This window comes from Desulfothermus okinawensis JCM 13304 (assembly GCF_054654515.1).
The window spans coordinates 1-57,443 of sequence record NZ_BAAIEW010000011.1 but is presented as its reverse complement, the minus strand read 5'-3'; the positions used below and the strand labels follow the sequence as shown (position 1 = coordinate 57,443).

Genomic DNA, 57,443 nt, shown 5'->3' with positions numbered 1-57,443 from the left:
TAGTTGTGTTTATGTAATGGAGGGAAAGGAGCCAAAGTGTATACCTAATCCAGAAGGTGGAAGGACTACCCCATCAATAGTTGCCTTTACTGACAAAGAAAGGCTGGTTGGTGAGCTGGCAAAGAGGCAGGCAGTTACCAATCCAAAAAGGACAGTGTTTGCCATAAAGAGGCTTATGGGGCGTAGTTATGATTCAGAAGAAGTGAAAAAATGGAGGGAGAGATGTCCTTATAATATAGTGCCTGGACCAAATAACGATGCTTATGTGGAAATTGAGGGAAAGAAGTATAGCCCTCCTGAGATTTCTGCAATGATTTTGAGAAAATTAAAAGAAGATGCAGAAAGTTATTTAGGAGAGCCAGTAAAAGAAGCAGTTATAACTGTTCCTGCATACTTTAACGATGCCCAGAGGCAGGCTACCAAGGATGCAGGCAGGATAGCTGGACTGGAAGTAAAGAGGATAATTAATGAGCCTACAGCTGCATCTCTGGCTTATGGCTTTGATAAAAATGTAAATCAAAAGATAGCTGTATATGACTTAGGTGGCGGTACCTTTGATATTTCAATCCTGGAAGTTGGTGACAATGTTGTTGAAGTTAAGGCCACCAACGGCGATACCTTCCTTGGTGGTGAAGATTTTGACCAGGCCCTTTTAAATCACATAATAGAAGAATTCAAAAAAGAGACTGGGATTGATCTTAGCAATGACACAATGGCCTTGCAGAGGCTCAAAGAGGCGGCGGAAAAGGCCAAAAAAGAGCTCTCCACAGCCCTGGAAACAGATATAAACCTTCCATTTATTACGGCGGATCAAACTGGTCCAAAACATTTGAATATGAAAATCAGCAGGGCAAAGCTAGAGGCACTCACAGAACATCTGGTAGACAGGACCTTGGAGCCATGTAAACAGGCACTCAAAGATGCTGGACTTACAGTAAGTGACATAGACGAGGTGATTCTGGTTGGTGGTATGACCAGGATGCCGCTTGTGCAGAAAAAAGTAAAAGAATTCTTTGGAAGGGAACCCCATAAGGGTGTAAATCCTGACGAAGTGGTTGCAATGGGTGCTGCTATTCAAGGTGGTATCCTATCAGGTGATGTGAAAGACGTGCTTCTCTTAGACGTAACTCCACTTTCCCTTGGTATCGAGACCCTGGGAGGTGTATTCACAAAACTCATTGAAAAGAATACTACTATCCCCACAAGAAAGAGTCAGATATTTACAACTGCAGCTGATAATCAGACTTCTGTTTCAATTCATGTTTTGCAGGGTGAGAGGCCACTTGCCAAGGATAATATGAGCCTTGGCAGATTTGATCTAGTTGGCATTCCACCAGCTCCAAGGGGAGTTCCTCAGATAGAAGTTACCTTTGACATTGATGCCAATGGTATTGTGAATGTTTCCGCCAAGGACCTTGGAACTGGAAAAGAACAGTCAATTAGAATACAGCCATCAAGTGGTCTATCAGAAGAAGAGATTCAAAAGATCATCAAGGAAGCAGAATCGCATAAAGCAGAAGACGAGAAGAGAAAAAGGCTGATTGACCTGAGAAACCAGGCAGATACACTTATCTACTCAACAGAAAAGTCCATGAGGGACCTTGGTGATAAGGTAGATAGTGGTCTAAAAGCTGAATTAGAACAAAAAATAGAAGAGTTGAAAAAGGTAATGGATGGTGAAGATGAACAGGCAATTAAGAATGCAATGGATGCACTCACCCAGACATCCCACAGGCTGGCAGAACTGCTTTATCAACAGCAACAGGCAGGTGGTCAGGCTGGGGCAGGAGCCCAGTCAAGTGATGCCAGTGCTGGCGCAAATAATCCAGATCAAGACGATGATGTAGTAGATGCTGAATATACAGAACAAAAATAAGTGTGCTTGACAGAACAAATCCCCCTCCTCTAATCTTGAGCCTGGGCTTAAAATTTAAGTCCAGGCTTTTTTTCTTATAAAGGGTTTAAGCTATGAAAAGATATCTATATGGTCTGTTTTTTGTATTTGTAACAGTTGCTTTTTTTAGTTGTGCTCCAAAAAAGGAGATTCAAATATCTCAGAAATCCCCACTTGAGGTTGGTGACTATCTTTGGGATAAGGGGGACTATCAATCTGCGTGTAAAAACTATGAAGAGACCCTGTATAATTACCTGGTTTCAGGGCAGAGAGAGGTCCTTTTGCTACAAAGAATGGTTAAGTGTGCCCTGGATAATAAAGAATTAGATAAGGCCAGGTCGTATCTATATAAGTGGAAGTCTCTTGATCCAGATTACAATAAAAAGTGGAAATTTCATAAGTATTACCTGACTTATTTGCAATTTAAAAATAAAAAAGATAAATATTATAAATATTTATCAGATCTGCTTATTAAAGATTTCCCTGTTGCGGTGAAAAAAAAGGGTTTTATTTTGTTGGAGATATCCCATCTAAAAGAAAAGGATATAAATGGTGGTCGATCTGTATTTGAAAATTACTATCACATGTTTGGTGCAGAGGATCAATATGATATATTAAACCATTTATATAAGGTTATAAAAGAGAATAAGATTGCAACAGAATATGAGATTTCAGCCCTAGATCCAGAAAAACTTCCAGATGGTTTGATTTTGTGGTCAAAGGTCTTGTCCCTGTTTGGTTCAGGGGAAATTACCTGGTCAAGATCTTACGGATTGTTCCAAAATATATTAAATAAAAATCCCCGGTTAAAGGGATTATTTTTAGAGAAGTTTAGGTCTTTAGTTGCAAAATATGGGCTTCCTCGTATAGAGCTTGCATTGGTTTTGCCCTTTGATCCTTCGTATAGGGAAGTTTCCTTTGGGATTTTGAGGGGTGTTGAGGCAGGTATATATGAGATGGAGTCCATGGGTATTGAGACCCATGTAACTGTCTTTAACTCAGCAACCAAGGACTTTGTCAGGGAACTGAATGATATCGTGAGAAGGGATCTAATTATTGGGGGGTTATTAAAGGTAGAGACGTGGAATGAAATTTTAAAAACAGATATACCCCAAAAGGCCCATTTATTTGCATTTAGATCTTCTATTCCAGATGAAGGTGTGGATGGGTTTAGATTTTTTCCCTCCCATAGGGATCAAGTGGATTCTTTAATTAAATTTTTTATGGGCAATTTTCAGATAGATTCTTTTGGTATTTTTTACCCAAAAGGGGAGTATGGCAGGGTATTGGGGGAAGAGTTTTTTAATGAGGCAAAGTCCTTAGGGGCCAAAATTCAGGCTATTTCCTGGTATGATCCAAAAGATACCAAGGGTTGGCAAGTAAGAGTGGGGAAATTTTTGGGTGTTCCAGATGATGTGTTTGAAGACAAGGATAAGGAAAAGATTAAAGAATTTAAGCCTGAAATAGATTTTTCTGCTGTTTTTATTCCAGATTCCCTTGAAAATGCCAGAATAATTATTCCCAATTTCTTTTATTTTAATGCATCTGATATCTATTTTATGGGGCCTGCACTTTGGGGAACATCGAAGCCAGAATTTTCAGGATTGGAGACTTCAATGTTCAGACGTGCATATTATCCAGCACCATGGAAGGATGATAGTAGTAATTATGTGTTAACTAATTTAAAGAAGTTGGTGTTTGATCTAAGCAAAATGGATGTAAATTTTTGGACCTGTCTGGGCTATGACTTTTTCAGGTATGCAGTATATCTCCAGGACAGATTAAAAGATGGGTCTAATATATACTCGATTTTAAATAACCCAAAATTTATGTGGACAATGGCACCCCTTGAGTGGAATGAAAAGGGGATAGCGTCTCAACATATGTTTGTTTTTAGAGTTTATTAAAATGGTTGAGAGCTATGAGTTATATGGATCAAGTGATTAGTGAGTGGTAAATAGTGAAAGGTAGAAGGATGTATGTGAAAGTGTGAGTGTGGGTGTATGTATGTGTATGAGAAAGTTACAGACCACATACACAGATCACATACACATACACAACAAAGCTTGAGACTTCGGAGTTAGTGGAATAAGCAGATTATATTAAAACGACCAGCAAGACTCAATTAAATTCAACACCAGGAGAAGGACATGAAGATATCAAAGGATCAGGTTAAAAACATAGCCTATTTAGCAAGACTTGATTTAGATACCCATAGGCTAGAGCTTTTTTCAAAACAGCTCAGTCAGATACTGGATTACATGGAACAATTATCAGAAGTAGATACATCAGGTGTTGATCCCCTATATTCACCAATAGAACATGTGACACCATATAGGGAGGACAAAGTATATAGTGAATATAATAGGGAAGATGTATTGAAAAATGCCCCAGAGGAGGATGGGGAACACTTTATTGTGCCAAAGGTAGTTAGCTAAAGAAATAGGGAGTTATATATGGATGTTAGAAAATATTCAGGTATAGAGATACGTAATATGGTCTTAAATGGTGAGGTCAAAGTGGAAGAGGTTGTTAGGGCCTATTTAAATAGAATTGATGAGACCGAGGGAAAAATTGATGCCCTGCTCCATGTGGACAGGGATGGGGCCATTAAAACTGCAAGGGAAATGGACAAAAAAGGACCTGATCCTCAAAAAAAGCTATGGGGAATACCAATAGTTGTAAAAGACGTTTTGACAACAAAAGGTATTCCAACCACGTGCGCATCAAAGATCCTGGAGAATTTTATACCCTTCTATGATTCAGAGGTCGTGAGGAGGATAAAGGCTGAGGGTGGAATTGTAATTGCTAAGTCTAATATGGACGAATTTGCAATGGGGTCATCCACTGAAAATTCTGCCTTTAAAAAGACCAAAAATCCGTGGGACCTCAAAAGGGTCCCTGGCGGGTCCAGTGGGGGATCAGCAGCAGCCACATCTGCCTGTCAATGCCCAATCTCAATTGGGACTGATACTGGTGGCTCCATTAGACAACCTGCAGCATTTTGTGGTGTTGTGGGTTTAAAACCCACTTATGGTAGGGTGTCCAGGTTTGGTCTAATTGCCTACGGCTCTTCATTGGATCAGGCAGGACCAATTACCAGGAATGTAAAAGACGCTGCACTAATGCTTTCAGTTATTGCTGGTAAAGATGAAAAAGATTCCACGTCCTCACCCAATCCCACCCTGGACTATCTAAAGGAAATGGAAAAAATTAAGAATTTAAAGGGAATAAAAATCGGACTTCCTAAGGAATATTGGCAAGAAGGACTGGACATAGACATTCAGAAGAAATCAGAGGAATTTTTTAATCTTCTAAAGGAACTGGGAGCTCAGCTAAAAGATATATCCCTGCCACACACCAAATATGCAGTGGCTACTTATTATATAATAGTAATGGCAGAGGCCAGTTCAAACCTGGCGAGATACGATGGGGTGCGATATGGTTACAGGGCAAAGGACGCAGAAGAGCTAATTGACATGTATGTGAAGACCCGAAGTGAGGGATTTGGGTTTGAAGTGCAAAGAAGAATTATTTTAGGGACATATGTGTTGTCTGCTGGATATTATGATGCCTATTACAAAAAGGCTGCCCAGGTAAGAAGATTGATCAGAAAAGACTTTTTAGATGCTTTTTCAGATTGTGACTTGATCCTTACCCCAGTATCGCCAACACTTCCCTTTAAATTGAGAGAAAAAATTGATGACCCCTTGAAGATGTATTTAGCAGATATATTTACAACCCCACTTAATTTAAGTGGACTTCCTGGAATCTCCATGCCTGTTGGGCTTGGAGATGATCAAAAACTTCCTGTGGGTTTGCAATTTATTGGTCCACCATTTAGGGAAGATCTGCTATTTGGGGTATCAAATGTGGTTGAAGGACAACTGGAACCCCTGCCAGAACCTTTTGGACTTAAGTGATAATTAAGTAAGTTGGCGTCATTAAAATGAAGGTGGCTGTAGCTGTTAGTGGAGGTGTGGATAGCCTTTTTTCAGCATTATTGCTCAAAGAAAAGGGCTACGAGGTAGTAGGGGTTTTTGGAGTTTTCACAGAGGAGTTAAATAGTATCAAGGAAGTGGTGAGGGATAAATTTTTGTCCCTTGGCATTGATTGTATATTTTTTGATTTAATTTCTGAGTTTAAGACCCATGTGATCGATAGTTTTGTCAAAACCTATGTGCGTGGACTTACACCAAATCCATGTTCCATATGTAATAGACACATAAAGTTTGGAGTGTTGAGAAAAAAGGTATTTAATATGGGTTTTGATGCCTTTGCAACTGGTCATTATGCCCAGGTTAGATTTGAAAATAATGAAGTTAATTTACTTAGGGGCACAGATAGAGCAAAGGATCAGAGCTATTTTTTGTCTCTTGTAGAAAGTGAAGATTTTCAAAGGGTTAAGATGCCCCTTGGGGCTTATAAAAAGGATGATGTATGGGAAGAATTAAAGAAAAGGGGAATTGAGCCAGCTCTCACATATGAGAGTCAAGAGATTTGTTTTATAAAGGATAATTACAGGGATTTTTTGAAAAAAATGGGGAAAAAACTCCCAGACCCAGGCAAAATTATTGGGGTCTTTGGAGAGGAGCTTGGTACCCACAAGGGTCTATTTTCCTATACAATAGGTCAACGTCGTGGACTTGGAATACCTTACAAAGAGCCCCTGTATGTTGTGGATAAGGATATAAAAAATAATTTATTGATTGTGGGTACTAAAGATGATCTTTTAAGGGATTGGTGTTGGGTCCATGATGTAAATTCCTTGATTAGCATGGATAATTGGCCCAGGGATGTAGAAGTTCAGGTAAATTATAATATGAAGCCAAAGAAGGCCAGGTGGAAGATTAATTGTTCAAAAATCAAGGTGATATTTGAAGAAAAGATTCCAAGACCTACTCCTGGCCAGATATGCTGTTTTTATTCTGGAGATTTAGTCCTAGGGGGTGGAATAATAGGGGATGGAGAATAAGAGTTTTTATATATTGACCCTTGGGTGTAAGATTAATCAATATGAATCTGAAGCCATTAGGGAGAATTGGATTAAAAAGGGTTTTTCGGAGGTAGATCATCCCAAAAAGGCGGATGTGGTTGTCATAAATAGCTGTGCTGTTACCCAAATGGCTGTGTCAGATACAAAGAAATATGCCAGGAGATTTGCCAGGGGAAATAGCCATTGTAAGATAATTGTAACAGGTTGTGCAATCCCTAGGTGGGAGAAGGAAATACGTTCAATAGATGGTGTGGTTGTAACCATTCCCCAAAGGGAAAAGGCAAAATTGCTCTTATATCCAGATGGAATGTTAGATGGAGATATTTCAGTAAGGGATGATTTTTCCCTTGAAATAGAGAGTTATTATAGGGCCAGACCCTTAATAAAAATCCAGGATGGGTGTTCCCACTATTGTAAATACTGTATAGTGCCCCTTACCCGGGGCCCTTCCAGGAGCCGGGATATAGATTCTATTTTTGATGAGGCAAAGAGGATATTGGATGCTGGTTTCAAAGAGATAATAATAAGTGGAATAAATTTAAGGGAATTTAAAGGGGATTACCAGGGAAAAGAGATAGATGTATGGGATTTGATTTACCTGATGTCAAATAAAATAATCAACAAATATGACAGGGCAAGGATTAGAATAAGTTCTTTAGATCCTTCCCTGCTAAATGATAGGGCCCTTGATGTGTTAAGAGAGTGTAAAGAAATTGTACCACATTTACATTTGTCAATACAATCAGCAAGTGAACGCATCTTGAATAGAATGGGAAGGTCCCACTATTCTCCAGATAATATTTTGGATTTTATTGATAAATTAAGGGCTATTTGGCCTGTCTTTGGATTGGGTTGTGATGTGTTAGTTGGATTTCCTGGTGAAGATGATGAAGACTTTATGGCCACATATAATTTTTGTAAAAAAATGGCCTTTACCTATGGCCATGTATTTAAGTACTCAAAAAGACCAGGCACTCCTGCAGCCAAATACAAAGATCAAGTCTTAAGGGATATTAAACAAAAGAGAAGTTTGTTATTAAGGGAGCTATTTGCTCGAAAAAAACAGGAGTTTTTAAACAAACTCTGTGGAATGGAGTCTGTAAATATGGTAGTTGAAGATGCAGACAAACTGGTTGGAATGAGTGAGTATTATGTTATTTGTAGGGTAGAAAATAAAAATTGTATGCCAAGGAAGGGAGATTTAATTGAAGTACATCCAGTTTCTGCTGATTTAGACAAATATCAACTTATAGTTAGAACAAAATAAGTACCGTTAATTTACTTTCTTAGGTTGGTTTATGAGTGTACCCAAAAAACCAAAAGACACACTTTTGGTATTGTCCATTTTAGGGAGCAAGTGGGACCTATTTTGGCCAAAAATAAAAGAGGACCTGCAAGACGTTTTAGGGGAGATAGATTATATATCGCCCAAGATTTTGTTTGAAGAAACCTCATACTATGACAGGGAGTTGGGTACTCCAATATACAGGAGGATCTTGTCTTTCAAAGATTTGGTAGCACCAGATAGGCTGGCAGATATAAAATTATCTACAAATAAGATAGAAATAAAATATGCCAGGGATAATGGCTCCAGGATCTTTAATTTAGATCCAGGAATCTTGACTTTTGAGAGGTTTGTCCTGGCAACAGGTAAAGAATATACCCACAGGATTTATCTAAAACATGGTATTTGGGCTGATCTTACCTTGATTTTTCAAAAGGGCGGGTGGCAAAAGCTTCCCTGGACATATCCTGACTATGTGAGGGAAGATATACAGGACATTTTGCTTTTCTTAAGGGAGAATTACAAAAAAAAGTTAAAGGGAAATAGATGATTAAATCAATGACAGGATATGGTTCCTATGATGAGTTAACTGAGATTTGTATGCAGTGTTGGGAGATAAAGAGTGTTAACTCCAAAAATTTAAATGTTAGATTTAAGATACCTTCTTTTTTAAGGTCTGCTGAGGGCATATTTTTAAAACAGGTAAAAAAATACGTAAGTAGAGGAAACATAGATATCTATCTTGGGATTAAAATATTAAAACAAGATTTTTTGCCGTTTCAGATAAATGAGACACTTTTGGATGTTTTGTTTGATTTTTTAAATTCCTATGCAAAAAAAAGGGGAGAGGTTTTTGTCCCTGACTATAACAGGGTGTTTTCCATACCTGGTTTGTGGACAGAAGTCCCTGTGGATACAGAGTCGGAGTTAGTGGAAATGCTAAAAAACGGTCTGAACAGGGCCCTTGTTTCATGGAACTCATTTAGAGAAAGGGAAGGGCAAGACTTGGTCCATGATTTGAAACAACGGATTGACAAACTTATTGATATAAAGGAAAAAATTAGTGAAATCAGTAAAAGACTGGTGGAAGAAAAATTTGAGCTATTAAAACAAAGGGTTGGTGAGATCTTAAAAAAGGTAGATGTGGATGTTGAAGAAGACAGGCTAACCCAGGAACTTGCTATTATGGCAGATAGACTGGATACATCTGAAGAATTGGTGAGACTTAACACTCATTTAAAGGCAATGTTAGAGTTTTTATCATCAGATGGTCCTGTTGGAAGGCAACTTGATTTCTTGTGCCAGGAATGTTTTAGGGAGATAAATACCTGTGGCAACAAGGCCCAGAGTGGAGAGGTAAGTGCTCTGGTGGTTGACTTTAAGACAGAGTTAGAGAGAATCAGGGAACAGATACAGAATCTAGAGTAGGGATATGGGTGAAAGATTAATAAATATAGGTTTTGGAAGTTATGTGGTTGCATCAAGGATTGTGGGAATTTTTAGTCCCAACTCTTCACCAATGAGAAGGCTAAGGGAAGAGGCAAGGGACGACCACAGGCTTGTAGATGCAACCCACGGAAGAAAGACCAGGTCTATAATAATAACAGACTCAAACCATGTATTTTTATCTTCCCTTCATCCAGAAACCATATCCCAGAGGTATTTGGCAGAAAAAGGAGATGGCGATGAAAAATAGGGGAATTGCCTTGATCATAAGTGGTCCTTCTGGGGCAGGAAAAGGCACACTTACCAAGATGCTAATGGAAGAATTTCCAGATATACAATTTTCAATTTCCTATACAACCAGAAAGCCCAGACCAGGGGAGATAGATGGAAAAGACTATGTATTTGTGTCAAAAGAAGAGTTTGAGAAACTCATAAAAGAGGATATGTTCGCTGAATGGGCCAATGTGCATGGAAATTATTATGGCACTCCCAAAAGGGAGATTGAGGAAAAATTGAATAGGGGATTTGATGTGGTGTTTGATATTGATGTTCAGGGAGCAAGGAACCTTAGACAAAATTTAACTGAGGGGGTGTTTGTGTTTATCCTTCCTCCTTCAATAGAAGAATTAAAGCAAAGGTTGAAAAAAAGGGGTGGGGACGACCCTGATACAATTGATACAAGGATAAGAAATGCCAAAAAGGAAATGGAAACATCACAAGAATTTGATTATGCAGTTTTAAACGATGATTTAAGTAGGGCATATGAGATGATAAGGTGTATTTATTTATCTTCAAAATGTAAGGTAAGGAAATAATTATGGTTAATGGAGAAAGAGATACAAAAAAAGAAAGGATCAAAGGTGTATTTTCAACTCAGAGCTTGATAAAAATAGGTACAGGTACAACCCAGAGAAAGACTGTTCAAAAGAGTTATTGGTTTGCAACAGAATTAGATGATGGAAGGATAGAGATACAACCTCTAAATAAAAATTATGTTCCATCTGGGCCTAAACGGATTATAACCAAAGAAGAGCTCCTTGAAAAGTATGTTCCTGAGCCAGAATTCTACACATATGAAGTTTATCCTAAAATACGGGAGTTAAATAAGACCATAGCCAGGGCAGACAGACACAGGATTAATGGGGAGACATACAGTGCAGAGTTTGAATACAAGAATGCACTTAAGGTAGATGAAGAAAATATCAGGGCAAATTTTGGACTGGGTCTAACTTATCTGGATAGGGGTGAAACAGATAAGGCCCAAAATATATTCGAGAGACTGGTTAAGTTAGACGCAGCATTTGAACAACAGCATAAACACCTATTTAATGAATTTGGAATAAAGCTTAGAAAAAACAAGATGTACAAACAATGCCTGGAGTATTACTTTAGGGCCCTTGAACTCTCTCCTTCAGATGACCATCTGTATTACAATATTGCAAGGTGTTATTTTGAAATGAAGGATTTTGAAAAGTGTAAGGAGTATCTACAAAAGGCATTGGAGATAAATCCTGAATTAGAAGAAGGGAAGAAATTTATGGAATTTCTCAAGAAAAAAGGTCTGGTATAAAGGTTCAAGGGGTTTGATTTGTTGTATAAATGGAAAATATCTTCGCCAGTTGAATCAGGGTCAAGGAACTTAATAGCCCAGATTGCAAATAAGTTAAACGTATCTCAAGTTATTGTACAGTTCTTGTGGAAAAGGGATATTCGGGACATAAAAGAAATCTCCATGTTTTTGAATCCAAGTCTAAAATATTTACCTCCCCTTTCTTCCATTGGTCACCTTACCTCAGCAGCAGAATTTATAGTAGAAAAATTAAAGTCAGGGTCAAAAATAGCTATTTGGGGTGACTATGATGTAGATGGAATAACATCTACTTCTATTTTAGTGGATTTGCTTAAGAGAAAAGGTTTTTTACCTACCTATTATATTCCAAATAGGCTCACAGAGGGATATGGTTTAAATTTAAAGGGCCTTAAAAAATTGGTTTCAGAGGATGTTGATTTGGTTGTTACTGTTGATTGTGGAATAAGCAACATAGAGGAAGTCAGGTGGTTAAGAGAGCAAGGTGTGGATGTTGTGGTTACAGATCATCATATGCCCTTGGATATCCTGCCTGATGCAAATTTTATTATTAATCCAAAAGTAGATAGCAGTAGATATAAAAATGTAGCAGGGGTTGGAGTGGCGTTTTTGCTTGCAGCAGCAATAAACAATGGGCTAGGAGAAAAGATAGATATAAGGGGTTATTTAGACCTGGTGGCCCTGGGCACAATAGCTGATGTGGTACCCTTGGATATTGATAACAGGATACTTGTAAAAAATGGTCTTTTGCTGCTTTCTGAAAACACCCGTCCTGGTATAATTGCTTTAAAAGAGGTAAGTGGACTGAAACTGGGGTCAAGGTTAAGGACCGAGGAGGTTGGATATATGTTGGCCCCTAGGATAAATGCAGCAGGCAGGATGGGTAAAGGATATTTGGGAGTCGAACTCCTTTTGACTGAAGACATAGGGGAAGCAAGGAAGTTTGCAAAACTTCTGGAAGGATATAATAAGGAAAGAAAAAGAGAAGAAGACAGGATATTAAAAGATGCTATTTCTCAGGCCCAGGAAAAGATTCATAATCCAGGATTGGTACTATATGGAGAAGATTGGCACGAAGGTGTGGTGGGTATTGTTGCATCCAGGATATGCGATAGGTTTTATAAACCCACCTTTGTATTAACTGGTAAGAATGGGAAAATAAAGGGATCTGGAAGGTCAATACCTGAAGTTAACCTCTACTTGGCAATTAGTGAGTGCAAGGACGCACTTTTAAAATATGGGGGACATCCCCAGGCAGGGGGAATTACTTTAGCCACTGAAAAACTTGATTATTTTGAAAAACTGTTTATTAAATCAATTGAGAAATTAACCAAGGGTATGGAATTTATTCCAATTTTGCAGGTGGATAGTTATCTTCCCCTGTCTTATGTTGATTATAGATTTATTAAGGAATTGGAATTATTGGAACCATTTGGGCCAAATAACCCAGAACCTGTTTTCTGGACAAATGGTGTGAAAGTCACAAAGCAAAAGATTGTGGCAAAGGATCATGTTTTTCTTGAAATAAGAGATGAAAAGGCAAAGAAGACCATTTGGGCCAAGGCCTGGAATATGGCTGAGCTTATTTCAGAAGACCTTACCAATAGACATGTAAAAATAGCCTTTTATCCAAGGATTAATACCTACAATGGACTAATTGGTGTGGACTTACAGATAAAAGACCTGGATGTTTTGTAATATGAAAAAAGGAGGATTAGGTTATGGAGATCAATAGAATTATTAGAGGAGTTGCTGGTTTTATAGTGATTTTGAGCCTTATTTTGGCAGTTAGTTTTTCCCATTGGTGGCTGCTTTTGACCCTTGTTGTGGGAATTAATCTGTTTCAATCTGCCTTTACCAACACATGTCCCCTTATGTGGTTGCTGAGAAAGTTGGGGGTTGATGAAGGTTGAAAGATAAGTTCAAACTAAGTGGGTAGGGGACAGTGTGTCCCCTTTTTTATTATATGGAGAATCTCCAGGCACAGAACCAGTCATCTGGATGCTCATCAGGTGGACATCCAATACACTGGGTCTTTATATTTAAGTCTATTGACTCAGCAAATCTTCTGTATTCCACTAGTCCAGCTGATTTACATGGATAATCAGGAAGTCCTTTTCTCTTTCTAGCGTATTGGACCCTGCATCTTTTCATGTAGAATTCCAGAGTGTTGTCGTCTACCCATTTTATCTCCTGGATATTTAAAAAGGCGTACATCCTGAACTTAAGGGCCTTTTCCAATCCCTTTAATCCTGGATGATCATCCATTTTTAAAAATCTTTTAATGTGCCATGCCTCAATGGGAGAAAACCAGCACCAGCAAGAGTCATTGCACCTTTTGGCATCGTTCATATCCCTTTTGTGCTCCACGCTGAGAAACCACAACCCGTCGTTTGCAATCCACATCTTAGATACAGTTTCCATGATTTTGTAGAGATTCTCGTCATCCATATTTAATAAAAATTCAGGTAAACAGTCACTGAATGGTATATTTAATTCCTTTTGAATCCTCTTTGAGTGTACCTTTTCTCCCTGGGTGAGGACATCATTCAAAATATTTAATGCCTCTTCAAACCCAAATTGGTGTTCCACTTCCTTGAACCAGAAGACATGGTGGAATATTAATCTGTGTACCATGTTAAGAGTAAACCTGGCCTTTTCTTCCTTTGTGAGATTCAATTCCTGAAAATTGATCATAGACATAACTCACCCCTCCAATTGGTTTACAAGTTGAATCAAATATTTTAAGTAACTTTTTCAAGACATGTTGTGTAATTCAATTTTTTTTTATTTGCAATAAAATTAAATTATTGGAGATATCCTATGAGGGGTTTTATTAAAAAAGAGTTTGCCCTGGAGGAACCTGATCTGAAAGCTGTGTATAAAATTGGAGGAGCAAAAAGGGGATGGAAATTTGATCCAAAGAGCCACAACATTTTTTTTATTGGACCAAGGGCCAGTGGTAAAACTACTCTTGGCAAGGTGGTGGCAAAAGAACTTAATATGGATTTTTGGGATACAGATGAGGAAATAGTAAAGCAAATTGGAATGGATATTGGGAGTTTTGTAAAAAAATATAGTTGGGAAAAATTTAGAGAAATAGAGAGCCAGGTGTTAAAAAATTTAACTTACAGGAAGGCCTTTGTGTGTGCAACTGGAGGAGGGATAGTACTCAAAGAAGAAAATAGAAATTTTATAAAGGAAAAAGGGTTTGTGTTTTATCTAATGGGAGATGTCCTGACCTTTGAAAAAAGAATTTTGTCCAATAAAGATAATAAAAATAGGCCTCCCTTAACAGATTTGTCCCTTAGGGAAGAGCTGGTGGCTACCCTAAGGGAGAGAGAGCCCCTGTATTTATCCATTGCCCACTTTATATTGAGGGCTGATAAGGATATAGAAGACCTAAAAAAAGATGTACTTACCTTTCTAGGTGTTTGAGGGGAGATGAGTATATGAGAGATTTTCATACCTGGCCTTTTGGTGTTGGTGTTAGCGATGGATTTTTGTTTATAATTTTGAAATTTTTGTTTATTGGACTTATTCTTGGAGCTATTATATTAATTTTAAAGTTGATTTTAGGTGATTCTTTTAAAAGGGATACTCCACCAGATCCCCTTGAGGTTTTGAAAATAAGGCTTGCCAAAGGCGAGGTTTCAGAGGAAGAGTATAGTAGATTACGTTCTATAATAATTGACAAAAAATAGAATCAGTAGTCAGGGGGCTTTTCCCTTGACATGTTGGTAAATAGGAAGTAAAAAATGTCGTTTCTGCATCCAATTTTTTTGAAACCCACAAAATTTTTTTGTTTAACCCTATTTTAGGCCTTTATTTATCTGCACAGAGGCCTATTTTTGTTTAACGGAGTTTTTTATGGAATGTCTAAAAAAAATATTTAGGCGGGGGGTGTCTTGCATGGGTTTAACCTTTAACTTTTACTAGGTATAGGTGGTGGCCATGGTAGTAGGAAGACATATTATTGCAGAGCTATATGGGGTCAATAAGGATCTCATCTCCTATGAAGACAAGGTAAGGGAGATCTTAGAAGAGGTTACAGATGAGGCAAAATTCAACAAAGTTGGATCCATGTACAAACAATTTCAGCCTTATGGAGTGACTGGTGTGGTTCTTGTAGAAGAATCACACGTATCCATACATACCTGGCCAGAATATGAATTGGTAAACTTAGATGTTTTTACCTGTGGTGATGTGTCAAAGGTGGACAGGGCATTTGAATTGTTTCTGGAAAGATTTAAGCCTACTTCTTATAAGCATCAGGTGATTGATAGGGGTTAAAATGGACAGATTTAAAAATCAAATACTACAATTTTGCAGCCAGGGTGATATTTCCATATATGAACTTATTGAAAAACAGGATTTATCCCTCAAGGAATTTTTTGTTAAGATTAGGGAGATGGAGAAGGAAGGGGTAATAGAAATTGACGGTGGTATGGTTAGACTGAGTTCCAAATACCGAGAAAAATACAGTTCCCTTAAAGGCATTGATGATATAACCTGCAGTTATTGTGAAAAAACTGGTGTTGAAATAAAGGGATATTTTAAAGATCTTTTAGATAAATGGAAAAAGGTAACAAAATCTCGTCCAGAGGCAGTAGAGGTATTTGACCAGGGCTTTATATCACCAGAAGGTGTGATCAGAAGGGTTGCATACATCTATGAAAGGGGAGATCTACTGGATTCTGAAATTTTTATAATGGGCGACGACGACCTTCTTTCCATTGCACTGGCACTAACTAAACTCCCAAAAAGGGTGCAGGTGGTAGAGATTGATGAGAGATTGGTAAGTTTCATTAATGAAGTTGCTGAGAAAGAAAATTTACCGTTAAAAGCAAATATTTTTGATGCCCAATACGCACTTCCTGATGAATTTAAGGGGAAATTTGATGTATTTATTACAGACCCAGTGGAGACACTACCAGGCTTCACCCTTTTTGTATCCAGGGCAACTTCTTCATTAAAGGGAATTGGATCTGCAGGATATTTAGGGCTTACTACCATTGAGGCATCAAGGGAGAAATGGTTTGAGATTGAGAAAAGATTTCTGGAAATGGGATTTGTGATAACAGATATTAAAAGGAGATTTAGTGTATACCCATTAGATGATATAAGTTTTTCAAGGTATCAAGAAAAGTGTCAGGTCTATCAGAAGATAGGTGTCAGGGCGGACAAAGACTGGTATACATCTTCTTTTTTCAGATTAGAGGCTGTAAAAGAGCCCAAATCCATTGTAGAGGGGACCCGGATCATAGATGAAAAGGTGTATAAAGACGACGAGAGTCTTGCAACACCTTATTAAATTTAAATAATCCAGTTGGTAAGAATATAAAAGCAAAAAGGCAACCTGTGGTGTGGGTTGCCTTTTTGCTTTTGTTTGGCAACAGTTACAGATAGCCTATAATATATTAAAACACACATATGCCTTTTTCAGTTGCCAATTTTGAGAATAGTTATGGATAGTCTAAGCTCTTTTTTAAATACCCCTTTAAAAATAGGCCATAAAATAATAAAAAACAGGCTTATTCTCTCTCCCATGGCAGGGCTTACAACAATAGCCCTGAGAAAGGTTATATGTAAGTTTTCTGTACCAGGATTATTGTATACAGAGATGTGTCTTGCCAGTGTCCTTCCAACTGAAAATAAGAAAAAATCCAATGTATTTCGGTGGAGAAAAGAAGAAGAAAATATTCTTGTAGGTCAAATCGTTGGTTGTGATATAGAATCCATGGTCAGGGCTGCAAAAAGGATTGAGTCTGAGAAACTTTTTGGGGTGGACATAAATATGGGATGTTCCATCTCCCGGTTGTGTAAAAAGGGTTATGGCGCCTCTTTATTAAAAGAGCCAGATAAGGCCATTCAAATAGTTTCATCCATTAGACGGGCAGTCAAATGTCCATTAATAGTCAAGTTCAGGACAGGGTGGGAGGAAGGTCCCGAATTTCCCATGGAATTTGCAAAGAGATTAGAAGATGCAGGGGTAGATGCACTAATTTTTCATCCAAGGGTGGCTCCAGATAGGCGAAGTAGGGCTCCTAGGTGGGAATATATCTCTATGGTTAAAGAATCTGTTTCAATTCCTGTATTTGGTAATGGGAACGTGTTTACCAGAGAGCATATGGAGAAAATGGTCCAACTAACAGGATGTGACGGTATAGCCTTGGGCAGGATTTCTGCTGCCAGACCATGGATCTTTGCACAAGCCTTAAGCGACTTTGTGCCAGACAAAGATACCTATTATCTTGTGGCAGACTGGATGTTAGATGAAGTTTTTAACTACTTTACCCCCAATCGGGCCATAAAACTATATAAAAGATGGTTTGTTTATTTTTGCTCCAATTTTTTTTACGGACATTATATACTAAAAAATATTTTAAAACAAAATGAATATGGACAACTTAAACACACCTTGAAGAACTTGTTAACTCCCCTTCCAAGATTAAATACCATGCCTAATCTAAATTTTCTTCATTGAGTTATAAAAACATAAATTGACTATTGCTAATGTTTATAAAATGGTCTATTCTGATACATAATTAGAATATCTTTCTAGCTACATTCTCTTATATTACCAATGAGCTATTTCTCCATCTCCTACAATTAAGAAGACCTTTTATATTAAGGAGGTGGTAGATGAATAAAAGGAAGGGAAAGATTTTGGTGATAGAAGATGAAAGGGGTGTTTCAGAGACCCTGAGTCTTTTGTTGGAGGATTATGACATTGAGTGTAAAATAGCTGCCAGTGGTGAAGATGGACTTGAACTGTTGAAAAGAGAGAAATTTAGACTGGCACTTGTGGACATAAGGCTCCCAGGAATGAATGGGGTACAATTTATTGAGCAGGCTAAGCAACTTGATCCCCACATGCACTTTCTAATCCTAACTGGCTCCATGGATTTCCACATAACAGATATCTCTCACATAGGTAAAGTAAGGAAAAGGATATTTCACAAACCAGTTTTAGATTTCTCAGAACTAGTAGAAGAAATTTTGAGTTTACTAGGGTGAAACAATGAGAAAACTTATATGGTTTACTTTACTCTTTGTATTCTTTTGTGTGACCCTAACTTTTGGACAAAAATTAAAACTGTTATTTTTTCACAGACCTCCATATTACGTTTATGCCAACAAAAGAGCCAGTGGAATAATTTTAGAGAGGGCTATTTTAGTTTTAAAAAAATCAGGTGTACCATTTGAGGTCAAACTCTCTACCCCAAACAGAATTATAGTGTCTTTTAAAAAGGGGGATAAGGGTTTATGCTCTCCTGGGTGGTTTAAAACAAAAAACAGGTTAAAATGGGCAAAGTTTTCTCTTCCAATATTTGAAAATAGGCCCCTTGTGGTTCTAACTGGAAAGTGGAATCAAAGGCTAATAAAAAAACATAAACTTACCGATATATTCAGAGATAGGTCATGTACATGGGGAAAGATTAATAATTTTTCTTATGGAGAGGAAGTGGAAGGGTATCAAAGGATTTTTAGACCAAAAATCGTCAATGTGGATGGGACTCAACTGGATTTGATACGTATGTTAAGGTTTAAAAGATTTTCTTATATGCTGATATCTCCAGAAGAAGTAGATTTTTTAATTTCTTCAGCTGGATATAAAAAAAAGATTTTGTTGTTTTACAGATGTCTGATGTTAAAAAGGGAAATAAAAGATATATAATGTTTTCTAAGGATGTTTCAGATGTTTTAATTGAAAAAGTAAATAGAATGATAATTAAGTTATATAAGTAGGCTCTTACTATGAAAAATAAAAGTATAATAAATATGTTACGATTTAATCTAATCTTTATAGTCCTATCTGTATCATTGGTGGTTGTTTATTCCAACTACTATATACTTCAATCAAATATTAAAAATGAATTTTTATCGCAGAAGAATAAGGTAATTGAACATATAAAAAAAGCATACATATATCCAATGTGGGAATTAAATGTTGAAGAAATTAATACCATATCTAAAAGTTATCTGCAAAATGACTTAATAGATGGAATAGAAGTAGTATCCATGCCAGATAAATCTATGTTATTTAAATGCAACTTGGGAAAGCATATAAATATAGAAACTGTTAAGGTACCAATTGTATATAAAGGTGGTATAATAGGATACGTATCAATAAAGTTTAATAAGGATGTGGCTTCTATATATGCTAAAAATTTTTTATTAACTAACATATCTTTAGTATTATTCATAATAATTCTTATTTATTTTTCTACAGACATGATATTAAGAAATAAACTCCAAGAACCAATGTCCGCTTTAGTTAAATCAATCTCAAGAGTTAAAGAAGGAGATTATGATTATCCTGGCACATATGGAGGTTTTGTAGAATTTAAACCTATATTTGATTCAGTGAAAGATCTAGGCTTGAAGATAAAGAAGAGGGAAGAAGAGCTTAAGAAAAGTGAGGAAAAATTTAGAAATCTTGCGGAAAATGCACCTCTTTGCATTTTGATTTATCAAGGAGAAAAGATCATGTATTGCAATAGGGTTTGTGAGTATCTCTTGGGGTATACAAAAGAAGAGATGCTCTCTAAAAAATTTTGGGAGTTTGCACCCTGTGAAATATACGAAATGATCAGAGAGCATGGAATTAAGAGACAGAAGGGAAAGGAGGATTTGATAGATAGATATGAATTTCAGATAATTACAAAGGATGGAGAGAAGAGGTTACTGGACTTCACAGTTTCTGTAATTGATTATGAAGGTAGTCCAGCAGTACTCGTAATAGTGCAAGACATAACAGAGCAAAGAAGGAATCAAATTGAAGTGGAAAAATTGAGAAATATGCTACAAAACATAATAAATTCAATGCCATCTATGCTAATTACTGTTGATGAGGATTTTAAAATTGTTTATTGGAATAGGTTTGTAGAAAGATTTTTAGGATCCATAGGCTTAAAAGATTTAAGGGATAAAAATCTTTTTGAAGTTTTCCATATGGGCAGTGAGTTAAAGGATAGGTTAAATAAGGCCATAAATTCAAAAGATGTCCAGTCTTTTTTTAGGAAATCAGAGACAGATAATGGAGCTGAAAGATTTGAAAACATAACCATATTTCCTTTAAAGTCTAATGGAATTGATGGTGCAGTTATAAAGATTGATGATATTACAGAACAGATAAGGTTTGAGGAGATGTTGATACATTCAGAGAAAATGATAACCATAGGGAATATGGCTTCAGGGATAGCCCATGAAATAAATAATCCACTTGCAATTATTATGCAGGCTTGTGATGTTTGTTGTAATAGACTTAAAGATTCCCCTAAAAATAGAGAAATTGCAACAGAGATGGGTATTGATTTTGATGCCCTCAAAAATTATATAACCCAAAGAAAAATAGATAATATGCTGTTTAAGATAAAGGAAGCAACAAAGAGGGCTTCTGACATCATTAGAGGACTTTTGACATTTACACAAGGATCCTCTGCTAGAATGGATGGCATAGACATAAGAGAGGTTATGGATAAGACCCTTATCATGGCGTATAGTGACTACAGTTTAAAGAAAAAATATGATATGAAGAAAATTAAAATAATAAAAGAATATAAAGATGTACCAAAGATTTGTTGTGATCCAACGAAGATGCAGCAGGTTTTTCTAAATATTATTAAAAATTCTGCCCAGGCAATGGCTAATGTGGATCACCCTGAAATCACAATAAAGATTACTTATCACGAGGACATGGTTAAGATAAATATAAAAGACAATGGACCCGGTATTCCTAAAGATGTCATAGGCAATATATTTGATCCTTTTTACACCACAAAACAGGTGGGTGAAGGAGTGGGGTTGGGATTATATATTTCCTATTTTATTGTAACCAAACAGCACAATGGAAAGATTTTTGTAGACTCTGCCCCAGATAAAGGGACATCTGTATCTATTTATTTACCCATTTCTCCTCCAAAAATTTCCGCCCAGTAGTCTTATTTTTAAAATTATCCATTATCCTTTGACAAAAGGTTTTGGCTAATTATTATTTTAGTAAAATTATTCTTATTATTTTATTACTAAAAAAATAAGGGGTGATAGAAATGCGTATTGCATTTGTCTCAACATACCCTCCAATTGAATGTGGGATAGCCACTTACACCAAATTTTTGACAGAGGCATTGAGGGCCAAGGAAGTTGATGTTTACATTATTTCTCACTATGGAGGACAGGGGAAAAATGTATTTAGTTGTTTTGATTATGAAGACAGGGATCTGTCATACAAAATATTTGATATGGTTGTTAGATTGTCTCCAGATCTTGTGCACATACAGCATGAGTTTAATTTGTTTGGCAAATATTATGGTGTTTCTATAGTGCCCCTCTATTTACAATTGAAAATGAGTAATATACCTTGTGTCACCACCTTACATACCATATATGAGAAAAATATCTTTGAGCACAAGATACTTTTTTCTTCTTTTTTGAATTATTCAGATAAGGTGATAGTTCATGAACAGTTTCAAAAACAGGCATTGACAAATGATCTGGGCAATATAGACGGGCTTGATGAGAAAATTAGTGTGATCCCCCATGGGGCCAGAGAATTAGATGACATAATAGATGCCAAAACAAGGCTGGGGATTGATGAAGATACAAAAATAGTTCTAATGATAGGCTATTTTAGCCCTTATAAAAATTTTGAGAAGGTAATAGATCTGTGGCCAGAAATAGTAGCAAAATATAATGGAAAGGTAGTATTAATAATTGCAGGGAAACTCAGGACCATGGCATATTTAGAATATAGAAATCTTTTATTTGAAAGGATAAATTCATCTCCAGCAAAAGACAACATTAAAGTCATAAGGGGGCAGATCTCCCAGAATTCTTTTGATATTATCCTTTCTGCTGCAGATGTAGTTGTATTGCCTTATAAGAAGATCTCTCAGAGCGGAATCTTTGCTAACTGTATGTCTTTTGGAAAGCCTGTTGTAACTTCTTACAACAAGACCATGGAGTCTATTTTTTCAGAATATAAATCTGGTCTTATGTGCAAAAATGACCATGAATATGTTGAGAACATTTTATACTTGTTAAAGGATGAAAAAATTTATAGGGAACTATCTGACAATGCAAGATTATATGTAAAAGAAAAAATATCCTGGTCCTTGGTAGCTGACAGACATATATCTATATATAGAGATTTAATTGAGCCTTCGGTATTAAATGTTTCCACTATCTGGATGGATTAATATTTTCTGCCAATAGGAAAAAAGGAGGTCAGATGAAAAAGAAATATCAGATGGAGATAATCAAGAGACATCCACTGAATCCAATAATAACCAGGGCAGATGTACCGTATCATTGCAACACAGTTTTTAATGCTGCATCGTGCAAATTTAACGGGGAGTACTTGCTTCTTCTACGGATAGAGGATTTTGAGGGAAAGAGCCATCTTACATTGGCCAGATCCCATGATGGATTGGATTTTAAGGTGGACAAAAAACCATGGATAGTGTCATCAAAAGATCCCTATTTTGAACCCTATGAAAGATTTGGGGTAGAAGATCCAAGAATCACCAGGATAGATGGAAAATACTATATAACCTATACTGCATATGGCCCATATGGGGTGAGAATAGGTATAGGGGTGACAGAAGACTTTGAAAAATTTGAGAGAATTAGCCTGGCAACAGATGTGGACAATAAAGATGGGGTGCTTTTTCCCAGAAAGATTAACGGTAAATATGTGATGATAACAAGGCCAGCTGGACGCGGTGGGAAAATGAATCTCATGTGGATAACCTATTCTCCAGATCTCATTCACTGGGGAGAGAGTAGGGTACTTATGTTTTTTTCTCCTGGTGCATGGAGTGCCTTTAAAATTGGTGCATCTACTCCGCCAATACCCACAGAAAAGGGGTGGTTGGTCTTTTTTCACGGAGTGAGACTGGCTGGCGGTGGTTTGATATATCGTGTGGGGGCTATGCTCCTTGATTTAGAAGAACCTCACAAGATAATAGGATATACACCATATTATATATTTGGACCAAGTGAGATGTATGAAAGAGTTGGGGATGTCCCAAATGTGGTGTTTCCCTGTGGTACAATTTTAGAAGATAATGGCGAATTAAAGATATACTATGGGGCAGCAGATACCTGTATTGCCCTTGCAACGGCAAATCTAGCTGAATTAGTAGAGAGTTGTATAAAACCCCCTAAGGAATACAGAAAGCCTTAAATAGGGGGGAGGGCGATCCTCCCTCCTATTTTTCTAGTCCCAATGCCCTTCTTATGAGGGACCAATTTATATGTTTTTTAACTAAATTAAAGCCATGATTTATTTTTTGCTGGTCTCTCAGTTTAATTGTCTGTAGAATAGAATCCATTTTCTTGGCTACAGTATAGGTATCTTCTTTGACCACAAGTATTGGGATATTTAGATCTTTTGCCCTATTTAATATTATGTCATTGGGGTATATGTTACCAGTTAAAATAAGACATTTACACCTGCCTTCTAAGGCCACCAATTGAAGGTCTGACCTGTCTCCTCCTACAATTACAGCTGGATTTTTTTTCTTTTGGTAGTGGAACATAAAGTTTTCCACTTGCATGGTACCTATAATAAAGTCAATAACCAGTTCATCCTTTTTGGTTTGACCAGATATAATATTTCCTTTTAGCCTTGCGGCCAATTCCTTTATGGGTATTGAGTATAGAACAGGATCCTTTGGTATTACTCCTAAGACATCTATGCCTTTTTTGTTCAATAGGGGCGTTAGTAAATTGTCCACCACATCCATTATACGCTCGGGTACAGAATTCAAAATACAACCAATAAGCCTGTCTTCTAGGAGTTCTTTTGCACTAACCAAATAATCGTAGTAGAATTCTTTAAAAAACCTATCAATTAATATTACCTTTGCTTCCAGTGCATTTGCCACGTCAATGCCTGCAACATTGCAATATTTACCTGCATGTAAGAAGCTTCCAGAACCACATACTAGCATTATGTCCTTGCCTTTTTTTAGCTCCTCAAATGATTTTAATATCTTGCCCATAAAATCAGGACATCCCTTTTTAAACACAGAAAGTTGTAAATCCCTGGTGACAACCACCGGGGTAACCAATTCTGGGTCATTATCAAGACCAAGAATATTTTGCACAAAAACTGCATCTTGGTCTACTGTTTTGTCTAGATTTTCACTGGAGGGCGAAGTACCAACTGGCTTTATAAAACCCACTTTAAGTCCCATATTTTGGAAATATAGGCCCAGACTTATGGTGATTAATGTCTTGCCAGCATATCTCGATGTGGAACCAATATAAATTGTTCTCATCCCCTGCTCCTTGATTTTTTATTTTTCCTTTGCAAAAGATTACCAAATTGTTTAAAAAAAGCCAAGCAATGAAATGTGAAACATACGAGTCCGAGTTTATCATTTTAATAAACCTGGGCTAGAGGGCTTTGGATATAAAATGGATACAAATAGGAGATATGTAGCTATGAGACCAATTGGCATAGATGTGGGATTTGGTTTTACAAAGGCCACAAATGGTGAGGAATATGTAATATTTAAATCAATTATAGGGGAATACGCAGATATTCAATTTGATTTTTTATTAGAAGAGGATAGTTTTGAGGAAAACCTCCAGGTAAAGCTTGAAGACGACATGTTTTTTTTAGGAGAGCTGGCAGAAAAGCAGTCATTGGTCAGGCAATATACCTTGGACCAGGAAAAGCTGGTCAGTGAGTTTGTAAAGATACTCGCCATATCATGCTTAGGTATGCTTACTGATGACGTGGAAACAGTAAGCGTGGTCACAGGACTACCTGTTGGATATTACAGAAGGGACGCGAAAAAAATAAAGGAAATACTCCAGGGATTTCACAAGGTTGAGTTTTTGTCCAAAAATGGTAGGGGAAGGGAAAAGAGAATAAATATTGCCAAGATAAAGGTGGTTCCCCAGCCAATGGGTTCAGTGTTTAACCTTTTATTTAATGAGCAGGGTATAGTTACAAACAAAAAATTGGCAACCCAAAAGGTTGGTGTAGTGGATATTGGTTTCAGGACCACTGATTTTGTCCTGCTGGACCATTTAAGATATGTTGAAAGGGGTAGTACTACCACAGACAATGGGATGTCAAAGTGTTTTAGTTTAATATCAAATAAATTGAGACAAAAAACAGGTGTTAGCATTGAACTTTTTAGATTATACGAGGCAATTTTTTCTGGTTCAATCAAAATTAAAGGAAAAGAGTATAAGATTACAAATTTAAAGGAACGTGTGTACTCTCATTTTGCTTCCCAAATTGCCAATGATATAAATAGGGTATGGGAAAATGATTGGGATATTGACTTGATTGTCTTAACAGGTGGAGGGGCAAAAGAGCTGTTTCCATATGTAAAACCCCTGGTGGAGGGGAATATGATTTTAGTTGAGAGTAAATCTGATCCCCGTCTAAACAATGTAATGGGCTACCTAAAATATGGAATTTATGATTTGAACAAGTTAAATAAGGAATCTTCCACTGCATCTACAAAGGAAAAAAAGGCGGATGAGCAAAAAAAGGATTAGTAGTTTTAGCCCAAGGTTATAAAATTGATAAACTTGGGCTAGGAGCTACTTGCTAAGATACCATAGGACTTTAATTTTTTATGCAAATAGCTCCTCTCCAGGCCAATTAGTTCTGATAATCTGGAGATGTTTCCATTTGCTTCTTTTAATTTTGATGCAAGGTACTGTTTCTCAAACTCTGATTTAGCTGTTTTAAAGTCCATATCCATAAATCCAGTTTTAGAACAATTGTTTGTAGGTGAAGCTGAATTTTTATAATCCTCAGGTAGATCAGACACATCTACTTTCCTACCTGCATATAATATTAACATCCTTTCTGTAAAATTTTTTAGTTCTCTAACATTTCCTGGCCAGGGATAGTTAGTTAGTCTGGCCAGGGCAGATTTTGTAAATTTTATAGGTTGATAGCCATTTTCTTTGCAAAATGAATCAATAAATTCTTCTATTAAAATGGGAATATCTTCTTTTCTGTCCTTTAAGTCTGGGACATGAATTGGAAATACATTTAATCTATAGTAGAGGTCTTCCCTAAACCGACCTTCTTCAATTTCTTTTTTTAAGTCTTTGTTTGTTGCAACTATGACCCTTACATCCACCTCTATTGTCTTATTTCCTCCTACCCGTTCAAATTTCTGTTCCTGTAATATCCTCAGGATTTTTGCCTGGGTCTTCAAGCTCATATCCCCTATTTCATCTAGAAATAGCGTACCCATATGCGCTAGCTCAAATTTTCCCATATGGGACTTATGGGCTCCAGTAAAAGACCCTTTTTCATGGCCAAAGAGTTCGCTCTCTATTAATTCTTCTGGAATAGCAGCACAATTTATTGCAATAAGTGGTCTGTTTGCCCTTTTACTTTTTTTGTGAATTGCCCTGGCAACTATCTCCTTTCCTGTTCCATTGGATCCGGTTATTAGCACCCATGCGTCTGTAGGTGCTACTTTTTCTATTTGTTCTTTTACCTTTAATATCGCTTTGCTTTTGCCTGTTAGTTCTTCTACAATATCTTTTTTGACCCTATACTTGAGCCTCTGATTTTCAACAGTTAGTTCTTTAAACTCCAGTGCCTTTTTAGCAGTCACCACTACTTTTTCCAAAGACAGGGGCTTTTCAATAAAGTCAAATGCCCCCAGTTTAATGGTCTGAACTGCTGTCTCAATGTTTCCATGTCCAGATATCATTATTACAGGGATGTGGCCCATATCCTTTTTCAGGACCTTTAAAACTTCTACTCCGTCCATTCCAGTGAGCCATATATCCAGAAAAATTGCATCAGGCTCTACCTTTGACTTGATAAATTCAATGGCCTTTTCACCACATTCAAAGCCAATACATCTGTAACCTTCGTCCTCTAAAATTCCTGTTAGGGAAATCCTTATATCTTCTTCGTCATCTATTATTAAAATCAACGGTTCCATCACAAGTTCCTTAAACTGGAAGAGTTATCCTAAAACAAGTGCCTTTGCCCACATTGGAAAAAACAGTTATATCCCCCCCATGTTCTTTTACAATGGATCTGGCAATTGTGAGCCCCAGACCAGTACTCCCCTTTTTCATGGAAAAGTATGGTTCAAATATGCGGGAGATCTCTTTTGGGCTTAATCCCGGTCCATTATCCTTTATTTCCATTACAACACAGGAATTATCTTTATCATATGTACAAATAATTTCAATTTTGGGGTTCTTCTCCCTTGTCATAGCCTCCACTGCATTGTTTATCAGGTTGATTACCACCCGTCTAATGGCAAGGGAGTCAAATTTAAAGGGAGGAATTTGGGGATCAATGTGTTGCTTCCATGATATTTTGGGATAGCTTGTTGTATACAGGAGATATATTTCATCAATCAGGGGTTGTATCTTGTTTTTTGTTGGGACTATTTCAGGAAGTTTAGCAAATTCTGAGAACTCCCTTACCAGGCTTTGTAGGTGATCAACCTGTCTTACTATTACCTTTATACCTTCCCCAAAGGCAGGATCGTCTATTAATTTGGAAAATTTCCTTTCCAATCTCTGGGCAGATAGTTTTATGGGGGTCAATGGGTTTTTTATCTCATGGGCAATTCTTCTTGCAACTTCCTGCCATGCAGCAAGCCTCTGCATCTTGTCCAGCTCTGTAATATCCTCAAATACTATAATGGTCCCAACTTGTTCATTCCCATGTCTCTTCAAGCTAACCAGGTTTAATAAAAGTCTTTTTTCTTTTTTGTCCAAAGAGATCAAAAGCTGGGTCTGGACCACCTTATGGGGGAACCTATCTAGTTTGCTCAGCAGATTTGAAAATTCATCTGCATGTTGTTTGGGAAGGATTGCGAATAGCTTTTTGCCCACTATGTTTTTCTCTTTAATTTCTAAGATTTCCAGGGCGGACTTGTTTATGGTGTTAATTTTTAACTGGCTGTCTAAGCTGATCACACCTGAGGTTATGGTATTTAAAACTGCCTCCATGTATTGTCTTCTGTTCTCAAGCTCCTGGTTTTTGCTGGAGAGTATTTCATTTGCCTCATTTAGACGCCTTTGACTTTTTCTAAGTTCCTCTGCCATTAAGTTGAAGGATTTTACCAGGGTCCCCAACTCATCCTCTGATTCGTCTTCAATCCTTACTTCAAAATCTCCTAAGGCTATCCTCTTGGTGCCTGAGGATAGGGCCTGGATAGGATAAGATATTTCTTTGGCAAGCTTTAGACCAAACCACATTGAACCAAAAATTATCAAAAGGGTCATTACTCCTAACAGTATGTATAGAGATGTTTTAAGGGGTTTTTTTAAGGATTTAAGCTGGTTGTATTCATAGACCCCTTGTACAACTTTTTCCATCTTTTTTGTGATAGAGTATTTAAGTTTTATCCCCTCTATTATAAAATCGTAACCTAGTATACCTTTTTTTGACAAAGGGGATACACCTATAACATAGTCTGATTCTTCAAAAGAATATATATTTACCCAAAATTCTCCTTTCTTTTCAATGGAGTCCCATTCTATCTTGCTATTTAATTCATCCCAGATTTTTTTCCAGTCCTCACTTATATATCCAACTACTTTTTCGTCTTCTTTTAAAATCAAAATTCCAATGTTATTCTCCTTGGCAAAGGCAGATGTTATTTTAATTAATTCTTTTTCACTGTGTTTATTAAAATTTTTATTTGTAAATCTGTCTAATAAGTGTTCCAGGTTGTCCTGGATGTACTTGTAATTTATTTTACCAATTTCAAGGGCTGTTTTTAAAGAATTATCAATTTGATTCCTAAACCAGTAATCAACTGATGTTTGAACGAATTTAACAGAGATTAGAAACATTAGTATTGTAGGTATAAGGGATAGAGAGATAAATGAGAGAACAAGTTTTGTCCTTAATCTTGACCCTCCTACTCCCCTTTTTCTGTCTAAAAATAATTTAACGCTGTTTCGAATGACCAGAAAAAGTATTACCAATAAGAGAATTACATTTAAGTTAAATACTATTAAAAAAAGATATGAGTTCACTCCAAAAAATTTCAACTCAATCCAGCTAAATAGAATGATCAAAATTATTGAAATGATTATGATTAGAAATTCTACTTTGGTTTTTTTTGGTATGTTTATATTTTTCATGGGTAAATTTAGAATTTAAAATCAATATAGTATTCAGATGGTGGTGTTATATCAAAATTCCAGAAAAAAAGTGTTTTCTCAATCCAGTATGGGACTTTTCTTTTCAAAGAAAATTGAAGGATTAAATGATATTTCCCTTTTCCAGTGGGTGTTGTCCAGATTGGGAATTTGAGATTTAAATTGGATATTTTTTTCAGTAGTGTGTCCAGGGAATTAGTAGAATAGATTTTTCCATTTTTATCCTTAAGGGTAAACTGGTTATTTATAGGATTAAAAAATATTAACCATTCCAGTTTTTTACTTATAATTGTTTTGTCAAAAAAAAGTTCCCTATCCTTTTGAATTTTTACATCACAGGAGAACACTGCCTGGAGTTTATTATCAGTAATTATTTTCTGGAGTTTATTTGGGTCAATTACATTTAAGGATATTTGTATGTTGACATCTTGATTGTTGGCATTCAAAATAACATTTTTTAAAGTTATTCCTTGGGAAAAACTGTTTACAGGGAATAAGAATGAAGCCATAAAGACAGAGTACACCATGAACATAAAAAAAATTTTCAAACTAATTTCCCTCGACATTGTTTTCCTTTTTCCTTTGAGTCAATTACTTTAATTTTTTCGTATCCTAGGACAAGAGAATATAGAGTTTTTTTATACATGGCAAGACGCATAAAACTTATTTTCATAGGCAAAATGAAACAATCCTTCTGGAAAAAGGCTGAGGAATTATATCTGGAGAGGATTAGAAATTTTTTTAAAGTTGACTTAGTATTAATTAAGGACTCTAAAAAAGGTTCAATTGGTGATAGGATAAAATTAGAGTCCAAGGAGATCTTAAAAAGATTATCTCCTTCTGATTTTTTAATTTTACTTGATGAAAGGGGAAAGTTACTTAACTCTATGGATTTTGCCAAAAAACTGACAGTATGGATAGACTTCCCAAGTAAAATTCCCTGTTTTGTAGTTGGCGGTTCCTATGGCCTTTCTGATGAGATCAGGAAAAGGTCAGATTTTTTATTAAGTTTAAGTCCTCTTACATATACCCATGAGATGGCCAGAGTTATCCTTTTGGAACAAATATATAGGGCCTACCAGATATTTATAAATTCTTCATACCATCACTAATTTGGTATTTTTTTTGCTTAAAATTATATAAGGCAAAAAATTCCTTGTTTTCATATTTTTTTTAATTGATCGTACTAAATTATGAGGGTCATGTGTATGACAAAGACATTCCAATCCCATGGAAAGGTCATTGGTATTGATTTTAATGAAGTGGAAAAAAATAAGATCCTTAGCCTGATAAGTAACCAGGAGATAATGTTTATAGAGTCAAATGAAAAGGATACCTTTGATCAAATAATAGAGAGCGATGCTTATGTTATCATGATTCCTTGGAGGCAGTGGACAAGATTATCTAAAGACAATAAGGGATATTATGGGAAAAGTATTCATATAAAAAGGGTAGAGGATTCTTTTTTAAGTGGTTCAGATATTTTTAGTGAATGTCTAGTTGCAATATCTTCCAAGATACTGGAAAAGGATGATGAATTGAGAAAGGTTATTGATGATGCTAAAGGGTTAAATAACTATGTATTAGATTTAAAAAAAGAAATCGCTTTATACAGGGAGCTATATTTTAGAAAGGCCTATCAACTGGATTTTTTAAATGAATTTTTTGGGACAGTGACTCCCTTGAGGGAGGTAGAGGAAATTTTAAAGAGCGGTTTTTTTAAAATTAAGGAATATTTTGATATCCAGAGCCTTTGTGTATTGATTCCAGAGGAGAATGGTAGTTATAAATTCTATATAACAGATGCTCGCAACAGAGAATTTTGGATTGATTATGTATTGAAAAGGCTAAAATTGTGTGAAAGTAGTTTAAATATAATCACCTTGGGTATAGATGTCTCAGATAGTAAAACAGTAGATGTGTTAGATGTATCGCCTAGTAGAGAGAATTTTAAGGTATACCTTACAGGAGATACCAACCATATGGGTTCAGATGAATTTTCTGTCCTGGAGATGGCCATTGAACATCTATGTTTACTCATACAACGGGCCATGGAATATGAAAAATTGTCTTCTTTTGCCTATATTGACTTTTTGACTGGAGTGGGAAATCGTCATTATTTTGACAGAATTATCAGGCAGGAAGTAAAGAGACATGAACGTCTTGGTTCAAAATTCAGTATGGTTATGATTGATATAGATCATTTCAAAGAGATTAATGACAGATTTGGTCATATTGCCGGGGATATGGTCCTAAAACAACTGGCAAGTATAATAAAAGATAATGCAAGGGAAATTGACTATGTGATTCGTTTTGGTGGTGAAGAATTTCTTGTGGTGTTGCCCCATACAGATAAGAATAGTGGGTATGTTTTTGCTGAGCGATTGAGGCAGAAAATAGAGGAGTATAATTTTCAAATAGATGGGGAAAGGACAATAAAGGTTACTGTGAGTATGGGTGTATCAGAATTTGATCCCAAAAGTGGTTACCATATCAAAGATGCCGTCAAATGGGCAGATTCTGCCCTATATAAATCCAAGGAAGGAGGAAGGAACAAAGTAAGTGTGGTTTAAAATGCCTTGACCTTGCTCTACAAGGTGCTTAATGTCTCACCTGGTGGAAATAATTAATGGCGGGGGTATACTTAAGGTGAGACAAACAGATAGAGAATATGCAATTGTTTGCCTATCAGGGGGGCAGGATTCTGCAACCTGTCTTGCCTGGGCAAAAGAAAGATTTAAAAAGATTTTCAGTGTCTGTTTTTTATATGGTCAAAGGCATATAATTGAGGTTGAGTGTTCAAAAAAGCTTTCACAGCTTGCTGGATGTGAGAAACATTTTGAGATCAAAATAGATGGGCTATTCTCACAGATCTCCAAGAGTGCCCTTTTAGAAAAAGCAGGCAATTTTAATAAGTCCTTTGATCTGGACGAAAACCTTCCAGCTTCGTTTGTCCCTTTTAGAAATCTATTTTTTATATCTTCTACTGCTTCCATTGCCTATCTCTATGGAATAAAGAACATAGTAGTTGGGGTATCTCAGACCGATTTTAGTGGATACCCTGATTGCAGAAACACCTTTATAAAATCTCTAAATGCCACTTTAGAGCTGGCAGTGGATTCTTCCTTTGAAATACACGCACCCCTTATGTATCTGTCAAAAAAAGAGACAGTGCTCTTGATGAAGGATTTAGGGAGACTTGATTGGTACAAATACACACATACTTGTTATGAAGGTAGAAGACCTGCGTGTGGAAAGTGTCCTGCGTGTTTGCTTAGGCTTAAAGGATTTGAAGAGGCAAATATCAAAGATCCCATTGAATATAGGAACTAGGCCTGTAATATTAATAAATTTACAATATTAAGAGGGAGGATTGAAAATGGATGAGTTGGATGAATTTTGTCAGGGGCTTCAATATGATATGGATAAAAAAGTAGAACAGACCTATGGGAAGGAAATAGCTGAGATATGGAAAAACTTAAAATATTTTAATGTGTTGGAAAAAGGTGATGGTGAGGGAAAGGTTACTGGCACATGTGGAGACACTGTGGAGATCTTGATAAAGGTAAAAGATGGAAAGATTGATAAAATTTCATACTGGACAGACGGTTGTATCGCCACTGCTGTGTGTGGGTCTGTTGTTTGTGATATGGCCCTTGGTAAGGGTTTGGAGGAGGCAGAAAAGATATCAGGGGAGGATGTTTTAGATAGATTGCCTTCTTTACCTACAGATCACAAACACTGTGCCTATCTGTCTGCAAATACCCTGCACGAGGCAATTGGTGATTATTATAAAAAGATCCAGAAATGAGGGGAAGATATCTTTTATATATTCAAGGATAAAATTTTACTTATTTAAAAAAGTTAGATAAGGCTAATTTTTCCCCTTTACAATGTGTTATTATGAACTTATATATTTTTCGCTTGGCTAGTTGTGTTGATTTTGTTGGACAGTTTACGGAATTTGGATAGATTAGTAAAATCAGGAGGTTTGAGTTTATGAGTGAGAAAAAATGTGATATGGAGAAAAAAGAGTGTGAGAGTTGTTCAAAAAAGGGTTCTTGCGAGGAATATCAGGATGAAAAGTTGAAAAAGGCACTTAGTAGAATAAAGCATAAGATTGTAATACTTTCAGGTAAAGGCGGGGTTGGGAAGAGCAGTATAGCCACAAATATAGCTGTTGGTTTGTCTATGCAGGGCAAGAAGGTTGGACTCATGGATGTTGATGTTCATGGTCCATCTATTCCCCGTTTACTTAAACTAGATGGGGCAAGGCCGGAGGTTGGTGCAAGTGGAATGTATCCAATCCCATGGTCAAAGAATCTTTCTGTAATTTCACTGGGATTTTTACTGCCTTCCAAAGAGGATTCTGTAATCTGGAGAGGCCCACTTAAGATGGGTGTGATAAAGCAGTTTATAGAAGATGTTGTCTGGGGCATGCTGGATTATCTTGTTGTGGACTGTCCTCCTGGTACAGGAGATGAGCCCTTATCTGTTATGCAGCTTCTTGGAAAAGATGCCCATGCAGTTATAGTAACCACTCCCCAGGATGTGGCAGTTGACGATGTTAGACGTTCAATAAATTTCTGTCGTCATACTGGAAATCCTGTAATAGGTGTTATTGAGAATATGAGTGGTTTTGTGTGCCCTCACTGTGGCAGAGAGGTAGATATATTTAAATCAGGAGGTGGTGAGGCCCTGGCAAAAGAAAGTGGTGTGCCATTTCTTGGAAAAATCCCCCTGGACCCCAAATTGGTGGAAGCTGGAGATAGTGGAGATGTTTTTATAAAGTATCACCAAGATTCTCCAGCAGCCAAAGCACTTTCTAAGATTCTGGAACCAATACTAAAATTAGATGAAAAATAGGGTTTTAAAAACAATGAAACTTTGATAAAAAGGGCGTGTATACACGCCCTTTTTTTATTTTAAACAGGAGGTTTAAGCTATGGGGACAAAAATTACAATACTCTGCGAAAATACTGCCGGTTCCATGTTTGGACTAACAGGTGAGCATGGATTTTCTGCCCTAATTGAAAAGGACGGGAAAAAGATTTTGTTTGATACTGGACAAGGGTTTACCCTAAAGCACAATGCATCTATACTGGGAGTGGATTTTAAGGAAATAAATAAGATCGTAATTTCCCATGGACACTATGACCACACAGGTGGACTTGCAGATGCACTGTACCCACCAAGGGGAGCAAATGTGTATATGCATCCTGATTGTTTTGGTGCCAAATATGCAAAATTGGAGACACCATTGGGACCAAATTACATCTATATTGGAATTAGATTTAAAAAGGAACTCCTGGAAGATTCCCTCAAGGCAAATTTTGTCTATTTAAAAGAATTCACAGAGATCTCAAAAGGTATTTATTTCTCAGGTGAGATCCCAAAGGAGGAGGAATTTGCAATAAAAGATAGACGCCTTTTGGTAAAAACAGAGGATGGAAATTATATTGAAGATCCATTTAATGATGACATAAGCCTGTTGATTGAAACAGACAAAGGACCTGTTGTCCTCCTTGGGTGTGCCCACAGTGGAGTTGTGAATATCTTGAGATACCTTTCAGAAAAGACAGGTCATAAAAAGTTCTATGCAGTAATAGGTGGCACCCACCTTGGCTTTTTCCCCCCAGGTGAGGCATTAAATAATATCTTAAATGAGCTTGAGCGCTTTTCAGTTGAGCTTGTTGCAGTTTCCCACTGTACAGGTCCTGTTGCAGCAGCCCACTGTTATATGAGGTTTAAGGATAAATTTGAATTTGCAAATGTGGGCTGGACAAAGGAGTTTTAATTATATCTATTTTTATTGTTATTTAGACTTCTGCATTAACCCGAGTTTATCAAAATAATAAACTCTGGTAAGATATTTTAGTGTTCACAGTGATTTTTTCCGCATGGTTCGCTTCTGCCACAACAGGTCCTACCAGTGGCCTCGAACCTACATCCATTGCCTCGATCCCTTCTGGGAGTATGGGTTCTTGATCCCTCTAAAATAAAACCCATACCCCCGCTAATTAGACGTTTAACAGTGGATCCACATTTAGGGCACTTATCTATTGGTTCATCTGTGATTGACTGCTCCATCTCAAATCTATAACCGCACTCTTTGCATTCATATTCATAGGTGGGCATGCATCTACTCCTTTTTTTAGATTTACAATAATATTTTCAGCAGGTAAATTTTTTTATTTATTTTTTATTGGCTGTGTCAAGACAAATGAGTTCAGTTTAACTTTTGCATGTGTTGCTATAACATCACATTTTGCCTTAAATAAGAAAAAGATGTTGTGTTCCACACTACTTAAACTCTCAAAATTCCCCTGACCTTTTGAAATAATTAAATCTGCATTCCAGAATTCTTCTAAAAATTCCTTTTTGCAGTCTTCTAAAATGGTGCCTGGGGCATCTGAGCCATTATCTATTATCCTGACAAGTTTATCTAAATTACAGAAATTAGCATCAGAGACAGTTGCATCGTTTATAATAGGTTTACCCCTTACAGCCAAAGTGATTTTATCAGGTCCTATTTCTTCGATAAACACCTTGTCAAATACTATTTCTCCAGCATTGTCAGCTAGATATAATATTTTTTTTGCTCTCACTATTTGATTTTTAAATAGTTCAAAATCTCCAATAACTGCTTCAGATAAGGCATTAAGTATGGATTGTTTTATTTCACCTGGGGTTATCTCATTTTTCACCCCAAGATCTATTACATTTCCAGCCATTGCAAGTCTCATGGCTGTATTTAATGGGTCCTGGGAATTATATACCATGGACTTTAGTTTGGGATAATTTTCAAGTGCCAGTTTGTTGTGTCTATCTTTTATTTCTTTGTATGGGTCAGGATTGTTGGTTATTTTTCTAATTAAGGCATGAATGTGTTTAGCTGTATATGGAGGTGGTTTTGACATATCTATCTGGCTTAATGTTAAAAGGACTTCACGCATTAAATGCTCCATAAGACCATCATCTATACCTATCATTTTCCCAACATCAAGGGCATGACGAACAAAGCAGGGAATGCAATCTAAATAGGTCTTCATCTTGTTTCTCCTTATCTAAAAATCAAGTTGATTTTTATACTAACCATGCTTATCCTTTGCAAGGAATTTATTTGGTTTAGACTAGGTTTATCATTTTAATAAGCTTGGGTTTAAGTTTTGCTTGAAGAATTTTATTATCTCTATTAATAGAAAATTCATCTGATGAACATTCAGGTGCCCATTTGGGCTTAAAAGGGAATCCCGTGAAAATCGGGAACGAACCCATCGCTGTGATAGGGGGACGAAAGCTGCAGTGGGCCACTTTCCCCCGCCACCTTTTCAAGTGAAGGACTTGCTATTTGCTAGTAGCAGTGTGTGAAGGTCAAAAACTTTTTGCTTCACCTACGTCCTTGCTTAAAAAGGTGGCGGGGAGGGGGGAAGGCGCAGTGAGTAGATTGATCCCTAGAGTCAGAAGACCTGCCTGAATGGAGCTGGATCTCGCCCTGGGAAGGTGAGCATCCTTAAAAAGACCTGGATGAAAATGGGACATCCTGGTTTGTCAAAGGATATAAGACAAACTGGGATTTTTTTATGAAAAAATTTTACTTCCAACTTGTTTTAGCAGCTTTTTTTCTTCTACTAACCCTGTTTTTTTCTCTATCCCAAGGATTTGTAAAGATTCCTTTCTTGGAAGTTGTAAAGATAATCTCTTCCAAACTTACAGGCATAACCTGTAAAAATATTTCCACTATCCACTATTCCATTATATGGGATGTAAGGCTTCCTCGCATAATATGTGCTGCCTTAGTTGGTGGGGCCCTGTCCATCTGTGGGGTTGTTTTTCAGGGGATACTATTAAATCCCCTTGCTGACCCATACACCCTTGGAATCTCTGCAGGGGCTGCATTTGGTGCATCTTTGGCCCTGTTATTTGGTATGAGTTTTTTGGGAATCTATACTGTACCTTTTTTCGCCTTTGTATTTGGTCTTGTTACACTCCTGGTGGTTATATACCTTTCATCCACCTCCAGCAGTGGGATATCTTCCAACAATCTTATCCTCTCAGGGGTTATAGTATCAGCAATACTTTCAGCAGGGATCAGTTTTTGTAAATACCTGGCACAGGAGAGGGTCTCAGTGATTGTATTTTGGCTACTTGGCAGTTTTGCCTCTTCAACCTGGACAAGTGGACTGCTTATATTGCTCTGTTTAATTGTCTCTTTTGCAGTATTTATATTTTACTTTAGGGATCTAAACCTGCTCAGCCTGGGCGGAAAAACTGCATCTTCAATGGGTGTGGACCCAAAAAAGGTGAGGATCTTACTACTTGTCTTTTCTTCTCTTTTAACAGGGGTTTGTGTTTCTTTTTCTGGGATAATAGGATTTGTGGGACTGCTTGTTCCCCATATGGTGAGGTCAGTAGTAGGTCCAAATCACCTGAAACTTCTGCCTGCATCCCTTATTGCCGGCGCAATAATGTTGACTCTGGCAGATACCTTGACAAGGGCGTATCTCCCCACTGAAGTCCCAATAGGCGTGTTAACAGCCCTGATTGGTGGTCCATTTTTTTGCTATATCTTTAGGAAAAAACAGGTGGGTTTTTGAAGGTGGATAGACAAATCTTAGAGGCAAAAGACATCTCTTTTTCATACAATAATGAACCAGTTTTAAAAGATATATCCCTTAAATTTTGCCAGGGGAAATTTTATGGTATTCTTGGGCCAAATGGAAGCGGTAAATCCACATTGCTTGATATATTAATGGGCTATAAATTCCCAGACAGGGGCAGGGTCCTTTTATATGGTAAGGAGATAAGATCTTTAAAAAAATCAGAAATAGCAAAAAGGATTTCATATGTACCCCAGAGTTTTAGTGTCAACTTTCCCTTTACTGTAGATGAGATAATAACCATGGGGAGATATCCCTATGTGAAGAGATTTTCCCTTCCATCTATAGAGGATATTGAAATTGTAAGGGAGGTGGAAAGGAAGGTGGATGTATTTGACCTTAGAAAAAAACTCATAACAGAGCTAAGTGGAGGTGAGAAACAACGTGTTATGATAGCAAGGGCCCTTGCCCAGGATACTCCAATCTTTCTTTTAGACGAACCAACTTCTAACCTGGACATAAAACACAGTTTGAAAATACTCTCTATATTTAAGAAAAATGTAATCTATAAAAGAAGTTGTGTAATATGTGTATTCCACAACATTAATGAGGCTACCTCTTTTTGTGATGAACTTATATTTTTAAAACAGGGAAAAGTTATTGAGTCTGGTCCTTCCAGCAAAGTAATTAGTGAAGATATTTTGAAAGAGGTGTTTGAGGTAGATGTTAAACTAAGGTTTGAGGAAAGATTAAATTGTTATCAGGTGTTATTTTTAAATGGAGGTTTTGAAAATGAAAAATAGGTTACTCGCTTTTTCATTAGTTTGCATTGTTTATCTAGTTGTAGGGGTAAGCACAATATACGCATTTAAGCTGGATAATGATATTATAATTGATGATAAAGGAAGACATGTAAAAGTAATCAGGCCTTACACAAGGATAATATCTTTGTATCCTGCCCATACTGAAAATATTTGTGCACTAAATAGTGCTAAAGAATTAGTTGGAATATCCATAAGTGATACCTATCCAAAATATATTTTAAATAAAATTAGATTCTCATATCATTTTGGAGTAGAGCGATTTCTGGCTGTAAAACCTGATTTGATATTAATCAGACCAATGATAGATTTTGCCTATCCTGGTTTAATAAAAAAATTTGAAAAAGAAAATATAACTGTTATCTCTCTTCAGCCAAATAATATATCTTCCTTATATACGTATTGGAAGATATTGGGGAAGATTACTGGTCATGAAAAACTTTCAGGAGATATGATTTCTGATTTTAAAAATAGTATTTTATTTTTTAAATCAATTAATAATAAAATTAAAAATAAAAAAAAGGTCTATTTTGAATCAATACACAGAAAGTTTAAGACATTTTCCAGAGATTCTATCCCAATTTTTGTCTTAACATGTGCAGGGGGAATAAATATAGCAAAGGATGCATATCAGGTAAGACATTCAAATATTGCTGATTATGGAAAAGAAAAATTACTATCAAAAGCATCTAAAATAGATGTTTTTATATCCCAATATGGACGTATGAATAGAATCAGGGTTGAAGATATTATAAAAGAACCTGGATTTGAAATAATCAAGGCAGTGAAAAATAAAGAAGTATATACAGTTGATGAGGAATTAACATCAAGGCCAACACTCAGGCTCTTAATGGGTATTTATGAAATTGGGCATATTTTATATCCACATTACTATAATAGCAAAGTGAAACAAAAGGTAGAGATGGTATTAAAAAAATATTATAAGAAATAGATATTATTAATTTTAGGAGATTACTATGGGCAAACAGGGTAAATTGTATGGAATAGGGGTAGGTCCAGGAGATCCAGAGCTTATTACAGTCAAGGCAGTAAAGATTTTAGAGAGAGTAGATGTAGTGTATTCTGCGTGTTCAACCAAGAATAAACACTCCCTTGCCTTTGAAATTGCATCTAAATATATCCCTGATAAAACCCAGTGTGTTTTTTTGCCATTTCCTATGGTATTGAATAAGGAAGAAGCAAAAACATACTGGGAATCCCATGCACAAAGAATTGTCAAAGATATAGAATCAGGAAAAGATATTGCATTTTTGACCCTTGGAGATCCACTGATATATTCTACTTTTGGGTATTTACTAAGATATATTCAAGAAATAGCTCCGTCTGTGGAAATATGTATAGTTCCTGGCATCACTTCCTATCAGGCTGCAGCAGCTGTGACAAAGACTGTACTTGCTGAAGGAGAAGAACTACTTACTGTTGTATCAGGGGTAAAGGGGGGTGATCATTTAAGAAAGGTTTCAGATTTGTGTGAGAATATTGTTTTTTTAAAGGCCTACAAGAACATAGATGACATACTTTCCTCCCTAAAAGAGACAGGCAGGATAAATTCCAGTCATGCTGTTATAAGGTGTGGCTTTAAAGATCAAAAAATTATAGAAAATATTCAAGAGTTAAAGGGCAAAAAGCCCGTATACTGGACATTAATAATATCAAAAAAAGGCTGTTTAAAATAGTATGAAAAAAGGCTCCAGTTCCATTATCCTATCTTTTGCTTTGAGTATAGTGCTTATCTATTTTATATTTAGATTTGGCCATGTAACAGGACCAGTTTTTCTTAAAAAAGTATTATTTCCTCTGGTTAGGATGCTATTTTTTATATCAATAGGGCTGGTAATAGGAGAGATAATTGAGGCCACTGGATGGACCAGGTATCTTGCAGTTATTGCCAAGCCCCTTTTTAAGTTTGCCCATTTGGATGAGAGGTGTGCTGCTACATTTACTGTGGCATTTTTCTCTGGGGTGGGTGCAAATACCATGCTCTATAATTTTTATAAAAATGGAAAGATAGATAAAAAAGAGGTGATTTTGACAAATATTATGAATCAGTTACCTGCCTTTTTTTTGCATCTTCCATCAACAATCTTTATTATCATACCTTTGACTGGAAAAGCTGGGATTGTGTACCTTGTCCTGGTCTTTACAGCAATTATCCTCAGGATATTTTTGCTATCTTTATTTGGACATTTTTTTCTTGAGGAGGAAGAGTCATCTATTCAGTTGGATAATAAAGAAATTATCCAAAAGACTTTTAAACATAAACAGGATATACCCAGAAGGATCTTAAAAAAGGTTCCAAAAAGGATACTCCATATAGTAAAATTTGTTTTTCCAATCTTTTTAGGGGTATTTTTGCTAAAACAACTGGGAGTATTTGATGGTTTGAGAGATATAATAGCATCTACATTAATTGGTAAGATTATGCCTGTTGAGAGCCTTTCCATGGTTGTTTTATCTTTTATTGCAGATTATACATCGGGATTTGTTACTGCAGGGGCCCTGCTTTCACAACATGTACTTACATTTAAACAGGGGGTTATTGCCATTTTGCTTGGCAATATAATTGCCATTCCCATGAGGGCATTGAGACATCAATTGCCACGTTTTTTGGGGATATTTTCACCTGGTCTGGGGACCCAGGTCCTTGTTATAGGACAGCTTACAAGGGCTATTTCCCTTATAGTTGTGGGGACTATATACTTTTTTGTTTTTTGAGTATAATCTTAACCTGAGTTTATCAAAATGATAGACGTTGGGTAAAAGAGATAGCTACAGGAGTCAATATGATAAAGATTATGGATCCAATGGAGATAGAAAAAAGATCTTTTGAGATAATCGAGCAGGAGACCAAAAAATTGAAAGGGGATATTCCCTTTTCAGATGAGGAGTGGATAATAGTTAGACGTCTTATTCACACAACTGCGGATTTTGATATCCTGGACAACGTAGTTTTTCATAAAGATAGTATATCTGCAGGAAAAAAGGCAATTAAAAATGGATGTGTGATTGTAACAGACACAAATATGGCAAAATCAGGAATAAGCAAGGCCAGGCTATCCAAATTTAATCTGGAAGTCCATTGTTTTGTATCAGATGGTGATGTGGCAGAGGAGGCCAGAAAAAGAAATTGCACAAGGTCTATGATTGCAGTAGAAAAGGCCTTGTCAATGGATAAGGATATAATTTTTGGCATTGGAAATGCGCCAACTGCATTGTTTCATCTCATTGATTTAATGGAAAAAGGCCAGGCAAAACCTGCCCTTATTTTGGGGATGGTTGTGGGGTTTGTAGGGGCTGCTGAGGCAAAGGATGAGCTTATATCAAAATCCAGTGTCCCATATATTGCACTTAAAGGTAGGAAAGGTGGATCACCCCTTATTTCTGCCACAATAAATGCACTTTTGGATCTGTGTTAATTAAATGTAGTGTAGATAAGTTATATTTTAATTTTTGATAAACACAAAAGAATTTTGATGGTTTTAGTTAGGAGCATTACATGAAGACTACTAGATATTTTGAATATACAAAAAAGAGACCTGATAGAGCTCAAATTAAGCAAGAATGGATAGAATATGTAATAAAATATCCTAAAAAGATTGAAATTCAATCTGATGGAAGGATTAGAAAATGGGCCAAGATAAAAGAGATAAATAAGTATCTTAGAGTAATTTTATTAGAAGATGGAGAAACTGTTCATAATGCATTTTTTGATAGAACGTTTAAGGAGGATTAAAATGAAGGTAAAATATTTCTCAGATACTGATACAGCTCTAATAGAGTTTACAGATAATGAAGTATATGAGACTAAAGAAATTAGTGAAAATATTTATATTGATTTAGACAATAAAGGCAATCTAGTAAGTATGACCATTGAACATGCAAAGGCAAATGCAGGATTGGGCGAGATTTCCTATATGGAAATCGTTTCTTCACAGGATGATGATTTAATTGAACAATATGTTTAAATTATCTGCTCCTATTTTTGGATTTGTAAAAAACATTAGTTTTTAAAATGGCGCAAAAAACAAAATTAAGAATAGGTTATACTACAGGCTCATGTGCCACTGCTGCTGCAATGGCTGGTGTTATGGCTATTTTAGACAGGGAACCGGAGATAGTCCATGTGCCAACTCCAATTGGGAAGAAACTCAGGATACCTATTTTTCAGGTTTATAAAAAGGGATGTTTTGCCAGAGTATGGGTAAAAAAGGATGCTGGAGATGATCCAGATGTAACCCATGGAGCCCTTGTTGGTGCAAGGGTGGTTGTGGAACCCTGGGACAGAGAAAGTGTTGTTGAAATTTTTGGGGGAAGGGGAGTTGGAGTTGTCACAAAACCTGGCCTTCCAGTAAAAATGGGCTATGCAGCCATAAATCCAACGCCCAGGGAACAGATAGTAAGGGGTGTTTTGTATACCCTATCCAACCTCGGTGTTAGGGCCAGGGTATGTGTTATTGTGGAAGTTGAAGATGGTGAAAAAATCGCCAAAAAAACCTTAAATCCAAGGTTGGGTATCCTTGGGGGTGTGTCCATATTGGGCACCAGGGGTACAGTGATTCCATATTCTGCTGAGGCATATAAAGAGACAATAACCTTGGCAATGGATGTTGCAAAAAAAATTGGTGTGGCTCATATAGGGCTTACAACGGGTGGTAGGAGCGAGAGGTTACTTATGGGGAAGCTTTCCCATCTTCCAAAGGAAGCATTTATCCAGATTGCAGACTTTTTTTATTTTGCTCTAAAGTGCGCTAAAGATAAAGGATTCTCAACGGTTAGTTTTGGTGTGTTTCCTGGAAAATTAATTAAAATGGCACAGGGATATAAATATACCCATGCAAAACACACCAAGATAGATTTTAATCTACTATCAAAATGGGCAGAAGATGTTGGTTTTTCTAAAGATGTGTGCTATGAGATAAAGGGAGCAAATACAGGAAGACATGTGATGGAGATAATAGATAGAGATAAACAAAAAAAGATAGCCTTTATAGAATCTCTTTGTAAAAGGGCCATTTTAGTTGGAAAAAGATTCTCTGATAATAGTCTTAATATTGCATATTATGTATTTGACTACTCAGAAGATTTTATATTTTCCTATGCAGGATAGAGTTATGGATACTTTTTCAAGGATTAAAGATGCAAGGAAGTTACTTAATATTGAAGAAAAGTCCTCTATAAAAGAGATTAGAGAAAATTACTTAAAGCTATTAAAAAAATTTCATCCAGATACTGGAGATGGGGATAAAGATAGGTTAAGAGAGATTACAAAAGATATTATAGATGCATATAATTTACTTATGGATTATTGCTATAACTACGAAATTTCTTTTAAAAAAGAGGATGTAGAGAGATTTTTAAAGGACGAGGAGTGGTGGTTTTATAGATTTGGTGAAGATCCCCTGTGGGGAAAAGCAAAAAAATAATATGGAGATATATGATAAAAGTTGTTGGACTTGGTCAAAATTTTTGGGATCTGCCTCCATCATATGAAAAAATAATTAAAGGTGCAGATGTGTTAATTGGAGGAAAACGTCAGCTAGAGCCCTTTGCATGTGTTCAATGTGAAAAAATACCTATAGTGCCTCCAATTGAAAAAGTAATATCTTTAATGGAAAAATATAGGGATAGGGAAGTAGTGGTTCTGGCAGATGGAGATCCCCTTTTTTTTGGAATTGGACAAAGACTCATTAGAGAATTTGGAAGGGATTTTGTTTGTGTATATCCAAATGTATCAGTAGTGCAGAGGGCTGGAGCAAAATTGGGAGTTTCTACAAAAGATATCTTTGTTGTATCTCTGCATGGAAGGGACAATCTATTTGAACTCCTATCTGCAATTTCATGGCATAGATTTGTAGGTGTATATACTGATAGATTTTTTACTCCTTCAAAATTGGCGCAGATTTTTTTACAGCGTCAGATATATGAATTTACTTTCCATGTATTTGAAGATCTCACTGCTCCAGGGGAGAAGGTTAGACATTTATCTGTAGAAGAAGCAGCTAAAATGGATTTTAGTCCCTTAAATTTTTTGATCTTAGAAAGAAGTAAAGAAAAGGAGATAGATCCATATCCTGGAATGGATGATGGTCTGTTTTTTAAAGACAAAAATCAAATAACCAAAAAAGAGGTAAGGGTGATTTCTCTTTCTCAGATGAAACTTTATGATGATTCCATTGTCTGGGATATAGGGGCAGGATCTGGTTCTGTATCAATTGAATCTCTGGTTCTGGCAAAAAAGGGTAGGGTATATGCAATAGAAAAGGATCCAAATAGGGCAAACATGATCAAAGAAAATAGAAAGCGCTTTGGCCTCCATGCAATTGAGGTCATAGAGGACCTTGCACAAAACGTGGTGTTGTCTCTTCCTTCTCCAGATAGGATATTTATTGGTGGAGGTCTTTTAAATTCACCTGAGCTCTTAGGATTGTGTTATGGGAGACTAAAACCTGGTGGCAGGATGGTTATAAATACAGTACTCTATGAGACCTTAGATAGGTGTGTAAAATTTTGTGAGGAAAATAAAATCAAGTTTGATGTTATTTATGTAAATGTAAGTAGGTCTGAGAGTCTGTCTACCACCTTTCGCTTTGTACCCGTTAATCCAGTTATGGTAATAACCATATTTAAACCTAATACAGGTTTATCATTTTGATAAACCTGGGCTAAGGAGAAATAAATGGATGCTAAAGTATATTTTATTGGGGCAGGCCCAGGGGATCCAGATTTAATTACCATAAAGGCAGGCAAAATACTTGAGAAGGCAGATGTGATAGTTTATGCAGGTTCCCTTGTGCCAGAAGGTCTGGTGAGGAGATTTGCAAAAAAAGGGGCACAGATAATAGATTCTGCACCCCTTAACATAAATGAGATACATTCAATTATAAAAGATTCAGTCAAAAAAGGACTTATTGTGGCCAGGGTACATACAGGTGATCCCTCAATCTATGGCACCATCCATGAACAGGTCTATCTCTTAAACAAAGACAACATTGACTATGAAATAATACCAGGTATTAGTGCTGCCTTTGCAACTGCAGCAAGGGCAAAGGTATCTTTTACAGTTCCAGAGGTAGCCCAATCCCTTATAATTACCAGGATGGAGGGAAGAACTAAAGTGCCAGAAAAGGAAAGTTTTGACAGCCTGGCATCTCACAATTGTCCAATGGCAATATATCTTTCAGCATCTAAGGTGGATGATCTGGTTGATAAATGTATAAGAGCTGGTTATCCAGAAGACACAAATGTTGTTGTGGGATATAAGGTTGGATGGAAGGATGAAAAATTAATTAAGACAGATCTAAAAAACTTAAAAGATGCTGTTAAATCAAATAATATTAATAGACAGGCGGTTTTTTTGATATTGCCAGATAGTAAACAGGTGTTTTTTTCAAAACTATATGACCCTGAGTTTTCCCATGGATACAGAAAATAAAATAGCCATATATGTGTTAAATAGATATGGACTTCCAGTTGCAAATAAGATCTTAAAAGAAATAAGATATGTGGATGTTTTTTTTAAAGATAATATAGATGGTGGTGAAAATAGGAGTCATGCTTTTTCAAGTCTAAAATCTGTTGTAGTAGAAAACTTTGCAAAATATAGGGCACATGTTTTTATATGCGCAACTGGCATAGTAGTGAGAATAATATGCCCCCTCATTGATTCTAAAGACACTGACCCTGCAATAGTGGTAATAGATCCTGTTGGCAAATTTGTAATAAGCCTTTTATCTGGTCACCTTGGAGGGGCAAATTCCCTGGCAACAAGAATTGCCCAGATAATAGATGCAACTCCAGTTATCACAACGGCTACAGATTCTTTTCATCTGCCTGCAATTGACAATATTGCAAGAGAGTTAGATATGTCAATTGATGATATATCAAAGATAAAAGAAATAAATTCAGCAATATTAAATCATGATCCATTGGTTGTATATGATCCCTTAAATCTTTTAAATATAAGATCCTATTTCCCAGATAGTTATCCATTAACCATTATAGATAAAGTAGATAAATTTAAAAGGGAAGATATTGGAATTATATGTGACTATAAAGACCATAGAGTTCATAGAAATAAAATTATTTTATATCCAAAGGTATTATATGTTGGTATAGGATGTAATAAAAATACAGATGTATCAGAGATTTTAGATCTCATTTATGATGTTTTTGGTAAACAAAATCTAGCAATTCAATCAATTTATGCAATAGTTACTACTTCTAAAAAAAGAAATGAAAATGGAATAATTGAGCTTGCAAAGATTTTAAAGAGAAAATTGATATTTATAGATCACTCAAATTTAGACTTAATAGATGTCCCAAATCCATCTAAAAATGTAAAAAAACACATGGGCGTTTATAGCGTAAGTGAGGCTTCTGCTATTATTGCATCAAAGGGAAAAATAATAGTTGAAAAGAAAAAGTCCAAAAATGCCACAGTGGCTGTGGCTTTAAAGAATTTAAATTTATGAGGAGTATAAAATGGATCTACCTAAACTCTATGTTGTTGGAATAGGTCCTGGTGGGGACGAGCATCTAAGCTATATTGCCAAAAAGACCATTGAAAAATCAGATGTTATTGTTGGATATAAAACGTATATAGAGCTAATTAATCATTTAATTGATACACAAGAGGTATATTCCACACCAATGATGGGTGAGATAAAAAGGTGTGAGGCAGCAATTGAGTATGCATTGAAGGGTAGGGTTACAACAGTTGTGTGCAGTGGAGATGCTGGCATATATGGACTATCTGGTCTAATTTTAGAGCTTTTGGAAAAAAAAGGGCTGCTTGATGAGATTTACGTAGAAATAATTCCTGGTATTCCAGCATTTGTTGCATGTGCAGCAGTCCTTGGAGCCCCTTTAATGCACGATTTTGCATCAGTAAGCTTAAGTGATTTAATGACTCCCTGGGATATTATAAAAAAGAGGATAAGACTTTGTGGAGAAGGGGATTTTGTAACAGTTATATATAATCCAAAGTCAAAAAAAAGAGACTGGCAGATAAAAGAGGCTATAAACATATTAAGAGACTATAGAGATGATAGAACTCCTGTTGGCATTGTAAAAAATGCAACAAGGAATGGAGAAGAAATAGTTATAACCAATATATCCAATATAGATTATGATGAAATTGATATGTTTTCCCTAATTATTGTAGGAAATTCAAAGACCAGAAATATTGGGAAATACATTGTCACTCCCAGAGGTTATATGGAAAAATATAGGATTTAATTTCTATTTGATTGTCTTAAAAGTAGCTATTGATCCAGGTTTATCAAAACCTGATATGACATATACTTTAGTGCCCATTTCAATGTTGCCTTAGGGGGTAAGGTATTAGTTGCCAAGGGGCCATCATCCGGGTAAAACGAGCAGATATTATATTTTGTGTTTTTAATTAACTAGTTTATATTATTGTTAATTTATGCTAAAATCACCTGAAAAAGGTGAAAGTCCTGTTAAAATATAACTTTTTTATATTGTTTGATTTGTTTTTTCAAGGTGGTCCAGGTCTGGCATCACCTTCTTTATTTTTGCAATGAAATTTTCGATGTTAATGGGTTTTAATATTACATCAGAAAAGCCCATTTCCTTTAATTTTTCTATTTCTTTTTTAAAGACCATTGCAGTAAAAGCTATTACAGGAATATTTTTTAGCTTCTCATTTTCTTTAATATGCGTCAGGGTTTCATATCCATCCATTTTGGGCATATGGAGATCTAATAGAATTAAGTCATAACAATGTTTTGAAAGAAGATCTAATGCCTCAATTCCATTTGATGCTTCATCAATAATTATATTGTATTTTTTTAGAACTTCTTTTATAAGATACCTATTGGCAATATTATCTTCTACTAGTAGAATTTTTTTTCTTTCATTTTTGTCTGTTTCTACTTGGTCTCTTCCTCCGGTTAAGGAATCAGCAATATAAAGCTTATCAGATTCAGTATCTATTTTATTTGAGTCAATTTTTTCTGGTTTATATTGTAAAGTAATTTTTTGTATAATGGATTTTAAATATGACTTAGTATCCTTTCCTTTAATAAATATGGACTTTATATAATCTCCATAAGTTTCAATTAAATCAGGTTTTATATCCATAGCAGTAATTATTACAACTTTAGCAGTTATATTATTCTCTTTTAAATGTTCTAAGAATTCATACCCATCCATCTTAGGCATATTTAAATCTAAAAAAATTAGGTCAATTTTTTGATTAGATAAGGCTTTTATAGCTTCTATTCCATTTGAAGCCGTAAGTATTATAGACTTAGGATCTATTTCTTTGATCAATGATGATATTTCTTTTACAGTCATAAAATCATCGTCTACTATTAAGAAAGTGAGTTTTTTATTTAATTCATTAGAAGTGAAATCAGGTAACTTGCTTTTTATACGTTCTATTTTATTAGTTTTCTCTACATCTACTTGATCTTCACTTATATTCATAGGACTTCCATATCTTCTTGGCAGGACAATAGAAAAGGTAGTTCCTTTATTTGGCTTACTCTTAACAAATATATTACCGCCTAATATATCTAACAATTTTTTTGTAAGGGGAAGGCCAAGACCAGTTCCCTGTATAATTTTTTTTGATTCAATACGCCGAAAAGCTTCAAATATTGTATCTAATAGTTCCTGTTTTATGCCAATGCCAGTATCTCTAATATCTATCCTGATATTATTTTGATCTATTTCTTTGGCAATTACCTCTATTTTCCCTCTTTCTGTGTATTTTACAGCATTGGACAGTAAATTTAATAAGATTTGAACTAATTTATGTCTGTCTGTAACCAGATTATTATTTGTCAAATTGTTTTCAATTATAAGTTCAAGACCTTTCTGGTCACATTGAGGTTTGACAATATGTTTTACATAATCAAAAACTTCTTTTAAAGAGAATTCTTCACAATTGACCTCCATTTTTCCAGATTCTATCTTGCTTAGATCAAGGACATCATTAATTATATTTAAAAGCTGTGTCCCACTGGTATAGATTAATTTAATCTTTTCTTTAATGGATTCATCTGATATAGGTTCTTTTAATATTAATTCAGAGAGCCCTATAATTGAATTAAGTGGAGTCCTTAGTTCGTGAGCCATATTAGCCAAAAATTCAGACTTATATCTTTCTAACTGTGCCAATTTTTTGTTGGTCTCTTCCAACTCAGACTTTTGAGCATGTAATTCTTCTGTCTGGGCCTCTAGTTCTTCACTTTGAGCTTGAAGCTCTTTATTTTGTGCCAGTAATATTTTGTTTTTTTCTTCAAGGGAATCTTTTAATTTTTTTATCTCCTTTTGGACTTTTATGTGATCCATTATTATACCTATCTGTACCATCACTTTTTCCATGAGGGCCAAAATATCATTGGGAATTTTGTATATGGCTAAGCACTCTAATACTCCAATAACATGATCGCTGTAATAGATAGGAAAATAATATACATAAAAATTATCCAAAGAGATATTAAATGACCTAAAAGAATATTTCTTATGATAATTGGTTATATCAAGAAAATATACCTTTTTTGTTAAGATTGCCTGTCTGCCAATAAATTTTTCAAAAGATATTTGTTTATTATCATGAAATTTAGTAGATTTTGCATAACTATATTTTACAACCAATTTTTTATCCTTTTCATAATATGAAAATGCGGTAGCCGAAAAAATTATTCCTTTATCAATAAATAACCTTATAAATCTTGAGAATAGATCATGGTATGTCCTAATCCCAACAAAATTAGATAAAATTTCTATGTATAGATTTTTTAATCTAAGGGCATCTTTTTCTTCTTGAAAAATTCTTTTTGTTCTCAATATACCAAAGAATAATATTACCAATAAAACTAATCCAAGTATAAAAAATAAACGGTGATAAATAGCAATATGATCTCGAATAAAAAGAAATAATATAGTACCAATAAAAAATATTATTATGGTTATCACTACAAATAATATCAAAAAAAATAAGTTATCTTTTGTTTTTGATATAATCTTCATGTTTTTATTTCCTATTTTATAAGTTTAAATATTTTTATGCCCTTACAAACTTGTTTGAATAACGGAGTATATATATTGGGTATATATTCAGAAGTACCTAGTATTAAATAACCATCTTTTTCTAATATATTGATAATATTCTTAAATAAACGGATTGTTTGATCACTTTTAAAATATAAAAGTATATTTCTGACAAATATAAAGTTATACTTAAAGATACCTTTAATCAGGGAATCCATTTTGAATATGTCCTGTAAGTAGAAAGTAATATTTCCTTTAAAGTAAGCTTTAATTAATTTGAATTCATTATCTGCCACAGTAAAATATTTTTTTAAATAATTATAAGGTACGTGTTGCATAGAATATTCCATATAAACTGCACTTTTTGCTTCCATAATTGCCTCAGGGTCTATATCAAAGGCATCTATGTGAAAATCAAATTGAGGATTTTTATTTTTTCTTTCGTTTAATATCATTGCAATAGAATATGGCTCCTCCCCACTTGAACAACCAATACAAAGTATTTTTATAAATTCCATTTTGTCATGTAGCATATCTTTTACCAGGCGTTCAAAAAAGTAAAAATACAAAGGATCACGAAAAAATTCACTGGTATTTATTAGAAAATATTTGATCAATATATCTAATTCTTGATCTAAGTTTTCAATCAAATATTCATAGTAATCTTCTATACATTTAAATCCCTTAACACTCATTCTCTGTCTTAATCTTCTGAGAATTGTATTTATTTTATATCGATTAAAATCTATATCGGTTTTATCATTAATAATATTAATAATCTTTTTGACAATTTCTTCATTCATATAATCATCTCTTCTGCAATGGAAATTATATATGGTATGTTATATATAATTTGATCTAAAATAGAATTATCAATTTGGAGATTTTCGATAATTTCGTCTATTGTAGCAAAACATTTGGATCTATTGATATTATCTACTCCGATCATAAAATTACTAATAAGCAAATTTGCTAGTGCAATTATTGAAGCTAATCTTCTATGGGCGGCATAGTTAGGGTAGTGATGATATTCTACAATATCTAAGATTCTTGCATCAAGGTTTAATGTTTGTAGATAAAATCTTCCAATTAGACCATGAGCTGTAGACTTTATAGAATTTTCTACAAAGGAAATTATTTCCATCCTTTTTGGGGATGTATAATTTTTAAGTGCATAAAAATCCAAGATTACCTTTCCTATGTCGTGGAATAATCCGCCAATATAAGGAATATTATTAGTTATTCCTAATTGCTCTGCAAGTAATTCGGAGATAAGGGCCACTGATAGTACATGTATTTTATACTCATATAAATTGATGCAATAGGATTGGATATCTTTTTTTACCATGTTTTGAAGGAGTAGATTATTTACAAATTTAAATGTATTTTTTAGACCTACATATAAAATAGCCTGTTTTATATCCTTTATTTTATACTTAGGAGAAATATATGATGAGTTTGCAAATCTTAAAAAATTAACACAAATAAAATCATCTTTCAGCATAATCTCCTCTATTTTTTCAGGAGTAGCCTCTTTGTTTTTTAATCTTATAATTTCAAAGACAGTTTTATTGGGAACAGGAAAGTAATTTGTAGATTTTTTTATATCTTCTAAGATTGATGTGACGTCATATTCATGTTCCATTGATTTTGAGTAGGAGACATAATTAACAGGAGTTATTTCATAACTAAAATCTTTTGTATAAAAATTAATTACCCTGGACACATTCCCTAAACAATCTTCAAATAACAAATCAATATCATAATTTTTTAATATCTTATGACACATATTATAATTTTCTTTCCCAATATCAAAATAATCTGACCTTCCTCCAATATTAGCACCTCCTGCCATAACGGCCTTGTAATCTTTTATTTCACCTGTATAGCCCTTCATGAGATTAAAAAGATGTTCAATACCTGTATCAGCAAATGCAGTAATTTTATCTGTCTTTATATTTTTTTTAAATTTGGGCAACAGAATATGTATACCTCCAACTACTCTAGATTTCTTATGAAACACCACTAATCCGATGCAAGATCCAAGCACTATTTTGATATGTATTTCAGCATCTTTTATTACTTCACATTCACCTACATTTAAATATAATGTCCTCATAATAACTCATATTAAACTAGTAATGGGTTAAAGTCTATATAGACCTTGACTGAATCCTGCTCAAGATACGACTCTATTTTAATTTTAAGAAACTCTGCAATCTCCTTGACTATATTTAACCCAACACCTACGCCTACAATACCATATTTATCCTCTGATATGCAAAATTCAAATATAGACTTAACATCTCTTACTATTGAGATAGGCCTATTTTCTATCTCTATTTTATTTGATTGTAATATCTTGATTGTTACATTGTCTCCAAATCGATATGCATTAGTTAAAAGATTATATAAAATCATATAAAAAGGCTCTCTCAAACATTTTAAATAAGTATGTGAATTTCTTACAAAAACATCTGGTTGACCAGGGACGAGATCAGAGATGTCTAAAAGACTTTCCTTTAGTATATCTTCCAATGTGACATATTCTTCCTGAAAGAAATTTGGATTTTGTGTAAATAAATAATAAAACCTTAAATTTTTGAGTAAACTAAGATAATATGACAGATTTTTGCTTAAATAATTTCCCACATTACCTTCTATTTTAATAGCGACAATCTCTTTTAATGGTCCAAATAAGTTTGCTCCATCATGGTATAACCTTCTCACTAACTTTTCAAATATGGAAAATTTGTAAATTATTGAGCTATGTTCAATACCTTTATCTTTAATCATTTTCTCTTGCCACCAGGGAAGCTTTAAATATTTTTTTTTCAGTAGTTAATACTTGTTACTCTATTGACTCTTTGAAAGAATTAAACTAAAATTTGAATTGAAATCAACTAAAAATTTTCAAAAAAAGAGGAAAGACATATGAGAATCTGGGTGATAGATGATAATCCTCTCCACTCTTCTCTGGTAAGGGCAGTGTTGGAAAATAGGGGAGATGAATATAAAATTTTTTCTTCTGTAAGAGAAATAAAAGAGTTCATTTGTAAAGAAAATTTTGAGCAATTACCTGATATAGTTTTTATTGACTTACACTTAGATAAGGAATCTAGAGGAGAAGATCTATTGGAGTTCTTTAAAACCAATTTAAAAGGAAAATCAATCACCTATATCGCATTTACTGCAGATATTGAGAGCAGGAAGGACTTATTAGATTTGGGTTTTAATAATGTTATTTATAAACCAATTACTAAAGAAAGATTAGAAGCTTTGATTGGGGACATCATCCATGGAACTAAAAAAGACCATAAATATGCTGGATGAAGTTTTCACTGACGTAATTGTTGTAATAAATCAAATAACCAACATTGCTGATGAGCAAATAAAAAAAATAGATCTGGCATCTCAAGTTGTAGATAAAAACTTACAACAATTTATAATCAATATTACACAAAATATAGATCAAATTAGAAAAATGCTAACTAAAAAATTAGTTAATATTGATATAGAAAAGTTAAAATTAGATATTGAAGAGGCTACGAAGACTTTCATAAATATTACAAGTGACTTAGAAATTTTGTCATTAAATACTATATGTCAAACTAAAAACTTAGGGAAGAAAAAGAATATTATTTCGTATATCAGTTATGAAATAAAAAGAGATTCTGATAGGATAAGTCTAATTCTTAATAAGATAAAGAGTCTTTTTAAAGATGCATATGAAACTACAAATACAATTATAGAAGTCTTTGACTCCTTAAAAAGTATGGAATTAGAGGATAAGAAGATAAATATAGAAGAAGTAGAAACTCTACAGTTTAATTCAGATGTATCTAGGATTGCTGAATATTCTCAATTTCATGATATTTTTATGCAACAATTAAATAAAATAGAAGAGGTATACTTAAATATAGATTGGAACAAAGATGGATTATTTCAAAGAGGTCAAAAACTAAAATTTTATGAATCCTCTATTCCTATTTTAAAAGAGATGGTAAGTGATATTTCAATAACTTTAGAAGAGATACTTGAATCTTTACGGGATTATCTATACAATGTTAACACAGATATTCAAAATATGTTTTCTAAAGTTGGAATAACTGAACATTTCCATAGTAAAATAAATAAAAACAGACAACTGTTGCTAAATAATGTGTTAGAGTTAAAAACAAAAATAAAATCTTTTCAAAAAAATATACAAAAGACGGCTGAATATTCTAAAGAATTACTAAGGTTTAAAAAATACTTTTTTAATTTAACTATTGCAACTAAGATTGAAGTAAATAGACTAGGGATTAGTTCCTTACAGAATTTAGTAGGCTCAATGAATAATACTTATAATAACTTAATTTTTTTAACAAAAAAAATTTTAAATACTATTAAAGTATGGAAAGAGCTTTCTGAAGATTTATATCTAACTATTGAAGAAAGTTATAGTACAATATTAAAGTATGAAAATAAATGCATAATGAATGATCTAAAAGAATTAAATAATGCAATAAATGGAGTAGAGGAACAACTAGAGGATATTAAGACTTTACTTACTGAGAAGGATTACATTAAGAAAGTAAAGCTATACAAAAAACAAATTATAAATAGCTTAAATGAGATGATTTTTTTTCTTGAACAAGATTATAAAAAAAACAAATCTTTTTTAGATGAAAAGAAAGTAAATTTAGAAGATTTTAAACTGGGATATGAATCTGTATTTGTTGAAAAAATAAAGGCACATGAAGAAGAAATTTCAACAATAGAGCTCTTTTGATTTTTTATAAAAAACAAGCTAAGTTTTTATTTTTACCAATAAATTTTATTATGGATTAATTTATGGACAAAGAATCTATAATTTCATATATACATCTGGCTTATGGTCTGTCTCGAGAAAATGCAATCAAAATACTTGAAGTAACAAAAAAGTCAATAAATGACTTACTAGAAAAATCCAAAGAAGCAATCACTACTGAGAATTATGATGATATGAAATTTTACCTGCATACCCTGAAAAGTAATTTTGGTTCGCTCGGCCTTAAGGAACTTTCAAATAAAACAATTTACATGGAATTAAAGATCAATCAAGGTAACCACGAAGAACTAAAAGATAATTTATATGAGATCATAACACTATGGACACAGATAAGTTTATAAATGGGGTTTTTAAGGAAAAATCCAATCTTTGGAATTCATCATACAAGGAAACAAACATGGAACAACCGATACTACTTGTGGAAGACGATTTAGCTCAGAGAACGCTTTTGCGTATTCTACTACAAGAGATGGATATTAATGTAATTGAAGCAGAAAATGGGAAAGATGCCCTTAATATATTAAAAAAGAATCCTGATATTCACTTAGTACTTACTGATTTGAGGATGCCTAATTTAGATGGTTTTGACCTTATTAAGGAAATAAGAAAAAATGAGCTAAATTATACTTATATAATTGTAATTACAGTGGAGAGGGATAGGGCTTCTATAATAAAAGCTCTATCCCTAGGTACTGATGACTATGTTTGTAAGCCTGTGATTCCAGAAGAACTCGTCTTACGTATAAAAGATGGTCTTAGATTGCAACAACTAACATCCCATGAACATTTAATTATTGCTATGTCAAAGCTGGCAGAATATCGCAGTCCTGAAACAGGATTTCATATTGAAAGGGTCGCTGGTTATTGTCGAGTTTTGGGATTAAAATTGGCTGAGGATTATCCGAATTTGATAACTAGAACCCAAGTAGAGGAGATTGCGAACCTTAGTGTGCTTCATGATATTGGGAAGGTAACAGTTCCAGACCACATCTTACACAAACCAGGGCGTCTCACAAAGGAAGAATTTGAAATTATTAAATCACATACAACAAATGGCGGAAAAATAATAAAAGAATTATATGATAAACAGAAATTGCAATATTTAAAACTGGTATATGATATTGTAATGTTTCATCATGAAAGATATGATGGACAGGGCTATCCCCATCAATTAAAAGGTGAAGATATCCCTTTATGTGCGAGAATAGTAGCACTAGCAGATGTATACGATGCGGTTACTTCCAAAAGATGCTATAAAGATGCAATTTCTCATGAACAAGCAAGAGAATTAATAATTTCAGAAAAGGGTAAACAGTTTGATCCAATGTTGGTAGATACGTTTATGGTTCTGGAAGATAAATTTATAAAAATAAAGAACAAATTTAAGGATTAGGTTCGTAGAAATTGGAACAATTTGTTGTAATATAGGGTTAATACAAAGGGATAATTAACAAACACATGAGGAGTTTATATGAAGGGTTATGTACAGGTCTATACTGGCAATGGAAAGGGAAAAACAACAGCAGCAATCGGCCTTGCTGTTAGGGTAAGTTTATTAAAATTTTTGATAACATATTGTAATAATTGTAATTTATTTTTTTTTACTACAAATTTTCTAACAGGACTTTCACCTTTTTGAACATTTTTTTGTAATTTTATCAATAAAGTTAACAAGTTAGGCGCAATATATATGTAAGACCCTACTATATTATTACGGCAATCATTAGTTTTTTGTCTAATTTTAGAAAAAACTAGAATACTATCCTTGATATTGTAAGACCCTTCTTGTATAAATATAGTATGACGCATTTGCA

Annotated in this window: 60 protein-coding genes and 1 riboswitch (1 of these 61 running past the window's edge); of the genes, 49 read left to right on the top strand and 11 right to left on the bottom strand. The window is 34.9% G+C overall.

What is annotated here, in order from left to right; all coding sequences use genetic code 11:
- From dnaK to ACYQ0O_RS05750, 13 genes are all read left to right on the top strand, one after another.
- Positions 1 to 1,876, top strand: the 3' portion of a protein-coding gene (dnaK, locus tag ACYQ0O_RS05810) for a molecular chaperone DnaK (RefSeq protein WP_459891492.1). 38 nt of this gene lie to the left of the window's left edge; 1,876 of the gene's 1,914 nt are visible here — the last part of the coding sequence; its start codon lies off the left edge, out of view; it ends in the stop codon at positions 1,874 to 1,876.
- 92 nt (positions 1,877 to 1,968) lie between these two features.
- Positions 1,969 to 3,801: a type 1 periplasmic-binding domain-containing protein gene (locus ACYQ0O_RS05805; RefSeq protein ID WP_459891491.1), complete on the top strand. Its 1,833-nt coding sequence runs from the start codon at positions 1,969 to 1,971 to the stop codon at positions 3,799 to 3,801.
- Positions 3,802 to 4,044: 243 nt separating this feature from the next.
- A complete protein-coding gene (gene gatC / locus ACYQ0O_RS05800) occupies positions 4,045 to 4,332 on the top strand; it encodes an Asp-tRNA(Asn)/Glu-tRNA(Gln) amidotransferase subunit GatC (RefSeq protein ID WP_459891490.1) in 288 nt (95 codons plus the stop codon).
- An 18-nt stretch (positions 4,333 to 4,350) separates the two neighbouring features.
- On the top strand, positions 4,351 to 5,817 hold the full coding sequence (gene gatA / locus ACYQ0O_RS05795) for an Asp-tRNA(Asn)/Glu-tRNA(Gln) amidotransferase subunit GatA (protein ID WP_459891489.1): 1,467 nt from the start codon (positions 4,351 to 4,353) through the stop codon (positions 5,815 to 5,817).
- Between the two features lie 26 nt (positions 5,818 to 5,843).
- Positions 5,844 to 6,869, top strand: coding sequence for a tRNA 2-thiouridine(34) synthase MnmA (gene mnmA, locus ACYQ0O_RS05790; protein WP_459891488.1), 1,026 nt, complete (start codon positions 5,844 to 5,846; stop codon positions 6,867 to 6,869).
- Complete coding sequence (gene mtaB / locus ACYQ0O_RS05785; protein ID WP_459891487.1) at positions 6,859 to 8,157, top strand: tRNA (N(6)-L-threonylcarbamoyladenosine(37)-C(2))-methylthiotransferase MtaB; 1,299 nt, start codon at positions 6,859 to 6,861, stop codon at positions 8,155 to 8,157. Before mnmA ends, mtaB begins: the two co-directional genes overlap by 11 nt.
- A 31-nt stretch (positions 8,158 to 8,188) precedes the next feature.
- A complete protein-coding gene (locus tag ACYQ0O_RS05780) occupies positions 8,189 to 8,725 on the top strand; it encodes a DUF4416 family protein (protein WP_459891486.1) in 537 nt (178 codons plus the stop codon).
- A complete protein-coding gene (locus ACYQ0O_RS05775) occupies positions 8,722 to 9,603 on the top strand; it encodes a YicC/YloC family endoribonuclease (RefSeq protein ID WP_459891485.1) in 882 nt (293 codons plus the stop codon). The genes ACYQ0O_RS05780 and ACYQ0O_RS05775 overlap by 4 nt, the downstream gene beginning before the upstream one ends.
- 4 nt (positions 9,604 to 9,607) lie before the next feature.
- A complete protein-coding gene (locus tag ACYQ0O_RS05770; protein WP_075068767.1) occupies positions 9,608 to 9,871 on the top strand; it encodes a DUF370 domain-containing protein in 264 nt (87 codons plus the stop codon).
- On the top strand, positions 9,855 to 10,436 hold the full coding sequence (gene gmk / locus ACYQ0O_RS05765; protein ID WP_459891483.1) for a guanylate kinase: 582 nt from the start codon (positions 9,855 to 9,857) through the stop codon (positions 10,434 to 10,436). The genes ACYQ0O_RS05770 and gmk overlap by 17 nt, the downstream gene beginning before the upstream one ends.
- Before the next feature lie 2 nt (positions 10,437 to 10,438).
- Positions 10,439 to 11,191 carry a tetratricopeptide repeat protein gene (locus tag ACYQ0O_RS05760; RefSeq protein ID WP_459891482.1) on the top strand — a complete coding sequence of 251 codons (753 nt, stop codon included), beginning with the start codon at positions 10,439 to 10,441 and terminating at the stop codon, positions 11,189 to 11,191.
- 21 nt (positions 11,192 to 11,212) lie between these two features.
- A complete protein-coding gene (gene recJ / locus ACYQ0O_RS05755; protein ID WP_459891481.1) occupies positions 11,213 to 12,907 on the top strand; it encodes a single-stranded-DNA-specific exonuclease RecJ in 1,695 nt (564 codons plus the stop codon).
- 23 nt (positions 12,908 to 12,930) lie between these two features.
- Complete coding sequence (locus ACYQ0O_RS05750; RefSeq protein WP_075068768.1) at positions 12,931 to 13,122, top strand: YgaP family membrane protein; 192 nt, start codon at positions 12,931 to 12,933, stop codon at positions 13,120 to 13,122.
- Positions 13,123 to 13,171: 49 nt separating this feature from the next.
- Here ACYQ0O_RS05750 and ACYQ0O_RS05745 read toward each other — a convergent pair whose 3' ends face one another.
- Positions 13,172 to 13,912: a DUF6125 family protein gene (locus tag ACYQ0O_RS05745; RefSeq protein WP_075068769.1), complete on the bottom strand. Its 741-nt coding sequence runs from the start codon at positions 13,910 to 13,912 to the stop codon at positions 13,172 to 13,174.
- A gap of 120 nt (positions 13,913 to 14,032) precedes the next feature.
- Here ACYQ0O_RS05745 and aroL point away from each other — a divergent pair, with 120 nt between their 5' ends.
- From aroL to ACYQ0O_RS05695, 10 genes are all read left to right on the top strand, one after another.
- Positions 14,033 to 14,647 (top strand): shikimate kinase AroL, encoded by a 615-nt coding sequence (gene aroL, locus ACYQ0O_RS05740; protein ID WP_459891479.1) that lies wholly within the window; start codon positions 14,033 to 14,035, stop codon positions 14,645 to 14,647.
- Positions 14,648 to 14,661: 14 nt separating this feature from the next.
- Positions 14,662 to 14,913 (top strand): SHOCT domain-containing protein, encoded by a 252-nt coding sequence (locus ACYQ0O_RS05735; protein WP_459891477.1) that lies wholly within the window; start codon positions 14,662 to 14,664, stop codon positions 14,911 to 14,913.
- A gap of 250 nt (positions 14,914 to 15,163) precedes the next feature.
- Complete coding sequence (gene speD, locus ACYQ0O_RS05730; protein WP_075068772.1) at positions 15,164 to 15,502, top strand: adenosylmethionine decarboxylase; 339 nt, start codon at positions 15,164 to 15,166, stop codon at positions 15,500 to 15,502.
- A 1-nt stretch (position 15,503) separates the two neighbouring features.
- Positions 15,504 to 16,523: a bis-aminopropyl spermidine synthase family protein gene (locus ACYQ0O_RS05725; protein ID WP_459891475.1), complete on the top strand. Its 1,020-nt coding sequence runs from the start codon at positions 15,504 to 15,506 to the stop codon at positions 16,521 to 16,523.
- A gap of 153 nt (positions 16,524 to 16,676) precedes the next feature.
- Positions 16,677 to 17,696 carry a tRNA dihydrouridine synthase gene (locus ACYQ0O_RS05720; RefSeq protein ID WP_459891474.1) on the top strand — a complete coding sequence of 340 codons (1,020 nt, stop codon included), beginning with the start codon at positions 16,677 to 16,679 and terminating at the stop codon, positions 17,694 to 17,696.
- A gap of 158 nt (positions 17,697 to 17,854) precedes the next feature.
- Entirely contained in the window at positions 17,855 to 18,229 is a 375-nt protein-coding gene (locus ACYQ0O_RS05715) for a response regulator (protein WP_075068774.1), read from the top strand.
- Between the two features lie 4 nt (positions 18,230 to 18,233).
- Complete coding sequence (locus tag ACYQ0O_RS05710; RefSeq protein ID WP_459891473.1) at positions 18,234 to 18,890, top strand: hypothetical protein; 657 nt, start codon at positions 18,234 to 18,236, stop codon at positions 18,888 to 18,890.
- 80 nt (positions 18,891 to 18,970) lie between these two features.
- Positions 18,971 to 21,154: a PAS domain S-box protein gene (locus ACYQ0O_RS05705; protein ID WP_459891472.1), complete on the top strand. Its 2,184-nt coding sequence runs from the start codon at positions 18,971 to 18,973 to the stop codon at positions 21,152 to 21,154.
- A gap of 110 nt (positions 21,155 to 21,264) precedes the next feature.
- Positions 21,265 to 22,413 (top strand): glycosyltransferase, encoded by a 1,149-nt coding sequence (locus ACYQ0O_RS05700; protein WP_459891470.1) that lies wholly within the window; start codon positions 21,265 to 21,267, stop codon positions 22,411 to 22,413.
- 32 nt (positions 22,414 to 22,445) lie between these two features.
- Entirely contained in the window at positions 22,446 to 23,402 is a 957-nt protein-coding gene (locus tag ACYQ0O_RS05695) for a glycoside hydrolase family 130 protein (RefSeq protein WP_459891468.1), read from the top strand.
- Between the two features lie 25 nt (positions 23,403 to 23,427).
- Here the strand turns inward: ACYQ0O_RS05695 and ACYQ0O_RS05690 are convergent, their stop codons facing one another.
- The gene (locus ACYQ0O_RS05690) at positions 23,428 to 24,501 is read right to left on the bottom strand and encodes a phosphotransacetylase family protein (protein ID WP_459891466.1); all 1,074 of its coding nucleotides are present in this window, start codon (positions 24,499 to 24,501) and stop codon (positions 23,428 to 23,430) included.
- A gap of 166 nt (positions 24,502 to 24,667) precedes the next feature.
- On the opposite strand from ACYQ0O_RS05690, the gene ACYQ0O_RS05685 reads away from it, so the two are divergent.
- Positions 24,668 to 25,741, top strand: coding sequence for a ParM/StbA family protein (locus tag ACYQ0O_RS05685; protein WP_459891464.1), 1,074 nt, complete (start codon positions 24,668 to 24,670; stop codon positions 25,739 to 25,741).
- Positions 25,742 to 25,779: 38 nt separating this feature from the next.
- Here the strand turns inward: ACYQ0O_RS05685 and ACYQ0O_RS05680 are convergent, their stop codons facing one another.
- From ACYQ0O_RS05680 to ACYQ0O_RS05670, 3 genes are read right to left on the bottom strand one after another with little or no spacing between them, the layout of a single operon-like run.
- Entirely contained in the window at positions 25,780 to 27,159 is a 1,380-nt protein-coding gene (locus ACYQ0O_RS05680; protein WP_459891462.1) for a sigma-54-dependent transcriptional regulator, read from the bottom strand.
- A gap of 10 nt (positions 27,160 to 27,169) precedes the next feature.
- Positions 27,170 to 29,329 (bottom strand): sensor histidine kinase, encoded by a 2,160-nt coding sequence (locus tag ACYQ0O_RS05675; protein ID WP_459891460.1) that lies wholly within the window; start codon positions 29,327 to 29,329, stop codon positions 27,170 to 27,172.
- 8 nt (positions 29,330 to 29,337) lie between these two features.
- Entirely contained in the window at positions 29,338 to 29,856 is a 519-nt protein-coding gene (locus tag ACYQ0O_RS05670) for a DUF4390 domain-containing protein (protein ID WP_459891515.1), read from the bottom strand.
- Between the two features lie 135 nt (positions 29,857 to 29,991).
- Here ACYQ0O_RS05670 and ACYQ0O_RS05665 point away from each other — a divergent pair, with 135 nt between their 5' ends.
- The 6 genes from ACYQ0O_RS05665 to ACYQ0O_RS05640 all read left to right on the top strand — a co-directional run bounded on the left by ACYQ0O_RS05665 (position 29,992) and on the right by ACYQ0O_RS05640 (position 35,144).
- Positions 29,992 to 30,459, top strand: a complete 468-nt coding sequence (locus ACYQ0O_RS05665) for a 23S rRNA (pseudouridine(1915)-N(3))-methyltransferase RlmH (RefSeq protein ID WP_459891458.1) — start codon at positions 29,992 to 29,994, stop codon at positions 30,457 to 30,459.
- A gap of 96 nt (positions 30,460 to 30,555) precedes the next feature.
- Positions 30,556 to 31,920, top strand: coding sequence for a GGDEF domain-containing protein (locus tag ACYQ0O_RS05660; protein WP_459891456.1), 1,365 nt, complete (start codon positions 30,556 to 30,558; stop codon positions 31,918 to 31,920).
- Between the two features lie 31 nt (positions 31,921 to 31,951).
- On the top strand, positions 31,952 to 32,680 hold the full coding sequence (gene queC, locus ACYQ0O_RS05655) for a 7-cyano-7-deazaguanine synthase QueC (RefSeq protein WP_459891454.1): 729 nt from the start codon (positions 31,952 to 31,954) through the stop codon (positions 32,678 to 32,680).
- Between the two features lie 46 nt (positions 32,681 to 32,726).
- A complete protein-coding gene (locus ACYQ0O_RS05650; protein ID WP_459891452.1) occupies positions 32,727 to 33,158 on the top strand; it encodes an iron-sulfur cluster assembly scaffold protein in 432 nt (143 codons plus the stop codon).
- Positions 33,159 to 33,346: 188 nt separating this feature from the next.
- Entirely contained in the window at positions 33,347 to 34,213 is an 867-nt protein-coding gene (locus ACYQ0O_RS05645) for a P-loop NTPase (RefSeq protein ID WP_459891450.1), read from the top strand.
- Positions 34,214 to 34,292: 79 nt separating this feature from the next.
- Positions 34,293 to 35,144: an MBL fold metallo-hydrolase gene (locus tag ACYQ0O_RS05640; protein ID WP_459891448.1), complete on the top strand. Its 852-nt coding sequence runs from the start codon at positions 34,293 to 34,295 to the stop codon at positions 35,142 to 35,144.
- A gap of 77 nt (positions 35,145 to 35,221) precedes the next feature.
- Here ACYQ0O_RS05640 and ACYQ0O_RS05635 read toward each other — a convergent pair whose 3' ends face one another.
- Both ACYQ0O_RS05635 and ACYQ0O_RS05630 read right to left on the bottom strand, forming a co-directional pair.
- Entirely contained in the window at positions 35,222 to 35,485 is a 264-nt protein-coding gene (locus ACYQ0O_RS05635; protein WP_459891446.1) for an FmdB family zinc ribbon protein, read from the bottom strand.
- Between the two features lie 53 nt (positions 35,486 to 35,538).
- Positions 35,539 to 36,399 carry a damage-control phosphatase ARMT1 family protein gene (locus ACYQ0O_RS05630; RefSeq protein ID WP_459891444.1) on the bottom strand — a complete coding sequence of 287 codons (861 nt, stop codon included), beginning with the start codon at positions 36,397 to 36,399 and terminating at the stop codon, positions 35,539 to 35,541.
- 155 nt (positions 36,400 to 36,554) lie between these two features.
- Positions 36,555 to 36,838, top strand: a riboswitch (cobalamin riboswitch).
- 92 nt (positions 36,839 to 36,930) lie between these two features.
- Between ACYQ0O_RS05630 and ACYQ0O_RS05625 the strand changes: the two genes are divergently transcribed.
- The 14 genes from ACYQ0O_RS05625 to cobJ all read left to right on the top strand — a co-directional run bounded on the left by ACYQ0O_RS05625 (position 36,931) and on the right by cobJ (position 48,026).
- The gene (locus ACYQ0O_RS05625) at positions 36,931 to 37,944 is read left to right on the top strand and encodes a FecCD family ABC transporter permease (RefSeq protein WP_459891442.1); all 1,014 of its coding nucleotides are present in this window, start codon (positions 36,931 to 36,933) and stop codon (positions 37,942 to 37,944) included.
- A 2-nt stretch (positions 37,945 to 37,946) separates the two neighbouring features.
- The gene (locus tag ACYQ0O_RS05620) at positions 37,947 to 38,750 is read left to right on the top strand and encodes an ABC transporter ATP-binding protein (RefSeq protein WP_459891440.1); all 804 of its coding nucleotides are present in this window, start codon (positions 37,947 to 37,949) and stop codon (positions 38,748 to 38,750) included.
- Positions 38,740 to 39,720, top strand: coding sequence for an ABC transporter substrate-binding protein (locus ACYQ0O_RS05615; protein WP_459891438.1), 981 nt, complete (start codon positions 38,740 to 38,742; stop codon positions 39,718 to 39,720). The genes ACYQ0O_RS05620 and ACYQ0O_RS05615 overlap by 11 nt, the downstream gene beginning before the upstream one ends.
- Positions 39,721 to 39,745: 25 nt before the next feature.
- Positions 39,746 to 40,465, top strand: coding sequence for a precorrin-2 C(20)-methyltransferase (gene cobI / locus ACYQ0O_RS05610; RefSeq protein WP_459891436.1), 720 nt, complete (start codon positions 39,746 to 39,748; stop codon positions 40,463 to 40,465).
- A 1-nt stretch (position 40,466) separates the two neighbouring features.
- Positions 40,467 to 41,504 carry a hypothetical protein gene (locus ACYQ0O_RS05605; protein ID WP_459891433.1) on the top strand — a complete coding sequence of 346 codons (1,038 nt, stop codon included), beginning with the start codon at positions 40,467 to 40,469 and terminating at the stop codon, positions 41,502 to 41,504.
- Positions 41,505 to 41,572: 68 nt separating this feature from the next.
- Positions 41,573 to 42,205 (top strand): precorrin-8X methylmutase, encoded by a 633-nt coding sequence (locus ACYQ0O_RS05600; protein ID WP_459891431.1) that lies wholly within the window; start codon positions 41,573 to 41,575, stop codon positions 42,203 to 42,205.
- A gap of 80 nt (positions 42,206 to 42,285) precedes the next feature.
- Entirely contained in the window at positions 42,286 to 42,522 is a 237-nt protein-coding gene (locus ACYQ0O_RS05595) for a hypothetical protein (protein ID WP_459891429.1), read from the top strand.
- A gap of 1 nt (position 42,523) precedes the next feature.
- Entirely contained in the window at positions 42,524 to 42,754 is a 231-nt protein-coding gene (locus tag ACYQ0O_RS05590; protein WP_075068791.1) for a DUF2283 domain-containing protein, read from the top strand.
- A 47-nt stretch (positions 42,755 to 42,801) separates the two neighbouring features.
- Complete coding sequence (locus tag ACYQ0O_RS05585; protein ID WP_459891425.1) at positions 42,802 to 43,896, top strand: cobalt-precorrin-5B (C(1))-methyltransferase; 1,095 nt, start codon at positions 42,802 to 42,804, stop codon at positions 43,894 to 43,896.
- Between the two features lie 4 nt (positions 43,897 to 43,900).
- Entirely contained in the window at positions 43,901 to 44,212 is a 312-nt protein-coding gene (locus ACYQ0O_RS05580) for a J domain-containing protein (protein WP_459891423.1), read from the top strand.
- 11 nt (positions 44,213 to 44,223) lie between these two features.
- Entirely contained in the window at positions 44,224 to 45,441 is a 1,218-nt protein-coding gene (gene cbiE, locus ACYQ0O_RS05575; protein WP_459891421.1) for a precorrin-6y C5,15-methyltransferase (decarboxylating) subunit CbiE, read from the top strand.
- Positions 45,442 to 45,465: 24 nt separating this feature from the next.
- Positions 45,466 to 46,221 carry a precorrin-4 C(11)-methyltransferase gene (gene cobM, locus ACYQ0O_RS05570; protein ID WP_459891419.1) on the top strand — a complete coding sequence of 252 codons (756 nt, stop codon included), beginning with the start codon at positions 45,466 to 45,468 and terminating at the stop codon, positions 46,219 to 46,221.
- Positions 46,205 to 47,260 carry a cobalt-precorrin 5A hydrolase gene (locus ACYQ0O_RS05565; protein ID WP_459891417.1) on the top strand — a complete coding sequence of 352 codons (1,056 nt, stop codon included), beginning with the start codon at positions 46,205 to 46,207 and terminating at the stop codon, positions 47,258 to 47,260. Before cobM ends, ACYQ0O_RS05565 begins: the two co-directional genes overlap by 17 nt.
- A 10-nt stretch (positions 47,261 to 47,270) precedes the next feature.
- Positions 47,271 to 48,026: a precorrin-3B C(17)-methyltransferase gene (cobJ, locus tag ACYQ0O_RS05560; protein WP_459891415.1), complete on the top strand. Its 756-nt coding sequence runs from the start codon at positions 47,271 to 47,273 to the stop codon at positions 48,024 to 48,026.
- A 243-nt stretch (positions 48,027 to 48,269) separates the two neighbouring features.
- Here cobJ and ACYQ0O_RS05555 read toward each other — a convergent pair whose 3' ends face one another.
- Genes ACYQ0O_RS05555 through ACYQ0O_RS05540 form a run of 4 tightly spaced genes read right to left on the bottom strand, consistent with a single transcriptional unit; the run spans position 48,270 to position 53,612 of the window.
- A complete protein-coding gene (locus ACYQ0O_RS05555) occupies positions 48,270 to 50,795 on the bottom strand; it encodes a response regulator (protein ID WP_459891413.1) in 2,526 nt (841 codons plus the stop codon).
- Positions 50,796 to 50,806: 11 nt separating this feature from the next.
- Positions 50,807 to 51,619 (bottom strand): CheR family methyltransferase, encoded by an 813-nt coding sequence (locus ACYQ0O_RS05550; protein WP_459891411.1) that lies wholly within the window; start codon positions 51,617 to 51,619, stop codon positions 50,807 to 50,809.
- Positions 51,616 to 52,935, bottom strand: a complete 1,320-nt coding sequence (locus ACYQ0O_RS05545; RefSeq protein WP_459891409.1) for an HDOD domain-containing protein — start codon at positions 52,933 to 52,935, stop codon at positions 51,616 to 51,618. Before ACYQ0O_RS05545 ends, ACYQ0O_RS05550 begins: the two co-directional genes overlap by 4 nt.
- An 11-nt stretch (positions 52,936 to 52,946) precedes the next feature.
- Positions 52,947 to 53,612: an ATP-binding protein gene (locus ACYQ0O_RS05540; RefSeq protein WP_075068802.1), complete on the bottom strand. Its 666-nt coding sequence runs from the start codon at positions 53,610 to 53,612 to the stop codon at positions 52,947 to 52,949.
- A gap of 138 nt (positions 53,613 to 53,750) precedes the next feature.
- On the opposite strand from ACYQ0O_RS05540, the gene ACYQ0O_RS05535 reads away from it, so the two are divergent.
- The 5 genes from ACYQ0O_RS05535 to ACYQ0O_RS05515 all read left to right on the top strand — a co-directional run bounded on the left by ACYQ0O_RS05535 (position 53,751) and on the right by ACYQ0O_RS05515 (position 57,268).
- On the top strand, positions 53,751 to 54,149 hold the full coding sequence (locus ACYQ0O_RS05535) for a response regulator (protein ID WP_459891407.1): 399 nt from the start codon (positions 53,751 to 53,753) through the stop codon (positions 54,147 to 54,149).
- Complete coding sequence (locus ACYQ0O_RS05530) at positions 54,100 to 55,590, top strand: hypothetical protein (protein ID WP_459891405.1); 1,491 nt, start codon at positions 54,100 to 54,102, stop codon at positions 55,588 to 55,590. Before ACYQ0O_RS05535 ends, ACYQ0O_RS05530 begins: the two co-directional genes overlap by 50 nt.
- Before the next feature lie 62 nt (positions 55,591 to 55,652).
- Positions 55,653 to 55,970 carry an Hpt domain-containing protein gene (locus ACYQ0O_RS05525; protein ID WP_459891403.1) on the top strand — a complete coding sequence of 106 codons (318 nt, stop codon included), beginning with the start codon at positions 55,653 to 55,655 and terminating at the stop codon, positions 55,968 to 55,970.
- Complete coding sequence (locus ACYQ0O_RS05520; protein ID WP_459891401.1) at positions 55,949 to 57,022, top strand: HD-GYP domain-containing protein; 1,074 nt, start codon at positions 55,949 to 55,951, stop codon at positions 57,020 to 57,022. Before ACYQ0O_RS05525 ends, ACYQ0O_RS05520 begins: the two co-directional genes overlap by 22 nt.
- 78 nt (positions 57,023 to 57,100) lie before the next feature.
- Positions 57,101 to 57,268, top strand: a complete 168-nt coding sequence (locus ACYQ0O_RS05515) for a cob(I)yrinic acid a,c-diamide adenosyltransferase (RefSeq protein WP_459891399.1) — start codon at positions 57,101 to 57,103, stop codon at positions 57,266 to 57,268.
- The last annotated feature ends 175 nt before the right edge of the window (positions 57,269 to 57,443 follow it).

Bases quoted from the DNA above. Each gene is read 5' to 3' on its own strand.
- ACYQ0O_RS05585 (WP_459891425.1), top strand. From the start codon at position 42,802: ATGGCGCAAAAAACAAAATTAAGAATAGGTTATACTACAGGCTCATGT.
- ACYQ0O_RS05715 (WP_075068774.1), top strand. From the start codon at position 17,855: ATGAATAAAAGGAAGGGAAAGATTTTGGTGATAGAAGATGAAAGGGGT.
- speD (WP_075068772.1), top strand. From the start codon at position 15,164: ATGGTAGTAGGAAGACATATTATTGCAGAGCTATATGGGGTCAATAAG.
- ACYQ0O_RS05615 (WP_459891438.1), top strand. From the start codon at position 38,740: ATGAAAAATAGGTTACTCGCTTTTTCATTAGTTTGCATTGTTTATCTA.
- ACYQ0O_RS05520 (WP_459891401.1), top strand. From the start codon at position 55,949: ATGGACACAGATAAGTTTATAAATGGGGTTTTTAAGGAAAAATCCAAT.
- cobJ (WP_459891415.1), top strand. From the start codon at position 47,271: ATGGATCTACCTAAACTCTATGTTGTTGGAATAGGTCCTGGTGGGGAC.
- ACYQ0O_RS05675 (WP_459891460.1), bottom strand. From the start codon at position 29,329: ATGAAAAATATAAACATACCAAAAAAAACCAAAGTAGAATTTCTAATC.
- mnmA (WP_459891488.1), top strand. From the start codon at position 5,844: ATGAAGGTGGCTGTAGCTGTTAGTGGAGGTGTGGATAGCCTTTTTTCA.
- ACYQ0O_RS05595 (WP_459891429.1), top strand. From the start codon at position 42,286: ATGAAGACTACTAGATATTTTGAATATACAAAAAAGAGACCTGATAGA.
- ACYQ0O_RS05695 (WP_459891468.1), top strand. From the start codon at position 22,446: ATGAAAAAGAAATATCAGATGGAGATAATCAAGAGACATCCACTGAAT.
- ACYQ0O_RS05650 (WP_459891452.1), top strand. From the start codon at position 32,727: ATGGATGAGTTGGATGAATTTTGTCAGGGGCTTCAATATGATATGGAT.
- ACYQ0O_RS05580 (WP_459891423.1), top strand. From the start codon at position 43,901: ATGGATACTTTTTCAAGGATTAAAGATGCAAGGAAGTTACTTAATATT.
- ACYQ0O_RS05555 (WP_459891413.1), bottom strand. From the start codon at position 50,795: ATGAAGATTATATCAAAAACAAAAGATAACTTATTTTTTTTGATATTA.
- ACYQ0O_RS05540 (WP_075068802.1), bottom strand. From the start codon at position 53,612: ATGATTAAAGATAAAGGTATTGAACATAGCTCAATAATTTACAAATTT.
- ACYQ0O_RS05635 (WP_459891446.1), bottom strand. From the start codon at position 35,485: ATGCCCACCTATGAATATGAATGCAAAGAGTGCGGTTATAGATTTGAG.
- ACYQ0O_RS05770 (WP_075068767.1), top strand. From the start codon at position 9,608: ATGGGTGAAAGATTAATAAATATAGGTTTTGGAAGTTATGTGGTTGCA.
- ACYQ0O_RS05690 (WP_459891466.1), bottom strand. From the start codon at position 24,501: ATGAGAACAATTTATATTGGTTCCACATCGAGATATGCTGGCAAGACA.
- ACYQ0O_RS05710 (WP_459891473.1), top strand. From the start codon at position 18,234: ATGAGAAAACTTATATGGTTTACTTTACTCTTTGTATTCTTTTGTGTG.
- ACYQ0O_RS05750 (WP_075068768.1), top strand. From the start codon at position 12,931: ATGGAGATCAATAGAATTATTAGAGGAGTTGCTGGTTTTATAGTGATT.
- ACYQ0O_RS05515 (WP_459891399.1), top strand. From the start codon at position 57,101: ATGAAGGGTTATGTACAGGTCTATACTGGCAATGGAAAGGGAAAAACA.
- ACYQ0O_RS05660 (WP_459891456.1), top strand. From the start codon at position 30,556: ATGACAAAGACATTCCAATCCCATGGAAAGGTCATTGGTATTGATTTT.
- queC (WP_459891454.1), top strand. From the start codon at position 31,952: ATGTCTCACCTGGTGGAAATAATTAATGGCGGGGGTATACTTAAGGTG.
- ACYQ0O_RS05535 (WP_459891407.1), top strand. From the start codon at position 53,751: ATGAGAATCTGGGTGATAGATGATAATCCTCTCCACTCTTCTCTGGTA.
- ACYQ0O_RS05565 (WP_459891417.1), top strand. From the start codon at position 46,205: ATGGATACAGAAAATAAAATAGCCATATATGTGTTAAATAGATATGGA.
- ACYQ0O_RS05700 (WP_459891470.1), top strand. From the start codon at position 21,265: ATGCGTATTGCATTTGTCTCAACATACCCTCCAATTGAATGTGGGATA.
- ACYQ0O_RS05525 (WP_459891403.1), top strand. From the start codon at position 55,653: ATGGACAAAGAATCTATAATTTCATATATACATCTGGCTTATGGTCTG.
- ACYQ0O_RS05550 (WP_459891411.1), bottom strand. From the start codon at position 51,619: ATGAATGAAGAAATTGTCAAAAAGATTATTAATATTATTAATGATAAA.
- ACYQ0O_RS05545 (WP_459891409.1), bottom strand. From the start codon at position 52,935: ATGAGGACATTATATTTAAATGTAGGTGAATGTGAAGTAATAAAAGAT.
- aroL (WP_459891479.1), top strand. From the start codon at position 14,033: ATGAGGGGTTTTATTAAAAAAGAGTTTGCCCTGGAGGAACCTGATCTG.
- ACYQ0O_RS05670 (WP_459891515.1), bottom strand. From the start codon at position 29,856: ATGGCTTCATTCTTATTCCCTGTAAACAGTTTTTCCCAAGGAATAACT.
- ACYQ0O_RS05735 (WP_459891477.1), top strand. From the start codon at position 14,662: ATGAGAGATTTTCATACCTGGCCTTTTGGTGTTGGTGTTAGCGATGGA.
- ACYQ0O_RS05705 (WP_459891472.1), top strand. From the start codon at position 18,971: ATGAAAAATAAAAGTATAATAAATATGTTACGATTTAATCTAATCTTT.
- cobI (WP_459891436.1), top strand. From the start codon at position 39,746: ATGGGCAAACAGGGTAAATTGTATGGAATAGGGGTAGGTCCAGGAGAT.
- mtaB (WP_459891487.1), top strand. From the start codon at position 6,859: ATGGAGAATAAGAGTTTTTATATATTGACCCTTGGGTGTAAGATTAAT.
- ACYQ0O_RS05645 (WP_459891450.1), top strand. From the start codon at position 33,347: ATGAGTGAGAAAAAATGTGATATGGAGAAAAAAGAGTGTGAGAGTTGT.
- ACYQ0O_RS05600 (WP_459891431.1), top strand. From the start codon at position 41,573: ATGATAAAGATTATGGATCCAATGGAGATAGAAAAAAGATCTTTTGAG.
- ACYQ0O_RS05775 (WP_459891485.1), top strand. From the start codon at position 8,722: ATGATTAAATCAATGACAGGATATGGTTCCTATGATGAGTTAACTGAG.
- ACYQ0O_RS05680 (WP_459891462.1), bottom strand. From the start codon at position 27,159: ATGGAACCGTTGATTTTAATAATAGATGACGAAGAAGATATAAGGATT.
- ACYQ0O_RS05760 (WP_459891482.1), top strand. From the start codon at position 10,439: ATGGTTAATGGAGAAAGAGATACAAAAAAAGAAAGGATCAAAGGTGTA.
- gmk (WP_459891483.1), top strand. From the start codon at position 9,855: ATGGCGATGAAAAATAGGGGAATTGCCTTGATCATAAGTGGTCCTTCT.
- ACYQ0O_RS05720 (WP_459891474.1), top strand. From the start codon at position 16,677: ATGGATAGTCTAAGCTCTTTTTTAAATACCCCTTTAAAAATAGGCCAT.
- ACYQ0O_RS05640 (WP_459891448.1), top strand. From the start codon at position 34,293: ATGGGGACAAAAATTACAATACTCTGCGAAAATACTGCCGGTTCCATG.
- ACYQ0O_RS05805 (WP_459891491.1), top strand. From the start codon at position 1,969: ATGAAAAGATATCTATATGGTCTGTTTTTTGTATTTGTAACAGTTGCT.
- ACYQ0O_RS05590 (WP_075068791.1), top strand. From the start codon at position 42,524: ATGAAGGTAAAATATTTCTCAGATACTGATACAGCTCTAATAGAGTTT.
- ACYQ0O_RS05745 (WP_075068769.1), bottom strand. From the start codon at position 13,912: ATGTCTATGATCAATTTTCAGGAATTGAATCTCACAAAGGAAGAAAAG.
- ACYQ0O_RS05685 (WP_459891464.1), top strand. From the start codon at position 24,668: ATGAGACCAATTGGCATAGATGTGGGATTTGGTTTTACAAAGGCCACA.
- cobM (WP_459891419.1), top strand. From the start codon at position 45,466: ATGGATGCTAAAGTATATTTTATTGGGGCAGGCCCAGGGGATCCAGAT.
- ACYQ0O_RS05725 (WP_459891475.1), top strand. From the start codon at position 15,504: ATGGACAGATTTAAAAATCAAATACTACAATTTTGCAGCCAGGGTGAT.
- ACYQ0O_RS05630 (WP_459891444.1), bottom strand. From the start codon at position 36,399: ATGAAGACCTATTTAGATTGCATTCCCTGCTTTGTTCGTCATGCCCTT.
- ACYQ0O_RS05665 (WP_459891458.1), top strand. From the start codon at position 29,992: ATGGCAAGACGCATAAAACTTATTTTCATAGGCAAAATGAAACAATCC.
- gatC (WP_459891490.1), top strand. From the start codon at position 4,045: ATGAAGATATCAAAGGATCAGGTTAAAAACATAGCCTATTTAGCAAGA.
- gatA (WP_459891489.1), top strand. From the start codon at position 4,351: ATGGATGTTAGAAAATATTCAGGTATAGAGATACGTAATATGGTCTTA.
- cbiE (WP_459891421.1), top strand. From the start codon at position 44,224: ATGATAAAAGTTGTTGGACTTGGTCAAAATTTTTGGGATCTGCCTCCA.
- ACYQ0O_RS05780 (WP_459891486.1), top strand. From the start codon at position 8,189: ATGAGTGTACCCAAAAAACCAAAAGACACACTTTTGGTATTGTCCATT.
- ACYQ0O_RS05625 (WP_459891442.1), top strand. From the start codon at position 36,931: ATGAAAAAATTTTACTTCCAACTTGTTTTAGCAGCTTTTTTTCTTCTA.
- ACYQ0O_RS05605 (WP_459891433.1), top strand. From the start codon at position 40,467: ATGAAAAAAGGCTCCAGTTCCATTATCCTATCTTTTGCTTTGAGTATA.